The sequence below is a fragment of the Nitrospirota bacterium genome (genome assembly GCA_016235245.1).
Taxonomy (GTDB): Bacteria; Nitrospirota; Thermodesulfovibrionia; order Thermodesulfovibrionales; family UBA6898; genus UBA6898.
In genome coordinates, this window is record JACRLO010000034.1 from 57,672 (window position 1) to 112,884 (window position 55,213).

Here is a 55,213-nt window from a genome sequence, read left to right on the forward strand (position 1 = left end):
ATTCACCGGGACCTGCCATGACAGTTGCCTTTCCACTGCCCCACGTCACGCCGGAGACTATCCATTGCTCATCGTTAATTGATAAATCGATCAGGTTGTGAACGTGATGAGGACCTCATCACTTTCTACGGCTTTGCCGATCGTTACCGCCACATTTTCCACGACTCCGTCGCAGGGGGAGGAAACACCACTTTCCATTTTCATGGATTCGATGACCACAAGGTCCTGGCCGCGCCTTCGCCGATAGAATTCAAAAACCGGTGCAACGACTGCGAATTCCGTCCCGTTTACCCTGACACTCCAATCCGTGGATGAGACCTGTCCCTGCAGTTCAACGTCAAAGATGTTCTTATTGCCCTTGACAACATAACGATGCAACTGGGCCGGCTTGTGAGACAGACCGACCTTTGCAGCCATCGGTTTTAACGATTCACGGACCAGATTTTTTCGGTTATGATACACAACGGTAGTGGCAAGCACCATGGCCTCAAGCTGCTCCATTGGCGGGTCGATTTTGGACTCGCCTTCCTCATAAAATTCATCAATAAACCCGGTCGAAAGCTCGCCTTTGATAAAGGCCGGGTGGTTGAGAATAGAATTCGCAAAATTCAGATTGGTGGTCACGCCCTCAACATGATATCGATTCAGGGCATTGATCAGGGTGGTCCTGGCTTCTTCGCGAGTCTCCCCCCAACTGATAACTTTGGAGACCAGTGAGTCGTAATACACGCTTATAAAGCTCCCGGCCTCAACACCGCTGTCAAGTCTGATATTTCTGCCCCTGGGATTTGAATACCTGGTGAGCAGTCCTGTAGACGGCAGGAAATTTCGGCTGGAATCTTCAGCACAGATCCTGGCCTCTATGGACCAGCCTTTTATGGCGACATCCTCCTGAGAGATCGGCAGCGGTTCGCCTGCCGCGACCCTGAGCTGCAGTTCGACCAGGTCAAGGGAGGTAACCATCTCGGTAACAGGATGCTCCACCTGAAGTCTTGTGTTCATTTCCATGAAGAAGAAGTTCCTATGATTATCCATGATAAATTCCACTGTCCCGGCATTCGAATATCCTGCCTCGCGGGCCAGGGCACAAGCCATATCGCCCATACGGGACCTCAGTGCCGCATCAACCGCCAGGGAGGGCGCCTCTTCGATCACCTTCTGGTAGCGCCGCTGGATTGAGCATTCCCGTTCTCCCAAAGAGACGACTTTTCCATGCTGGTCAGCAATGATCTGGATCTCTATATGGCGGGGGTTGATGATAAATCGCTCCAGAAAAATCCTGTTGTCGCCAAATGCCTTGCGGGTCTCCTCCTGTGCCGACTGAAGGGCAGCCTCAAGTTCAGAAGGAGTGGCAACCATGCGCATGCCCCGGCCTCCTCCTCCGGCAGCCGGCTTAAGCAGCACGGGATAGCCTATTTCAGCAGCAAGCGCCTTAATTTCTTCAAGGTCAACAATAGGCAGGTTGTGACCGAGCACCACGGGTACCCCTGCTTTCATCGCGATATTCTTGGCTGAAATCTTATCTCCAAGCGCAGCGATCACCTCTGGTGAAGGCCCGATAAATTTCAAGCCGGCCTTGACCACGGCTGCAGCAAATACTGAATTCTCCGAAAGAAAACCATATCCCGGATGGACAGCCTCGCAACCCTGCTCAACCGCAGCCCGGATAATTTTTTCATGCACAAGATATGAGGAAGGAGACGGAGACGGCCCGATATGAACAGCCTCGTCAGCCTCCCGAACATGGAGTGAACGCGCATCAATATCCGAATACACGGCAACAGTCTTTACATTCAGTTTTCTGCAGGTCCGGATGATACGGATCGCAATCTCACCGCGGTTGGCTATAAGGATTTTTTTAAACATGGTGACCCCTTAACGTTATAGCATTATTCTCTTCAGCTCGCATCGCAACTGTCAGCTCACAAGGGGATATTGCCATGTTTCCTCTGTGGCCGGACTGTCCTCTTGTTTTCCAGAAACTGAAGGCTGCGGATCAGCCGGTGCCTTGTATCACGAGGACTGATGACGTCGTCGATAAACCCTCTTTTGGCTGCCATGAAGGGATTGGCATACGTTATCCGGTATTCTTCTGTTTTCCGGGCGAGCATCTCATCAGGGTCAGCAGCCTCTTCAATCTCCTTGCGGTAAATGATCTGTGCAGCACCTTTGGGGCCAAGGACAGCGATTTCCGCTGCAGGCCAGGCAAAATTCAGGTCGCAGCCAATATGCTTGGAATTCATGACCACGTATGCGCCGCCATATGCTTTCCGAATAATAACCGTTATTCGCGGCACCGTAGCTTCTGAAAAGGCATAGAGCAATTTTGCCCCGTGCCGGATGATACCGCCGTACTCCTGTTCCGGTCCGGGCATGAAGCCCGGTACATCCTCAAGGCAGACAAGCGGGATATTGAAGGCATCGCAGAAACGGACAAATCGGGCGGCTTTTTCCGAGGCCTGCACATCGAGGACACCGGCAAGCACTGCAGGCTGGTTGGCAATGAGGCCGATGGTCTGACCGCCAAGACGGCCGAAACCCACGATGATATTCCTGGCAAAATGGGGATGGATCTCAAGAAATTCGGCTCCGTCTAAAATACTGGTGATGAGAATCTTCATGTCATAGGTCTGGTTCGGGTTGGCCGGGACCAGATAATCAAGGGCCGGGTCAATGCGTTCAGCCGGATCCCTCAGATCGAGAATCGGCGACTGCTGACGATTGTTTGAAGGCAGATAATTGATCAGCCGCCTCACCTCCCGCAGGCAGAGAATATCATTGGGAAACGCGAAATGGGCCACACCGCTTTTTTTGCTGTGCACCATGGCCCCGCCTAATTCTTCTGCGGTAATGTCCTGGTGGGTAACGGTCTTGACCACATTGGGGCCTGTCACAAACATGTATGAAGTATTTTCGACCATGAAGGTAAAATCCGTAATTGCCGGGCTATAGACCGCACCTCCGGCGCAGGGACCCATGATGCACGATATCTGAGGAACCACCCCGCTTGCCTGGACATTGCGGTGGAAAATTTCTCCATACGCTGCCAGCGATTCAACCCCTTCCTGGATACGCGCGCCTCCGGAATCGTTCAGGCCGATGATTGGCGCTCCTACCCGTACTGCATGGTCCATAACTTTACAGATCTTCTGGGCATGGGCCTCGCCAAGCGCCCCTCCCATGATGGTGAAATCCTGGCTGAATATGAAGACCTCGCGGCCGTCAATAGTGCCATGGCCGGTTATTACCCCATCTCCGGGGAACTCACCGATCCCGGCATTCTGCCCCCCTCTTCCGGTCATCAGCAGATCGAATTCTTCAAATGAACCCTCATCAAGGAGCAGGTCGATACGCTCTCGCGCGGTGAGCTTTCCCTTGCGGTGCTGGGCCTCAATCCTTTTAGCCCCTCCGCCTAAAAAGGCCTCCTCTTTCATGGTTTCAAGTTTTCTCAGATTATCCTGGCCTGGCTGCTGCACAATCACACCCCCTCAGAAAAGGTCTTATTCACAGAACTCGGTGAGCACGCAGAACGTGCTCTTCGGATGTAAAAACGCCACCTGTTTGCCGCCGGCACCCTTTATCGGAGTCTCATTGATCAATTTGCATCCATGCTCCCGGGCGATTGCCAACTGGCTGTCAATATCATTGGTCATATACGCAATATGATGGAAGCCTTCTCCCTTTGTTTCGAGAAATCCGGCGATGGGGCTGTCATCGGCGGTGGGTTCCAGCAGCTCGATATGGATATCTCCCACCGTAAAAAAAGCGGTCCTCACCTTTTGCGAGGCCACAACCTCTTCCTTTTCACAGACAAGCCCCAGCACCTCTTCATAGAATTTCCGTGCCAGATCAATAGACCTGACCGCAATCCCAATATGATCAATTTTCTCTATCATGGAAGCAATAACTCCAAAGTGGGTGTGTTTTTTATTATACCTGCGTTCTCAGTCCGGAATCGAATCATCCTCTGTACTCACCGAACACCTCCCGCAGAACGTGGCAGATTTCGCCCAGCGTAGCATATGTTTTGACCGCAGCAAGTATCGCGGGCATCAGGTTCGATGAACCCCGGGCGCATACGGACAGATTCGCAAGCGCTTCCTCAACTTTATTATTATCACGCCTCTGACGCAGTTCCTTGAGGCCCTGTACCTGGGCATTTTCTACTTCAGGATCAACACGCAGCAGCGGGGGTTTTGTTTTTTCATCAATTTTAAAGTCGTTTACCCCGACAATTATGCGCTGCCCTTTTTCGATCTCCTGCTGGTATTCATAGGCGCTGTTTTCGATCTGGCGCTGGATAAAACCATCTTCGATTGCTGCTACAACACCGCCAGCCTTGTCGATCTTTGCAATAAGTTCGGAGGCCTGCGACTCGATGCGGTCGGTAAGTTCCTCAATAAAATAAGACCCGGCCAGAGGATCAACTGAATTGGCAACACCTGATTCATGGGCTATCACCTGCTGTGTGCGAAGGGCCGTGCGTACGGAATCTTCTGTGGGCAGAGACAGTGCCTCATCCCGGGAATTGGTATGCAGCGACTGTGTGCCGCCAAGGACTGCGGACAAAGCCTGGAGCGCAACTCTTACAATGTTATTGTCTATCTGCTGGGCAGTAAGCGTGTACCCTGCCGTCTGTGTATGGAAGCGCAGCATCCGGCTTGCCGGTTTCACGGCCTTGAAACGCTCTTTCATGATCCGTGCCCATAGTCTTCTGGCAGCCCGGAATTTGGAAACCTCTTCCAGAAGATCGGAAGAGGCATTGAAGAAGAACGAAAGCCTTGGCGCAAAATTATCGAGTTCAAGCCCGGCATCCAGTGCGGCCTGCACATAGGTGATGCCGTTGGCCAGGGTGAAGGCCACTTCCTGGACCGCAGTGGATCCGGCCTCACGGATGTGATAACCGGAGATCGAAATAGTATTAAATTCCGGGGTATGTTCTGTGCACCATTTGAAGGTATCGGTGATCAGCCGCAGACTCGGCGTGGGCGGAAAGATATAGGTGCCGCGGGCCACGTATTCCTTGAGGATATCGTTCTGGATCGTTCCTTTGATTTTGCTGATCGCCACCCCCTGCTTTTCAGCAACAGCCGCATACATGGCAAGGAGTATGGCAGCAGGTGCGTTGATGGTCATGGAGGTAGAAACCTTGTCCAAAGGAATCCGGTCAAAAAGGAGTTCCATGTCAGCCAATGAATCAATCGCCACTCCGACTTTCCCCACTTCTCCGGCAGCCATCGGGTCATCAGAGTCGTAGCCGATCTGGGTCGGCAGATCAAAGGCTATGGAAAGACCGGTTGTTCCCTGATCGAGTAAATACCGGTATCTCTTGTTAGATTCCGATGCGGTTGAGAAACCGGCATACTGGCGCATGGTCCAGAACCGTCCCCGGTACATGGTGGGCTGCACTCCCCGGGTATAAGGATAACGTCCGGGAAAGCCGATATCCTCTACATAGTGATCGTCGATCTGATCCGGCACGGCAAGCCGGGGAATTTCTTCGCCGCCGTGATTGGTGAACTTCTCCTTCCTCTCCGGATAACGGTTGAGGTTTTTGACCAGCTCTTTTTCCCAGTCTATCTGTTCAGGATGTTTTTCCATGATAATTATCCTCAATCATTTCTGTGCAAGCAGTTTTGCAGCCTGCAGGCGCGGAGCGCCTTTCCGGTCATGCTCCCATGTTTTGATCTTCTCGATTATCGAAGGCTTAATCATCTCAAGGGCCCAGTCCAATACTTCAAGGTCATACGCCTTTTCCCTGCGTGCCCTGCGTTCACCGCTTTCCCTGTGTGAAGCATCAACGGTTTCGATTGCCGCAAGCAGATCGTCAATCCCCTTCCCTTCCAGGGCAACGGTCATGCAGACCTTTGTACTGCATTTGTCTTTCCTGATGCCCTCACGGGCAATAGATTCCATATCCATGGCAAGTGTCTCCGCACCGGCACAGTCCGCTTTATTGACGATCAGGATGTCAGCCACCTCCAGAAGACCTGCCTTCATGGCCTGAATGTCGTCGCCAAGGCCTGGAGCAAGTACCAGGGTCGTGATGTCTGCAAGCCTGATGATATCCATTTCCGATTGCCCTACTCCTACGGTTTCAATAATAATTACAGAGCACCCGCTGCCTGCAAGTATCCTCACTGCGGCCCCTGCAGCAGCACACAACCCTCCCAGTCTTCCCCTCGTAGCCATGGAACGGACAACCACATCCTTATCAAGGGAATGCCCCATCATCCGTATCCGGTCACCGAGGATGGCACCGCCCGAAATGGGCGAAGAAGGGTCTACTGCAATGACCCCCACTCTCCTGCCCAGGGAACGGTACTTTGATATAATCCGGTCGGTCAGAGTTGATTTCCCTGCACCCGGAGGACCGGTTATACCTAAAACCATTGCCTGATCGACAAGCGAATCATCAAGAGATGAGAGTATTTCATCTGCCAGGGGATCGTTTTCTTCAACAAGGGAAATGGCCCTGGCGATTCCCCTTGGGTCACGGTCTTTTAATCCCCTAAGTATCTGCTCACTCATCATCAGTGAAATTTCTCCGGTATTCTTTTACTCAGGTTCTTCGAGCTTCCTGTTCTTCACAGGCATTGCGAAAAGCAGCAATGATCCGGTCCACTGGGGTCCCAGGGGTGTACACCGCGCTAATCCCGGCATCTTTGAGCAGCCCGATATCTTCATCAGGGATAATACCACCGCCCAGTACCGGAATATCTCCGGCACCGGCATTCTTCAGAGCCTTAACCACTGCAGGGAAAAGGCTCAGATGCGCCCCGGAAAGCAATGACAGGCCCACGGCCGATACATCTTCCTGAACTGCTGCAGCAGCAATTTCTTCTGGCGTTCTCCGGATTCCGGTATAGACCACCTCAAAACCGGCATCGCGAAGGGCACGGGCAAGGAATTTAGCACCCCTGTCATGGCCGTCCAGACCAGGTTTTCCGATCAATACTCGATATATTTTCTTTTGTTCAGACATGTATTACCCCGCATAGAGAATCTTTATCTGGAAAATCAAAAAACGCCGGCGCAGAAATCACCGAACCTGCCGAGATTTTCGCATACATGAATTCCTGCCTCCTTCATGACTGCAATCTTTGACTGGGCTGTGCCACTCGTGCCGTTGACGATAGCCCCTGCATGCCCCATGCGTCTGCCCGGAGGGGCGCTTAATCCCGCAATAAACCCGACTACAGGTTTACTCACTTTTTCAATGATATAGGCCGCAGCCTCTTCCTCTGCAGTGCCGCCGATTTCGCCCACAAGGACAATACCCTTTGTCTCCAGATCTTCTTCAAAGGCCTTGAGGCAATCGATAAAGTTTATTCCGTTTACCGGGTCACCTCCGATGCCGAGGCAGGTTGTCTGCCCAATCCCCTTTGTTGTCAGTTGATGCACAACCTCATAGGTCAGGGTGCCGGAGCGCGACACAACGCCGATCGGTCCGCCGGGCTTATGGATGAAGCCGGGCATAATACCGATTTTGCACTGGCCAGGTGTTATGATCCCAGGGCAGTTCGGCCCGATAAGCCTGACTTTTTTCCCGTTCAGATAATTTTTGATACGCATCATGTCGAGCACCGGAATGCCTTCGGTGATGGCAACGATGAGATCAACTCCACCGTCAATTGCTTCCATAATTGCCTTAGCGGCAAAGGCCGGAGGTACAAAAATCATGCTGCAGTTCGCCCCGGTTTCCTGTACAGCTTCCTTCACGGAATTATATACAGGCACATTGTCCATGATCTGTCCGCCCTTTCCGGGGGTAACGCCGGCCACGACCGTTGTCCCATATTCAATGCACTGCCGGGTATGGAATTGGCCCTCTTTCCCGGTAATCCCCTGGACAAGCAGTTTTGTTTCTTTATCTGCAAATATTGCCATGATCTCCTATCCCGCTTTTCTTAAGTCTCTCTTCATGTTCCGACGATCTCCGCAATCTTTCCTGCTGCAGCGTTCAGGTCCTCTGCGGTAATAAGATTCAGGCCTGAGGCTGCAAGAATTTCTCTGCCCTTCTCTACATTCGTCCCTTGCATCCGGATCACAACCGGCACCGTGATTCCGGTCTTTTTGGCTGCCTGGACAACCCCTTCAGCCAGGACATCGCACCGGAGAATCCCGCCGAAAATATTGATCAGAATTACTTTGACATTACGGTCGCTCAAAATGATACGGAAACCGTTTTCGACCATCTCCTCATTTGCTCCGCCGCCGACATCAAGAAAATTCGCAGGCGATGCACCGGCACTCTTGATCAGATCCATGGTGGCCATTGCAAGCCCGGCACCGTTGACCATATTGCCGACATTTCCATCCAGATTGATGTAATTGAGGTTGAATTTCGAGGCCTCAAGTTCGAGAGGGTCTTCTTCTTCAGTGTCCCGGTAGTTCAGGATATTCTTCTGCCGGAACAGGGCATTATCATCGATATCCATTTTTGCATCCAGTGCGATCAGATTCCCTTGAGTGGTAATCACCAGCGGATTGATCTCAAGCAAAGAACAGTCGGTTTCGATAAAAAGTCCATACAGATTTTCGATCAGCGAGGAAAACTTATGGGCAAGCGAATCAGGCAGATTAAGACCGGCCGTGATTTCTCTGCAATGGGCGGGGGCGAGTCCGGTGAGCGGATTAATCAGGACCCTGATTATCTTTTCGGGCTGCGTAGCTGCAACCTCTTCGATATCCATTCCGCCTGCCCGGCTTGCAATGATCATGATCTTTGCCGTAGACCTGTCCGGGATGATCGAGAGATATAGTTCCTGTTGGATATCAAGCCCCTGCTCCACCAGAAGTTTCCTGACCTTCTTGCCCTCGGGCCCGGTCTGGGGCGTCACAAGCGGTCTGCCTAATATTGCCTCAGCCGCGCTCTTCACCTCATCAAGACTCCTGGCAAGTTTAACACCGCCGCCTTTGCCGCGGCCGCCTGCATGAATTTGTGCCTTGACTACAACGGGGAATTTGCCGAGCCTTTCGGCAGAAGCAGAGGCTTCATCAGGGCTTGTGGCAAGATAGCCCTCAGGAACAGAAATGTGATGCTGACGAAACAGTTCCTTTGCCTGATATTCGTGGATCTTCATGTAACCGCCTCTTCCCTAAAATTCCTATACTTTGAAAACTATATTTTTGCTTAATATTAGCAGAGCAAACCCCAAGTCGGCAATACATTTATAAGATGTTTTTATAGTATCTAAATACCATTACTATTTGCTGCCCAATTAAATGCAAAAAGTGATTCTCTTTTGTTGAAGAGTTCATCTGTCATTCAACAAGTTTCAGCTGGCGCAACAATGAATATTGCAAGAAGAAAGGAGCAAAATGATCCTATTCGTTTACTCCTACTTCATCATTTCAGATGCAACGTTATTGGCAGGCAATAGAACGAAACTAGGATATAATATGTTGTAAGCAGATGATGAAAAGGATATTGCACAGAAATTAATGGGGGATCAATACTATGGGAAATCTTATGCCCGCAACACCACGGCTTCTTGATCAACTGGCAGATCTTACCTCCATAAGGGACCTCGAACTGCTTGAGTTCAGCCTGATGAAGACCTTGCACAGTTTTTTCAGACCCAAGGGAATAAGCATGATAAAGTTGGACATGAAATATCGGCCTCGGATGGAAATAGTCTTTGGAGAAAGCAAGTGCACTATCAGGCTTGAACAGATCTCCTTACCTGAGGCCACAAGGATGGCAATTGAGCATCTGGTTGCAAGCGAGGCGCGGCAATATATACTCAGGGATGGAGATGATCGCCTGATCATATACAATATTATCGAAACTCGCTCTGCTCGGACATTTTTGCTTATTACCACAAAGGATGAACTGAGCAAGATGGACTCGCATATGGTCTCCGGTGTGCTGCAGGTTTATCGAAACTTTTGTGATCTTTTGAGATACGCCCAGACTGACCTCCTGACCGGTCTTGCCAACAGAAAAACCTTTGATGAATGCATCATGAAGATTTATGAACTCATACCCACTGAAGCCGATGAATTCCCTGATGACCGGCGGGACAACAAAGCGATGAGTTACTGGCTTGCAATGATTGATATTGACCACTTCAAGGCAGTCAACGACAGGTTCGGGCACCTTTATGGAGACGAGGTGCTCGTCTTGATGGCGCAGGTGCTCAAGTCTGTATTCAGGGAAGACGACATGCTCTTTCGTTTTGGAGGAGAGGAATTTGTCGTGATACTCCGCTGTCCTGACAAGGAAGGCTGTAAAATAGCACTGGAGCGGCTGAGAAGGACCGTGGAGGAGCGAGAGTTTCCGCAGGTAGGAACGGTAACGATAAGCATCGGGGCAACCAGAATCGATCGAAGCATATTTGCCATGACGCTTATTGACTATGCAGACCAGGCCCTCTATCACAGCAAAAACAGGGGCCGCAACCAAATTGCGATGTTTGATGATCTGATTGCATTGGGCCTTGCCTCTGTGAAGGAAATTGAGTCTGGAGATATAACACTTTTCTGAGCAGAAAATATCTCAATAATACGTCTGACAAGATAAGGAGCTGAAAGTTACCCCAACAGCCAGTCGAACCAAATATTTCAGACAGAAACAGTTAATCGATCTGGCGGGCAAGGCCGGCAAGGACAGTTCCCGGGCCAACCTCGATAAACGTGTCGGCACCCTGCGCACGAAGGCCTTTGATTGTCTCAACCCACCTCACACTGCTGTAGATCTGCTTAACCAGATTCAAGGAAATAGAGTCATCCGAGTACGGCTGGGCACTGCAGTTGGCAATGCAGGGAATGTTCAGGCTGTTAAAGCTGAATCCGCCTAGAAATGTCTCGAACTCTTCTGCTGCCGGTTTCATATAGCGACTGTGAAAGGCGCCGCTGACAGGGAGTATAACCGCCCTCTTGGCCCCCTTTTCCTTCATCTGAGGTGCAACGGCCTCAATGTCTGCCTTGGGACCGGAGATTACGGTCTGGCCCGGGGAATTAAAATTGGCAACATCAATACTGCCTGCACCGAGCTCGGCCAAGGCCGTGGCAACAGCGTCTCCCGTCATGCCTAATATGGCTGCCATGCCTCCGCCGGTTGCTGCGTTCATCAGTGCGCCGCGCTTCTGGACCAGCCTGAGGCCAATGCCAAAATCAAAGGCTCCTGCAGCATACAGGGCAGCATACTCGCCCAGACTGTGGCCGATCACAAAATCCGGCCTAAGCCCCTCAACTTCGACCTTGGCCAGATAGCTCAGGATATCTACGACGTACAGCGCCGGCTGGGTGTAGTCCGTCTGTTTGAGCTTATCGTCAGGATTCAGAAGACAGAGTTCCTTGATCGAGTAACCGAGGATTAAATCCGCCTCTGCGACCAGATCAGGATAACGATCGAAAAGATCAGCACCCATACCAACTGCCTGGGAACCCTGACCTGGGAACATAAATACCGTTGTCATAAATTATTACCCTTTTAATTCCCTGATTTTTTTGGTAAGCATCGGCACGATCTCATTGGCGTCACCCACAATGCCGTAGGTTGCCACATTGAAAATCGGAGCGTCCGGGTTCTTGTTAATCGCAATGATCACATCAGAGGACTGCATGCCGACCAGATGCTGAACTGCTCCTGAGATGCCACAGGCAATGTACAGCTTCGGACTCACGGTCTTGCCGGTCTGGCCCACCTGATGGCGGTAAGGTATCCAGCCTTCATCCACAGCAGCCCGTGAGGCTGCAACTGACGCGCCGAGCACATCAGAGAGGTCATGCAGAAGCTGGAAACCTTTTTCATTTCCCATTCCCCTGCCGCCTGCAACGATAATATTGGCATCCTGAAGGTTGATCGCAAGTTCAGAGACCTCTTTCACGGTCTCGATCACTTTTGTGCGGGAAGATATGCCCTTTGCACTGACCTTGACGACCTCGCCGTTGCGTGCTTCATCATAGGTCCCTCTCTTCATCACGCGCGGTCTGACGGTTGCCATCTGGGGCCGGGCGTGGGGGCAAAAGATCGTTGCCATGATATTGCCGCCAAATGCCGGTCTGACCTGCAGCAGGTTCTTTGTCTCAGGATCGATCTCAAGGGATGTGCAGTCTGCAGTCAGTCCTGCCCTCAGCTTTGCCGCAACCCTCGGAAAGAACGACCGGCCGATCGGTGTTGCGCCGGTCAGCACGATCTCGGGCTTCTGCTCTGTGATCAGCTTTGAAAGGAGCGCTGCATACGGCTCGTCATTAAAGGCCTGAAACCCGGCCTCGTCACAGTGAAACACCTTGTCAGCACCCCAGCGCACGAGTTCCTTTGCATCATGGTCTGTACCTCCAAAGAGCACAGCACTAAGTTCGGTCCCGAGCTTTTCGGCGAGACCTCTGCCTGCACCCAAAAGTTCAAGAGAAACGCCGGCGACCTTGCCTTCACGCTGCTCGGCAAATACCCATACGCCTTTGCCCTGCGCTGTCTCCTTTGTATCTGATGCCTCTTTGACCTCAGAGATGGCTCCCTCAGGACAGACGCTCATGCAGGCCCTGCAGAGCTGGCACATTTCGGTAATCTCTGCCTTGTCTTCTTTTATCACAATGGCATCGTAGGGGCATGACTGAACGCATGCCTCACAGCCGGTGCATAATTGCCTGTTAACTTTTATATACATTTCAATCTCACCAGTTCCTTTACCAGAGTATCTATTTTTTCCTCAGAGGTGCCTTCCAGCATGGTCCGGTCCGTTTTTGCCTCAGGCGCAAAGATGTTCTTCACCTGTGTCGGCGACCCGTTCAGTCCGAGGTTTTTCTCATCAGCCCCTAAATCAGCAGCAGACATTTTTCTGATCTCGGCCTTCTTCGCAGCCATCTTGCCTTTCAGCGAAGGCAGTCTCGGCACATTCAGTTCCTTCACCACAGTCAGGAGCACCGGCAGCGATGATTCGACAACGTCATAGCCGTCATCCATCAGTCTCTGCACAACCAGCTTGTCAGCAGCCACATCAACGATCTTGCGGATATAGGAAATATGGGGCATATCCATGAACTCAGCCATTTCCGGGCCGACCTGAGCAGTGTCTCCGTCAATCGCCTGCTTGCCGCAGAGGATCACATCGGCACCGATCTGTTCAATCGCTTTTGAGAGTGTATAGGCTGTCGCCCAGGTGTCTGAGCCGGCAAACGCCCTGTCCGTAAGCAGCACTGCCTCGTCAGCCCCCATCGAAATGGCCTCGCGCAGCGCTGTCTCTGCCTGCGGCGGTCCCATGGTAAGGACCGTGACTTTGCCGCCGATCATCTCCCTGATCTGAAGACCGGCCTCAAGGGCATGCACGTCATAGGGATTACTAATCGTCGGAACGCCGTCCCTGATCAGCGTGTTCGTCTCCGGGTTGATCCTGACCTCAGCGCTGTCAGGCACCTGTTTAATACAGACAACTATCCTCATATGTTTGGTCCTTTCGATTTACGCGGAAATAACGATGAGTTGCATCTATTTTTGTGAGCTAAATTTTATCACAGCAGGTTTTAGAGCGTCAATTCAAGATCAGGCTTCATGGCAGCAAAACAGTACTGCAGTATTTAAAACTGGGGATATTGCAGGGGCGCGCTCAGCGTCTTCAAAAAGGCTTCGATCCTGACAAGCTCATCATCAGTCAAACCATCATGCTCAAGCTCCCTGCTTCCACTTTGCCGGTAAAAGCTCAGGACTTCGGACAGGGTCTTCATTTGGCCGGTATGCATGTAGGGCGGCCGCTCTGCAACATTCCGCAGTGAAGGTGTCTTGAATGCACCAACGTATTTAGCCTTATTCGTGTCGATGAATCTCAACTCTGAACATTCTTCAGGTTTGGCATCGCTGTATTTTCCAAAACAGTTGAATTCATCACCAAGTACCTTGTCAATGCCCTCTGCCCTGCCTCTGTCTTTGGCGTCACCGACACCTATATGATGAAAACTGCTGTTCGTAAAAAGCGGGCCCATGTGGCAGTTCGTGCATTTTGCCTTGCCGATAAAAAGCCTCAGACCATCAACCGCATTACTGTTCATCATCTTCTCTGCAGCTTTAAGGTCGTTCTTCGCCACAGCATCAACATATTGGTCAAAAGGCGCTGACTGGGGCAGTATCTGGCGCACAAAGGCAGCTATGGCCTTACCGATATTGGTATAGATCCTGTTTACGCTCTCCCTGTCCTCTGGCTTCATTGCCTTCCATGTCTTCAGCGCAGCAGGATTTCCTGTTCCGGGGCTTGCCTTTGGAGGGCAGCTCTTATGATCCATCCTCGGTAATTTCCCGAAGATTCCCTCATATTCCCTCTTATACTTGTCTCCAATCAGATGCGCGCACATTGAACGGGTAAAGCCGTGTTCCACAGGGCTCTCGATCGGCCCTATTGCCTGTGACCAGAGGCTGTCCTTTCTGCCGTCCCAGAAAAACCATGCATTGTACGCATTGCCGATCAGAGGCATGGTCCGCCTCGTGGTCGTGCCCATGCCCTTGCCAAGAGGGAGTGTATCGGTAAAACTCTGCTCCGGGATATGACAGGTTGCGCAGGAGACCTTGCCGTTGGCGCTGAACATTTTATCGAAAAAGAGTATCTTGCCGAGCTCTATTGCCAATGGATCGTCTGCATACTTATTGGACGGGTCGTTTGGGAGCGGGGGAAGGGAAGAAAGTGAAAGGGAGCGGAGAATTCTTAACTCTTCTCCGCTCCATGCATGTATCCCTTTAATATCTTTCTGATCAGCTGACGCCATTGCTGCGATGCAGCACATCACCAACAATCCGGCAGCCAGCAACACACTGTATCTGACAGCCCTGGGAAAAGAGATCCCAGATATCCTTTTCACGGGCCCTATCCAGTGATCTACTTCAACTGAAGATTGAATGTAACGGTATCTGTCTTTCCGCCGGCCTTGATCGTAAATGTCATGGTCCACCAGCCGGTCATGCTGAACTTGATGCCTTCAACCATATAGGTGCCGTCGCCGTAATTCTTCGTAACCTTGGGCTGGGTCGGCAATCCGTGGCCATGTTCCGGCATATCCCCTGATAATGTAATCTCGGCATCCTTCACTGCCTTGCCGTCAGCGGTCTCTACTTTCAGCTTCCAGATAATAAGCTTGTTGGGAGCAATCGCCTCGGGATCGCTCGTATATGAGGCATTAAAAGTGCCGGCCTTTGACTTCATACTCTTTGCATAATCTGCATCTGAGGTCGGCTTCTGAGCAGATGAATCAGCGCCGCCTGCGCAATGTCCACAGTTGCAACTTTTGCCGCATTGGCATCCGCCCTTGCCGCCACCCTTGCACGAGCATGTGCCCTTGCCGGTCTTGCAATGTTCACACATGCAGTCCTTGCCGCACTGGCAGCCGCCCTTGGCATCAGCCGCACAGTTGCATCCCTTGCCGTTGCCCTTGCTTTTGCATGAGCATTCACCTTTGCCGCTCTTGCAATGCTCGCACTTGCAGTCTTTACCACAGTCGCAGCCTTTTACTGCAGATTTACTATCTGCAGCATAGAGCTGATCAACAACAGGCATCACTGCCATGGAACCAAGAAACAGTACTGCAATGAGAATTACTCCGATTTTTCTGAACATATATTTCCCCCTGTCATTATTTACATATATTATTGTATAAAACTCAAAGCCGACTTACAAGCAGAATATTAATCTTCAGAAAGTGGCGGGGTCCTCTTCAGGGAGCATAGCCTCATCAAAGGGCATGACTTCAATCAGGGACATAAGAGATTCAAAACTGCGGAGCAACGGTCGGTAGTCGTAGTCTGCCATCTCGTCCCATGCGGCCCTGTCCACAAGCGCCTCGAACTCCTCAAGATCAAAGTCACTGTCAATAACACTACCTTTTCGGAGGGTCCCTATCAACACCCTCTCTTGCATCAAATCGAGAGTTTTACCCGGATCCAGCCGGTCCCTGTGCTCGGGGATCATAAAATAGAAACGCAGCCCAAAGACAAGCGCATCAAAAAGCGTCACAATACCGGCCGCAATCTTGCCCTGCATGAGTCTTCTTCTGGCGCCGCGGATATGCAGCCGCGCCCTGAGCAGTGCACCTTCGGCACTGTCAAAGCTCTCCTTCGTGTTCATCAATCCGGCATGCGGCATACGGTCAGCGCGCCTTCTGCGGTTTCAGTGCCTCCACATCGTATTTCCCTGCAGGCATCCTGTGGGCGAACACCTCCGGGAATGAAAATGCGGCTCCGTCTTCTATCTTTTTCGTTCTCGCTGAAATGCCCAGTTTCCACGCTCCATCCTTAGGGAGTCCCGTGTTCGATGCAAGATATAATCCACCTCCCTTTTCCGTAACCTTCAGAGGGGCTTCAATACCGGTAACCGTCACCATGACCTTTGCATCTTCAACATCCTCGTCATGGCTGTCATGTATCACAATACCGATCACATCCTTGCCTATCTTATACTCCTTTTCATCGAGCAGGACCTCGATGCTTACCTGCCCTTTCTCTGATATGGCAAAAAGCGTTTCATTAAAATGTTTCGTGAATTTTGCCGCCGACTCATGCTTGCCAGAATGTCCATAGACAAGCGCTGAACAGATCAAAACTATCACCCCAGCCAAGAGTATCCCTTTCATGGTGCCTCCCGTTTCATGACTGTAATGGCCTCTTTAAAAAATCTGATCATGCTTGACGCATGTCCGATTCGCTGATAGACTTCAATTAAATATATTATAGAGTATTTTGGGCTGATGAGAACGTTCATTCGGTCCAAAGGGAGGTCACCATGTCAGCAATGCTTGAACACAGAACAGAAGGATCACTTCAGGCAACAGCAATTCGCACAATGCTCATTTCACTCATTCTGCTGCTCGTGCTGCCTGTTACATCATGGGCCCACGGATTTGCAGGCAAAAGGTTCTTTCCGACCACGCTGAGTGTCGAGGACCCCTTTGTGTCTGATGAACTCTCATTCCTTTTTAATCACATACGGGAGGACAGTGTCACAAAAACGACATCTCTTGGCATCGACTATGCCAAACGCATCACGCCGCACTTCGGCGTCTCTATCGGCAGCGAGTACCAGAATATTGATGTGGCTCATGAAGGTTCGGAAAGCGGCTTTGGAAACCTCGAACTCGGCATAAAATACCAGTTCTTTACGAGTGAACTGCATGAGACAATACTTTCTGTCGGCGTCGGCGCAGAGATCGGCGGGACCGGTTCAAAGCGCATCGGGGCAGAGTCTTTTTCGATAATCTCCCCTGCTCTTTTTTTTGGCAAGGGGTTCGGCGATCTGCCCGATTCGGCGAAATATCTGAGGCCATTTGCCATCACCGGGGTTATCGGCCCAAACTTCGCGACAAAGAGTAAGGTAGTCACATATGTTACAGACGAGGCAACTGGAGAGACCGAACGGGAAGTGGAACAGATTCCGACCACCCTCAGTTGGGGCATCACGCTGCAATACAGTCTCCAGTATCTGCAGTCATTCGTAAAAGATGTCGGCCTCGGCGCTCCGCTCAACCGCTCGGTCCTTCTGCTTGAGTTCCCGATGGAGACCTGCCTGAACCGAGGCTGCAGCGGAGAAACAACAGGTTATGTGAACCCAGGCATCACGTGGGTTGGCAAGACCATGCAGTTTGGCATTGCTGCCCAGATCCCGATCAACGGGCGTTCAGGAAATCACGTGGGCGTCATCGGCCTGGTCCATTTCTTTCTCGACGACCTGTTTCCAAAGAGCATAGGAAGGCCGGTATTGCCGTGAGTGAGATCCCATGCCCTGCCGGAGTCTGATATACGCAGTCATATCTGTCCTTGTCCTGGCAGCATTGCCTCGCGCTTCCTACGGCCATGCGTTCCCTGATCACGCTGAACCGCGCGTCGGTTCAACTATTTCGGCGGCACCAAGCCAGGTCCGTATCTGGTTTACCGCAGCATTGGAGCCGGCCTTCTCAACGATCATTGTGCAGAATGCTGCGTCGAAAAAGGTGGACAAGGGAGACGGCAGGGTAAATCCCGCCGATCCTACCCTGCTCGAAACCAGCCTGCCCACTCTTTCATCGGGGACCTACAAAGTGATCTGGAATGTTGCCGCCCGTGACGGCCACAGGACCATCGGTGACTTCACCTTTGTAATTAAATGAGCGCTTCATCATGATGCAGGTCTTTTTGCATACAGCCGGGACGTTTGTTGACCTTGCAGCACTGGCTGCAGTGATTGGTATGGCCTGGTGCATCCTGACCCTGTCGCCGGGCAGGTCAATTCCGGAGATCACAGCCGCCCGCATGCACCGGTTTCTGATTGCAAGCCTGGTTCTCCTGCTAATGAGCAGTATCGACAGCCTTATACAACGCGCTCTCGAGATGAGCGGCCTTGGTGTCCTTTCCGTTGTTCCACTGCTTCCGACCGTTATATTCAAGTCGCACTACGGAAGTATGTGGATGATCAGGATTGCAGGACTTTTTGCAGCATTGGTTACCGTCATTGCCGGGAGGCGCTGGTCTGGCACCCGCCTTTTCGGTATTGTCCTGTTCTGCTCTGCAGCACTTATCGCCTTCAGCAGAAGCGCATCAGGCCATCCTGCTGACTTCGGTGATCTGAGCAGCCGGCAGATCGCAGACTGGCTTCACCTTCTGGCAGTATCCTGCTGGGCAGGAACACTCCTTGCATCTTTCTATCTCTTCGCTCCCTCACAGGCAAGATCGAATCAGGGTGACATTCCTTTCATTGAGGGGATTGCCGACCGGTTCTATCTGTCGTTTGGCCCTTTGCTGGCAATCCTCGTTGGAACCGGCATATATACTGCCAGGGCAACGGTCGGCAGTCTTCAGGGCCTTGTAACAACAACCTATGGCAGACTCCTTTTTGCTAAACTTGCGATCCTTGCGATCCTCGCTCTTCGTTCTGTCATACCGCCCTCCCGCGGCAATGACGATGCGGGTTATTTAATGACTTTTTTAAAGAGGTCTCGGATCGACGCAGTGCTGATGACCTGGATCCTGCTGATCGTTTCCCAGATCGTGCATACAATCCCGGCAGTTCATCAGGCCCATTTGGCTCAGGCTGCGGAGCCTCAGGACACTGCAAAAGAAGGGGAGCAGCCGCTTGTCACACTTGCGACCGACCCGCCCAGGATCATTGCAGGAAGCCCGGTGCGCATGACCGTCAGTCTCAGGGATCATAATAACAGACCGCTGCAGGGCATCGAACTTTCCCATGAACGCATACTCCATGCGATCATAATCAGCAGGGACCTGAGTTTTTTTGCCCATATCCATGCCGAGGATATAGGCCCTGTAACCGCCTCGATGCTGAAGGAGGCTGTCCTGCCACTGCAATTTACGTTCCCACGGCCGGGCGAGTATCTCATGGGATTGGATTTTGCCGCAAACGATGAGTCCTTCAGCAAGACTGTCCCGGTCATGGTTGCCGAGGCCCCTGCCATGGGCAGTCCGGCTGTCGACCTCAGCCGTATAAAGATTTTTGGTGATTACCATGTCAGCCTCGAACTGCCGCCAGGCGGAGCCCGGGCCGGTACGGATACGCTGCTGCGCTTTGTGATACAGAAAAACGGTAAGGCAGTTACCGATCTCGAGCCATATCTCGGGGCATCAATGCATCTGGCAGTGGTTTCTATTGACCGCAAGTCATTTATCCATGCCCACGGAGAGTTGCCGGGAGAGGGCCATTCCCATCAGGACCATCTGCATGCTGCAGCCCCGGCAAAATTCGGACCGGAGATCGATGCCGATCTGGTCATGCCTGTTAAGGGTATCTATAAAATCTTCAGCCAGGTGCAGCATAAGGGGAAGGTCCTGCTTTTCGACTTCATGATTGAGGTTCAGTAACCAATACAGCGCTCTAGCACTGATAAGGGCATTTTCAATAGATTGAAAGGAGAGATCACAATGTCAGAACAGAATGGTAAGCAGCTGGCTCAACTGTTAAACAGCAGGATGCAGGAGATCAGGATGCTTTGCGAAGGACTGAGCGAGGAGACCGCCTCGAAGTCGCCTGCAGGCAGATGGTCGCCCAAGGAGATCATCTCACATCTCATCGGCCCTGAGGGCGGCAGTTTTCTGCCCCTGCTCAGGCTCGCACTTGTGCAGGAAGCGCCAAGGCTGGACATCGAGGCAGAAAACCCGTTCTTTACTAACAGTCGTGCCGCGATGAGCATGAAGGAACTTTTGTCGCTCTGTGAAAAGGAATACCGCGATATCGCTGATTTTCTTGAAGGCCTCTCAGACGATCAGCTTAAGCGGGAGCTCTATGTCCCCCTGTTTAAGGACTTGCCGCTTACCGATCACCCATCGCTGGCAGTCTTCATTTCGGGAGTGGGCGGTTACCATATGGAGTTTCATATTAACCATATGAAGGAGATCCTCAAAGAGCTCGGGGCTCCTGACGCCTCTGTTTAAAGAAAGATTATTTGAAGGAGGACTGAAATGGGCTTTAAATCAATCTGCTTAGTCAGTCTGGCATTCTTATGGATCAGTTCAATCGCATACGGCCAGACGTCTTTCAGTAATAAGGATCTGGAACGCTATAAAACAAAGTCTGATAGCGGGCAGGGTGCAGATTACGATTCATCCAAGCAGGGATCGGAAACAAATTTCTCCAGGGAAACTTCCGGGGATTCTGATAAGGATTATTGGTGCAGACAAGGCCAACAGGCAAGGTCGGAAATCTCGACTGCCAACCGTAACGCCGCTGCCGCCCAGGAGCAGTATGATGACATTCATGCCCGTTTCATGACCAGGAATACGAAAATACGGATTCAAAAAGGAGAGGTTGACGACGCCAGGAGGAAGCAGGATGAAGCTATCGAGGAAGTCGATCGGGCAAAAAAAGCTCTTGAACAATTAGAGTCAGAGGCGTTCAGAAATGGAATTCCTCCTGGCTGGCTGAATTGCAATTTCAACTGAGGCCGATGAGACATGCCGGCATATAAGGGCATCTGGCTTGGGAGATATCGCACATAACGAACAGCATGAATGGAGGCATAGCATGACAAAAGAGACCTTATCCGTAAAGATCGGTTTCCTCAGGGCCGGCTGGTGGCTCATCCACGTTGGGGGGATCGCCCTGGTATATATTCTCGGACATCTGGCGGGGAACTAACATGCTCAAATACTTCATGCGCTATAAGCCGGGCTGGTGGGTCCTTCATATCGTAGTGGTCGCGTTGACCTTCTATATCGGAAGCATCGTCACCTTCAGGTTTTAGGACGAGAGATGAAAAAAAACACTCTGCTGACCGCCCTTTTCCTGTTGGCTGCATCAGGCCTGATGCTCCATCTCAGGATCCATTTTTTCATAGTCCCTGACAAACTGCATCCGGGCGAATATATCTTTGACGGCACAAAACTGCTCGCTTCCCTCTTGCCGCTGATCGATGTCGTAGTGGTAACCGCCCTCTTCTTCCATAGAAAGACCGCAGTATATGGCTATCTCTTAAACGGTCTTATCGTGATCTACGGCACGGTAATCATGGCCCATTACAGCATTGCAGAGATACTGGCAAAGTCGATCCCGTTTCCAGCCATGCTGCTTAAGTCAACCCTGCCGGATATCGGGATTGCATGGGCCGACTTTTTCGTTGGTAAAGCCTTGTATGACCTGCATATGAGAGGCGGAAGCGCCCCTTCACCTAAAGATTAAGACCGATTGCTGATCGGAACAAATCTGATAAACTAACTGTCTAATGAAATGACGGACATTAACCTGAGACATAAAGACGAGGACCGGGAGCTCGTGGCCCTCTGCCTGAAGGGTGATGTTGACGCATTTGAAATATTAGTGAGGAACTATCAGAAAAAAATGTTCAACATTGCATACCGCATAACAGGCAGCTTGGAAGATGCCTCTGAAGTCGTTCAGGACGCCTTTTTCTCTGCCCATAAAAACCTGAAAGACTTTCAGCAGAAGTCGCGTTTCTCTACGTGGCTGTACAGCATAACCGTAAACACCGCAAAGAACAGACTGGCTCAAACTGTTACAAGAAGGGCCCACGAGCCCCTTTCCTGTGACGACCCCCTTTACCCTGACAGCAATCAAAAGAGTATTGACCCCCCATCAGATGATCCTTCTGCACTGGACTGCCTGATAAGGAAGGACCAACAAAAGGGCGTACAGGAATGCCTCAACGGTCTTGAGCAGGATTTCAGGGAGGTGCTCATTTTGAGAGACATTCAGGGTTTTGCATACACAGAGATAGCTGATATGCTGTCCCTCGCAGAAGGCACCGTTAAATCAAGGCTCTTCAGGGCCCGCGATGCTATCAAGGGCTGTCTGAAAAAACTGCTGGGAGATTGGTAATGGACTGCGGCGATGCCAGGAAAATAATTAATGAGTATATTGATGGCAACAGCCCTTCCGGACAGCAGGCTTTGATCGAAGAGCACCTCCGGTCATGCAGGGACTGCGCAGCGTATGCAGCTGATATTAAAAAGACGATCGAAACACTTCATACACTGGATGAGATTGAGCCGCCCGCATGGCTGACCGCAAAGGTGATGAATAAAATCCGGGCAGAGGCAAGACCGAAGAAGGGATGGAGAGAATGGCTCTTTTTCCCGCTTCATATCAAACTGCCGCTTGAGGCATTTGCGGCAATACTGATAACCGTGGCTGCCGTCTTTATCTATAAGAGCATGGGGCCTGAGCTTAGGCAAATGGAGATCCAACCTCAGGCTCCTGTTGTAAAAAGCATGCCTGCTGAGCCGGAAAAAGAGCTGCAGAAGCCTGAGATACAGAAAAAAAGCATACAGCAGCCGCAGCGTCTTGAGGAAGAAGCGAAACACAAAGACAACGCCGCTAAGACTGAGACGCGTGAGCTCTCTACCCTGAAAGAAGAAAAGCCCGTTGAACAGCAAGCTCCTGCTCCGATCACCTCTGCTATTCCTGCCCCTGCTTCCTCTTTTGCGCCGGCTCCAGCCCCGCCATCTGCAATGCGGCGTGCCGAAACAGGCAAGGCAGCAGGAATGGCATCCAGAGATGAGGCGATGCAAAGGGTTGCGCCAGCAGCACCGCGTTCTGAACTCTCGGCAGAGAAGAAGGCAGCCGTTCTTACCACTATTACCTTAGCGGTCAGAGAGTTGGATACTGCGAAAAAAGAGATCGAGGCATACATTGCCAAAAGCCATGGAGAATTGAAGGTTAGCGAAGAGTCTGAGTCCCGTATCATCCTTACAATAAAGCTCGATCCTTCAAAAAACCCCAACTTCCTTGCGCACCTGGGCAGCCTCGGCAGAATAAAAGAAGACCTCAGGGTCTTATCGCTGCAGGGCGGATTATTTAAACTAATCATTGAAGAAGCATCGTCAGGGAGAGGATTCCCCCGGTAATGAAAAGACTTCTGACATGCCGGTATCATAATCTCAGCCAACATAGAAAGAGCAGAGAAAGCTACAAAGTCTGATGCAATATGTTTTTTTCGCAACAGATACTCAGCATCTTTTTTCGCTGCTTTTTTCTCTTGACCTCACGATATCATCCTGATACAGTTAATTTATTTTTGACAGGATTATGATTTCGGGGGAGGGACGAAAGCATAATTTTTGAAGTGCTAAATATAACTGATACTGTTGTTTTTGCAGGCCGTATATGAAAACGCGGTTGATCCTCAAACCAGGGCAACACGGAACCAAAAGGCTCGTTGAAAAATACGGTGATTCGCTGCTGTGCGTTCGTTTCAAGTATGATACGGAGAAGAAGCAGCGGATAAAGACAGTCGAGCTGATTGTCGAAAAGACTGAATGGACACCGCCTACGCCTCGCTATGCGGCAGACACTATTGTCTTCCTGCACATTGAAGCCTCAGACATGCCAATGCGGTTGAAAGTGAAAGAAGCAGGTGGAAGATGGAATCCGGAAAAACGGTTGTGGCTTGTGAATTACGGCAAAATCGCAGGCACACCACTGGAAAAGCATATGCAGGTATATGCTTCTTGATGGACACGTACAATGAAAAAGCATCTACAAGTATATACAAACTTCCTATCTACAGGTAGATGGAACCATATACCTGTAGATGCATCCATATATATGTATATGGAAACGTGTAACTACATAATAACTGGTTAGTTTTGGGAGACCCAGAATGTTTGAGCAAAAACTATGGGAGTTGGTACGCGAAGAGATAAGCCCCACTGATTTTGAAAAATGGGTATATGCGACCCCGGCTATCGAACAAGAACTCGGGCCAGTTGATTATTTGAAGCTTTTGGAGTGCAACTTCTCAAACATAACAGACATATTCAGTGCACTTGATTCATGGTCGGAAAAAATGTATGGATCGCCGAACGTAATTGCGTGCCATAATCATGTGGCATCGATCAGCAAAAAAGTTCTTGAGCGTGACGTTGATTTTGTCCTTGGCGTCAGAGAGATCATTGCAGCTGCACCCGAGGGAGATGCTAACTGGAATGATGATGACTGGCTGGAGTTATTGCTTATTTCCGATCATGCTGATATGTATCCAATTGGCGTTGAAAAGTCTTTGGTGAGTAAAGAACGATGGGAAAAAACTATTTTATTCGATCATCAAATGCGGCAAGAAGGCCAAGGATACTGCAATAAGATTCTGGCGCGGTACGGTAGGCCGCCGCAACAACGGGTCAGAAGTAACTATCGATGACGATTCTAACCATTCGGCTCGAGAGGGTCGCGAAAACCGCGCCCCTCAGCCGAGCCGTTATGAATATGAAAGAAAATCTATAAACGGCATAAATGATGATACAAAAAAAAGATAATAGCTCTATCACTAGGCGGCCCAACTCGACTCTGGCATTACTTCCAATATTTGTTGGCGCTGTCGTTTTTCTAGTTACTAAGGCTGCGGGGTGGGTATGGTTTTGGTCATTAGAAAGAAGAATGCCGAAAGGGGGATCTCTGCTTTCGTAGTTGGTTACGTCATCGAAGGACTATTTCAGATTATTCCTTTTGTAGCAATTACGATTATTATTAAACGCTTAGTTGAAAAAGAAGCTAGAAAAACGGAAATATTTCTAAAACTGGTATGCATGCTGATACCCGTGTCTTTTATGACGGCCTATTGGCTTTTTAACCATATTGATCCATTTGCACGGGGGCTTCTTCTCTTTATTAACTTTGGTCTCGCTCTGATTGGGCTTCTGGTCGGTACTGTCGCTGACAAAACTTTGTCGGAAAAGATATTAAAAAAATGAATAACAAAGAATTCATAACAAACGCATTGAGAGGGACGGGGTAATAAACGCGATTTGTTTCGGCATTTGCCCTACACCCCGCCCCTCATGCTGGTCGTTCCCATCCGGCGCTGCGCGCCTGATGGGAATGCGGCGGTAAGCTGTGACTGCCTGTCCTCGGCGCGCAACGCGCCTGCGGGAACCAGGCAGTCAAGACAGACCGCTTCGCGGCAGTTTACCGCCGCATTGGGCGTCACAAACGCATGAATAATCCATCCTTCACGAGAAGAGACTTTTTGATCTCCGTTGCCAGCGCTCTAGCAACGATACCTGTCTTGTCTGCCGCAAGCTCTGAAGGCGAGCCTTCTTCCGTCGCCGATATTGAGGCGAGGGTGGGCGGGCGAGTAGGCGTTTTTGCGGTGGATACGGGAAGCGGCAAGGTATTGGCGCACAGGCCGGATGAACGCTTTGCGATGTGCTCGACATTTAAGTGGGTGCTTGCAGCAGCCGTTCTTGCACAGATAGAACGTAAGTTGTTGTCACTCGACGAACGTGTTTTGTACGGACAGGCTGATCTTCTGGCCTATGCCCCTGTCACCAGCAAGCATGCTGCCGAAGGCTTCATGACCGTGAGCGATTTGACCCGTGCTGCGATTGTGGTCAGTGATAATACGGCTGCAAATCTACTGCTTTCCAAATTAGGCGGTCCATCTGTTATTACAGAGTTTGCTCGGTCGTGCGGTGATGCTGTAACACGTCTCGACAGAAACGAGCCCACGCTCAATGCCAACGAGGCAGGCGATATCCGCGACACAACCTCACCTCGGGCGATGGCTACATTAATGAGTAAGGTTCTGTGCGGAGATCGCCTTTCATCTGCATCCCGCGATCTTCTGTTGCAATGGTTGCGCGACTGCGAAACGGGCCATGATCGTTTGCGCGCGAAGCTGCCCAAGGGTTGGCTGGTGGGCGACAAGACCGGCACCGGCGAACATGGAGCAGTTAACGATGTAGCAATCGCCATTCCCCCTGGTCGTTCTCCCATCCTTATTGCGGCCTTTCTAAGTGAAGGAAGGGCGGACCGCCCGGCTTTGGTCGCCGCGCACGCCAGTATCAGTCGCCTGGTAACACATCAGTTCGCATGACGATTGTCGTGTTACGCCCAATCGGGTAGCCGGGGGTAGTTACCCCCCGGCCCCCAAACCAACCGGCGTGCGGGTCTCCTCCAGAGGACAGGCGCACGGGGTATTTCGCAGATCCTTCGACTATCTCAGGATGGCAATTGACAATGATAAACAATAGAATATACTGAAGCGTGCGGCAATGCGTTTGACGCAGATAGACGGGGCCACAAGCCTTGATGATTTACGAATTCCACCCTCGAACAGGCTGGAGGCGCTGGCACATGACCGTGCAGGTCAATGGAGCATTCGTATTAATGATCAATGGCGTGTCTGTTTCCGCTTTGAAAAAGGCGATGCGTATGATGTTGAAATCGTTGATTATCACTGAAGGAGATACAGCTATGGTTAAGAATGGTTTGCCTGCAATTCATCCAGGAGAATTCCTGGCAGAAATCTTGGGAGAGATGGGTATATCTCAGGCTGAGTTCGCTCGCACTATCGGGGTATCGCCAATGCGGATTTCGCATGTAATCAAAGGCGATCGTCCAGTGACGGCAGAGCTGGCATTGTTGTTTGGTCGTGCGTTTAACCAGACGCCGCAATACTGGCTCAATCTTCAGGCCGCTTACGATATAAAAGTCGCGAAAGCGAGTATCGGTAAGCGCCTTGCTGGTATACATGCCCTCGCACATGCGTAATCATTCGCTGCGTAATGCCCGCGAATGATTCCAACCTGCCGGTCCACAGCTGCACTTCCCGGTTCCCCGTCGCCTGCGGCGCCGGGCCGCCCCTCAAGCTAAACGTGATTCCTGCAGATTGAATGTCCTATTTCCTGTCACGCGAGCTTGCCTGTGCCCGATGTTTAGATATCGTGAGTCCTTTCCCAGAAAGATTCTGGACGAGCCAAGAGTAAGTCGGACGAAGCCGCCGGAATGACAATGAGCAGGACATTTCTTTCGTATCTTCAAATAGTCAGCCAGCCATATACATGATAGAATGAAAATATTCGGGAACTTTTTCATACGCTCCCATGTCTAAAGCTGCAGGACCACAAAACAAATTCAGAGGAGGAGCATCATGAAGAAGATTCTTTTGATAGTTATCAGTCTGTTCTGTATTATCACAACCGGATTGCCGGCGTCAGCAGAAAAGGAACCTGCGAAGCTTCCGGGGCTTTCAACGGGCATCGAGGACCAGACAGGGATTGCGATCACAATCTACAATGTCAACCTTGGGCTTGTGAAAGACACAAGGCAGTTAAAGCTCCCGAAAGGCAGCAGTGAACTGAAGTTCATGGACGTTGCATCGCAGATCATCCCGACAAGCGTGCATATCAAATCCCTTATAAACAGCGACAGCCTCGGCGTGCTTGAGCAGAATTACGAGTATGACCTCCTGAACCCCCAGAGACTGTTAGATAAATACGTAGGCAAAGAGGTGAAGCTCTATCAGAAGAACCCTTACTCTGAGCGGGAAGAGATCATTACAGCCACTCTGCTTTCGAACAACGGCGGGCCTATCTTCAAAATCAACGATGAGATAACCTTCGGTCACCCCGGGCGGATCATTTTTCCGGGCGTGCCGGAGAACCTGATCTCAAAACCGACTCTGGTATGGCTGCTCGAAAACAGCCTCACGACCATGCAGAAAGTCGAGGCATCCTATCTCACCAACGGCATAAACTGGCGCGCAGACTATGTTGTGACGCTCAATGCAAAGGACGATAAGGCAGATCTCTCGGGATGGGTGACTATTGACAACAAAAGCGGCGCAACATACAAAGATGCAAAGCTGAAACTTGTGGCCGGCGATGTTAACAGGGTGAAGGACGAAGTTGAATACAGACAAAAGCTGGGGCGCATGGCAGAGATGGCGGCCAGGCCAGCCGCACCGCAGTTCAAGGAGGAGGAGTTTTTTGAGTACCACATCTACACCCTTGAGCGTCCTTCGACCATAAAGGACAACCAGACCAAGCAGATCAGTCTGGTAAGTGCAGATTCGATACCGGTCAAAAAAGAGCTCGTCTTCCGTGGTGCAAACTATTACTACACCTCACGGTACGGTGATCCGATCACCAATCAAAAGGTAAATGTATTTGTCGAGATACAGAACAAAAAAGAACATAACCTCGGCATGCCCCTTCCCAAAGGTACGGTGCGGGTGTACAAGCACGACTCTGAGGGAAGCCTGCAGTTCGTGGGCGAGGACTCGATAGACCATACGCCAAAGGACGAAAAGATCAGGGTCAAGCTTGGCGATGCCTTCGACGTTGTCGGCACACGCAAGCAGATGGACTGGAAGAAGCTCGCCTCAGATACGTATGAGGCAAGCTTTGAGATATCGCTGAGGAACCACAAAAAGGAAGATATCGTGGTTAAGGTTATTGAGCCGATTCCGGGCGACTGGACCATGCTCAGTTCTTCTCATGAATATACAAAGGCAACAGCGTTTACGGCTGAGTTCAATATCCCTGTGCCAAAGGACAAGGAAGTGAAGCTCACCTATAGAGTGAAAATGAGATACTGACAAAGAGAGAGATACCGGTCATGTAATAAATAATGCGAGGGAGTGTCTTTCAAGGCACTCTCTTATCGCTAAAGCAGTTATTGCGGTAAACCGTTAAAGCGTGTTCAAATAAGCAATGAGGCTCTGCACTTCAATATCCGACAGATAGGAAAATGACGGCATGTCCTTAAACGGACTTCTGAGCTGCGAAGCGATATTTTCCGGGATGGCAGGCTTTCCGCTTACAGGCAGACGGGGGTTTTTTAGGATACCCTTATGACCCGGGCCGGTCAATGCCTTGTTGCTGAAGGGATCATGGCAGAAGGTGCATTTGTCTTCATAGAGTTCCTTTCCCTTCCTGATGCTTTCAGGATCGATCTTTGCGATCATGCCTGACTGTTCAGTGACAGCTGCAGTTCCCTTCCCGGCTGATCCGGCAACAGGGATTGCTTTACCGAACTTCGTAATCAGGAGGTAATATCCGGCAGAAGTGCTGATCATACAGACGCTGACAAAGGCCAGGATAAGGCCTGCGGTCTGAAGTCTTGCATAGAACTGCTTATACCATACAACCACAAGGACTTTAAAGCAGAGGATGGTCAGAACCGAGACCGCAAACACGGTATGGAAGATTGCCCTGACCGAAGGCTCAGTCTTCGTCCTAACAAGAAAACCGACGCAGAGATAGGTCAGTCCAAGGCAGAAAATGAGATAAAGAATGCCGTTTGCCTGATGCAATTTCCTGAGACTGTTCCGGCTGAACTTCTGCTCAGCCCTGCCGAACATCTCAAAGGCAGTAAAAATACCCGCAAGTGCCGATGCGAAAACAACCAGAGAGAGAAGAGATTTCAGAAGAAAAAACGGCATGACTCTCCTTCAAGCAACAAAACAGGTAAAGGACAGGGAAGGTTACGGGCATACATACCGGCCCTATTGCCCTCTCTCTGCCTTTACCCGCAGTTTCTATTTAGTAACCACCCGCTGCCTTCTTGGCCGGAGCCTTATCAGCTGGTTTCTCTGCTGCCTTCAAAGACTTGATATACGCAACCATGTCCTGCATCTCTGCAGACTTCAGATCAATGGCCTTGCCCTTGTTAGCTGCCACAATACATGCATTAACAGCCTCTTCCAGACTTTTCTGGGTTTTACCCATGATCTTGAACTCTTTTTTGTCAGCAGCCTTGCCCATGTCCTTACCGTTTGCATGGCAGTCATTGCAGGACTTGGAACCACCCGCAAATTTCTTGTCATTAAAAAGCGCCTTCCCTTTTACTGCATCACCCGCTGCAAAGGCAAACGAAAAAACCAGTCCAAGCACAACCAGAGAAAGCATCACAATCTTCGCAATCTTCATTATTTCTTCACCTCCCTTCGAATTACACGTTGTTCGTAGTTTACTACTCACCTCGGAAGGGTGCAACATATTTTCGAAGCAGGTCCTGTTTCTTGATTCCCTGTTCTTTTGATATAATGTTTGTATACTTCTAAACTATTTCGACAGACGGAGGAACCATGATCTCAAATGCTGTTGCAACCGCAATCAAGATGGAAACAGACGCCATTGCGTTTTATGAAGAGTCTGCCAATAGAGCTCACCATGCCTTTGGCAAGGAGATGTTCAGGGGCTTCGTAAAGGACGAGAAGAGGCATTTGGCCATGCTTCAGAACCTGTTCAAGGGTCTCGGACTTACGGAGAATTTCGCCAGCCCAAGGGAGGAGATCAAGACCGTTTTCAGCATGCTCAGGGACCAGATGATGCAGAGGGCAGAGGCCATTCAGAGCGAGATGGATGCGCTCAAGATCGCGCTTGAGATGGAAAAAGCAGGTTTTGATTTTTATCAAAAGGCCGCAGCCAACGCTCCTTCGCCGGAGGAAAAGAAACTTTTCGAGCGCCTTACGATTGAAGAGAACGACCATTTTTCTATACTCAATGAAACCTATACATTTCTTGAGAATACCGGTCAGTGGTTCATGTATGAAGAGAGAGGAATACTTGAAGGATAATCAGGATAAGGAGATTAAATCATGAAAGCTGTTCAGATAAAGCCGGATATCTATTGGGTTGGAGCAATCGACTGGGGGGTTCGTGACTTTCACGGCTATATAACCCCAAACGGCACGACCTACAATAACTACCTGATCGTTGACAGGGACATCACCCTCATTGACACGGTGAAACACGATTTTTCGGAGATCACGGTCGACAATATTAAAAGTATTATAGACCCATCACAGATAAAGAATCTCGTGATTAATCATATCGAACCTGATCACGTAAGCAGCATCGACAAGATCATGGATCTTTGCCCAAACGCGATGATCTACATCACGGACAAGGGGAAAAAGGGGCTTGACCGGCATTTTGATACATCAAAGTGGCAGTTTACGATTGTCAAGACCGGTGATACCCTCAGCACCGGAAAATATACGATCACGTTCCTCGAAACACCGATGCTGCACTGGCCGGACTCCAGGATGAGGTATATTAAAGAGGCAAAGCTCCTTCTCTCCCAGGACGCCTTTGGCCAGCACCTCGCAACCGCAGCCCGTTTTGATGATGAGTTTGTTGAATGCGCCTCACACTCGGATCTTTATGAAGCAGTAGTCGAGTATTATGCAAATATCCTGATGCCGTTTGGCAACCTCATCAAGAATAAAATCGCGGAAGTCCAGAAACTGGGACTTGATTTTGATATGATCGCTCCTGACCACGGCGTCATCTGGAGGGGAGCACCCGGAAAGGTCATTCAGGACTACCTTGACATGGCAAACGGCAAGGCAGCACTCAGAGTCGCTGTCATTTACGATACGATGTGGCACAGCACCGAACATATGACGTACCCTCTCATGCAGGGCATCCAGGACGCCGGCGTTGACTGCAAGATCATAAAGCTGCGGGCAACACCGATGAGCGTTGCGATCAAGGAGTTCTGGAAATCGCGCGGCTGCCTCATCGGCACTCCGACGCTGAACAATATCATGTTCCCGTCAGTTGCCGAATTTCTTACCCACCTTCGCGGCCTCAGACCAAAAAACCGCATTACAGGCGCTTTCGGAAGCTTTGGATGGGGAGGCGGCGCCGTGAAGGATGCATACGAAGATTTCAAGCGCATGGGTCTTGAAATCGTAGAGCCGGGCATTCAAGTCCAATACAGACCGTCGGCTGCCGATGATGAGGCGTGTTATGAGTTTGGAAAAGCATTTGCCCAAAAGGTAAAAGAATACCATTCGAAATTCTAGGTACTCAGGGTCTGCGAGAGGGAAGGCATGAGGACCTTCCCTCCTCCGCAATTCATCCAGCTTTATCCAACGATCCGCTGCAACCAGAGCTGCTCCTTCTGCTTTAATGCCTCAGTCGAATATCGAAAGGACCTTACGCCTGAAGATGCGCTAAACCTTCTCGATATCATGATGGATCTCGGCATACATAACCTTGACATTATGGGGGGTGAGCCGTTTCTGCTGCATTGGATGCCATCATTTATCCACGAGGCAGTCAACCGAGGGATCGTGGTGAATGTCAGCACCAATGGCAGCTTACCGGAAGTCATGGAAGCGTTCAGGGGACTAAATCATGAAAAGATCAATATCGGCATTTCACTTGAAGGCAGCACTGCTCATACGCACAACGGTCTGACCAGTGCAGCGCATTTTGAAAGGGCGGTATCAAGTATCAGCACACTTGTTTCGATGGGGTTGAACCCGGTCGTTAAAACCGTTGTAACCAAAGCAACCCTGCCCGACATTCAGCCCATTATACACCTGCTGCATACCATGGGCGTCAAACGCTATTACCTGATCCATATGGATCTTCTCTCAAAAAATGACAGCTCTCACCAGTCAGCCATCAGTTACCCGGATTTTCTGGATTTTTATTATGCGGTCAGATCTGCCAACAGAACCCTTGAGATAAACAGGGTAAATGCCTCGTGCTTTGAGAAGGGGTCTCTGGCAAAAGGCGTGCGCTGTGCAGGCGGTGTGCGAAAACTGGCAGTCATGCCGGATGGCTCGGTCTATCCCTGCAACCTGTTTCTGCATGCCCCTGAATTCAATCTCGGCAATATTTTCACCGATAAATTCACGACAATATGGAGCAGCCCAAAGCTCCGCTATTTTAGAACATTCGGGGGAAACAGCTGCAGGCTGAAGGCCTGCTCAAATTATGCGTCCTGCACCGGTGGATGCCCTGCACATGCCTTTTTTCATGGCAGGGGACTGCAGGGCACAGACATACGATGCACGGACAGGACTATTCCGTGATCTTCTTCCACCTTCTGTGGATCCAGAGCCAATCCGAAGGATATTTTTTTATGTATTCTTCTACCGGTTTTGAAAAGTTGATCGTATCGAGAAGAAGAGCGGTATCATTGTCATCGGTTGCAACCAGGGGAATCTCCTCCTGAATCTCGATATGATGCCCCTGCTCTGTTCTCCTGATAAAAAGCGGCAAAACAGCAGCTCCCGTCTTCCGGGCGATAACTGCAGGCGTTTTCATGGCATAGGCATTTTTACCGAGAAAATGAATGATAATGCCCTCAGATTTTACAACACTTTGATCCACAAGTAAGGCCACCGACTCGTTCTTCTTCAGTGATATGAGGAGCTGCTTGAGGGCTCCCTTTTTATAGATGATGCGGTTTCCATATTTTTCCCGTGTTCTTACGATAAACCTGTCTATGTATTCATTGTTCTGCTTTCTGGCAATGATACTGGCCCTGTCGACATTCATGGAAAGATAAGCAGCCATCAGCTCCCAGTTGCCGCAATGGCCCGTAATAAACATGATGCCCTTCCCCTTTTTTTGAGCCTTTCTGAAGTTCTCAACACCGGTCAGTTCGACCGTTCTGAATAGGGGGGCAGCAAACCCGTAATAGATTTTGTTCACTTCAACGACAAACCTGCCGAGATTCCGGAAATTGCGGCGGATTACCGCACGAGGATCTTCACTGAGGGTGATAGCTCCGCGCTCAATGGCAGCACGGAGGTTGTCGATTGCAATTGCTCTCCTGCTCTTCCAGAGCAGGTATATAAGCATACCAAGAAGATCTCCGACCCGGAGAGAAAGCCGGTAGGGCAGAACAGCAAAAGGGAACGTAGCAAGCACAAGAAATGAAAACAGAATAAATTGACGAACCCTTTTCATTTCCCGTTTTCTTCTTTGTCCTTATCTTTCTGATCGTCCTTCTTGTCTCTCTCCTTGAAGGCCTGCGCGATCTCTTCAAACCGTTTCATGACAAGGTGGCTGAGCGTTCCTTCGGGCCAAGTCCCATCATCGTTTAGTGCTCCCATCGCCATACCGGTAAAGAGCTCAATCCCTTCCTCCACCCGGTTGATAGCGTAAATGCTGAACTTGCCCTCCTTTACCGCATCAACGACTTCTGTTTTGAGCATGAGGTTATGCACATTTTTTTGCGGAATAACAACACCATGGGTCGCGTCAAGACCGCGCACCTTGCAGAGATCAAAGAAACCCTCAATCTTCTCATTGACCCCTCCGATAGGCTGCACATCGCCATGCTGGTCCATGGAGCCGGTAATCGCAAGATTCTGCCTCAGAGGAACACCGGCAAGACTGCTCAGAATGACATAAAGCTCTGCACAGGATGCACTGTCACCCTCGACCATATCATAAAGCTGTTCAAAGGTTATGGATGCAGAAAAACTGATCGGCTTTTTCGCCGCATACGTACTGGAGATGTAGCTGCTGATGATCAGGATCGCCTTTTCATGGATCTTGCCGCTCATCTTCGTCTCGCGTTCAATATTGACAACGCCGGCCTTGCCGGTAAAGGTCTTTGCCGTAATCCTCGAAGGTTTGCCGAACATATAATCACCCATGTCCAGCACTGCCAGTCCATTAATCTGTCCGATCTTTTCGCCCTTCGTATCAACGATGATAGATCCCTCAACGATCATTTCCTGGATACGGTCCTCGATTCTGCTGTTCCTGTAGACCTTCTCCTGAAGCGCCATTTCAACATGCCCGTCCTGAACAACAGGACTCCCGGCCTTCTTTGCCCAGTAGTTCGACTCCCTGATGAGGTCCGTCACCTCGCTGAACTGGGATGACAGTTTCTTCTGATGGCCGGCCAGGCGGGCACCGTATTCAACAACTTTGGAAACACCAGAGCGGTCAAAGGGCAGCGTCTTTTCTTTTTTCGATGTGCTTGCGATAAAGGCGGCATATTTCTGGACCGTCTCCGCATTGCTGTTCATCCTGCTGTCAAAATCAGCCTTAACTTTGAAAAGTTCGCGGTATTCGTCATCTGCGTTATGAAGCAGGTAATACAGATACGGCGTCCCCACAAGAATGACCTTTACCTGCAGCGGGATCGCCTCAGGCCGCAGCGTCGTGGTCGAAATCATCCGGTATTGTTCCCATATGTCTTCGATACGAACTTCTCCATTGCGTATCGCCCTCTTCAAGGCGTCATAGGAGAACATGTTGCGGAGGAGATCAAGCGCATTAATTACGATGTACCCGCCATTGGCCTTATGGAGCGAGCCGGCCTTGATCATCGAGAAGTCCGTGGAGGCAACACCGTATTGGAACTTGTATTCAAGTCTGCCCAAAAGGTTGAAGTAGGTCGGATTGCTCTCGTAGATACAGGGCGCGCCCGAAGTCTCCTTATTGTTGACCAGGACATTTACTGCGTACCGGGTAAAGGTCGGCTCACTCTTTGGCGCACGCATGAACGGCAGAGGCGGTGTCTGCTCCTCCTGTCCCTTAAAATCATCGAGATGCTCCAGAATATCCTCGGTCATCTCGGAAAGATAGGCGAATATCTTCTCCTGGGATTCGTATTTATGCTTCAGGTCATCCGTCATATGACCAACCACGGAAAGTGCTGCCTCGCGTTCAAGTTTGGCAAGGAGAATTTTGAGGTTCTTCTCCGCATCCCGCACTTCACGCACAACGTCGTTCAGCCTTTCCTGGAGCGCCTTTCCGATCTCGTCTATCTTCGCCTTTATCGGCTCATCAAGAGCCTCATATTCTTCTTCGGTCAGCGGTTCTCCGGTCTTCTTTATTGGCACGATCATAAGGCCGCTTACGCTCTTACGGATCGAAAAACCCTTGGACTTGGCATCTTCATCAAGTGCCGAGAAATATTCTTTCTGCTTCTGCTGAAATGCCTCGATCGTCTGGTTCCTCTGCTTTTCGTATTCTTTGGATTCAAATATCTTCGGAATTTCGAGTCTCAGCGTTTTAACAAGCTCTTCCATGTCTTTATGAAACAGCGATGCCATGCCGGGTGGCAATGAAATGGCAAGAGGCACATCAGTATCCTTAAAATTATAGACATAGCACCAGTCAAGCGGCACCGGCTCATCAGCCGCCTTCTTGCTGAGAAAAGCCTTAATGGTGGTCATCTTTCCTGTGCCGTTTTCGCCCAGCAGAAAAATGTTGAACCCGCTGTTTTCAAGGTTCAAGCCAAAGTCGATAGCCCGCAGCGCGCGTTCCTGACCAATCGTCTCAATCGCTTCAGGGAGTTCGTCCGTAGTATTGAACGCAAAGACGGAAGGGTCGCAACAGTGGTAGAGTTCTTCAATAGTGAGCGGTTTTAACATGCCGTCCTCCAAGGATACCCCTCACCCACCCCTCTCCCCAAGGGGGCGAGGGATAATAAGTTTCCCTCCCTTGAGGGGAGGGAATAAGGGAGGGTGATATTTTCATAACCCATAGCAAGTTTTAGCGACAGAAGGGAAAAAGCTTATTTCTTCCTCAAAGCGATCTTGTTCAGGGCATTGATGTACGCCTTGGCAGCAGCAACGATAATATCCGTGTCAGCGCCCTGGCCTCGTGCATTCTTGCCGTTTTCTTCAAGGGTAACCACAACTTCGCCTAACGCGTCGGTGCCGCCGGTGATTCCCTTTACTTCGAATTTCAGAAGATTGCTCTTTGTCTTCGTCATGCCGACAATCGCTTTGTATGTCGCATCTACAGGACCGTCGCCTTTGGCCGTCTTCTGGACAGACCGGCCCCGTATCTTCATTTTAACTGTTGACTTCGGAACCACTCCCATACCACTGGCCACCTTCAGGTCCATCAGCCTGAATACCGCAGGGATCTTCGAAAACTCCTCGGTCACAAGGGTTTCAATGTCCTCGTCAAAAATCTCTTTCTTCTGGTCTGCCAGATGCTTGAACTTCACAAAAGCACTCTCAATATCTTCCGGCGCCAGGTCATAGCCGAGTTCGTGGAGGCGGCTCTTGAAAGCATGACGTCCCGAATGTTTGCCAAGGATCAATTCTGTCTGTTTCAGGCCGATATCTTCGGGCCTCATGATCTCGTAGGTCATCTTTTCCTTGAGCAGTCCGTCCTGATGGATGCCTGATTCATGGGCAAAGGCATTTGCGCCGACAATCGCCTTGTTAGCCTGGACATGCATGCCGGTAATTCTGGTCAGCAGTCTGCTTGTCCTGATGATCTCTTTTGTATTGATATTCGTCGTAGCCTTATAGAAGTCCTTCCTTGTGGCGAGATTCATCACAACTTCTTCCATGGAGCAGTTGCCGGCGCGCTCGCCAATACCGTTGATCGTGCATTCAACCTGCCCTGCGCCGTTACGAATCGCCGCAAGCGAGTTGGCCACCGCAAGACCAAGGTCATTGTGACAGTGCACGGCTATAACTGCACTGTTGCCGATCTTCTCTTTAATCGCCTTGATCATGGCTCCGAACTCTGTCGGCGTGGTGTAGCCGACCGTATCGGGTATATTCACGGTCGAAGCGCCGGCTTCGATTACGGCCTGGACAACATCGATAAGATACGGAAGCTCTGTGCGCGTTGCGTCCATAGGAGAAAACTCGATATCCTCCGCAAGACTTCTTGCAAGCCTGACCATGGCGACCGAACGCTTGAGCGCCTCCTCGCGGCTTACCCGAAACTGATATTTCAGGTGGATATCAGAGGTCGAATGAAACGTATGGATGCGATGCCTAGGCGCATCTTTGACCGCTTCCCAGGCCCTCCTGATATCTTCCTCTTTTGCCCGGGCCAGTCCGGCAATTATGGTGCCCTGCACTTCATTGGCAATACGCTTGACTGCAGCGAAGTCACCTGGGGAGGCTATCGGAAATCCGGCCTCAATGACATCGACTCCGAGTTTAACCAGCTGTTTTGCCATCGAAATCTTTTCGTCGACGTTCATCGAACAGCCTGGTGACTGCTCTCCATCGCGAAGGGTCGTATCGAATATCCTGATCGTTCTCATCATTGCACTCCTGTTGATCCTGGTGGTTGTTCCTGCTTCTGCCTCTGCCTTCTTATAAAGAGAATGCTATTTTCAATTATACCCCAAAAGAGGTACACCATCGCAAAAACAAAAATTGCCGTGGACGGGTGAATCAGCATCACAAACAGGATCATCACAAAAACAATGAGCATCCAGAAGGGCTTCTTCTCCTTGAAGTCCACTTCTTTTATCCCGTGGTATCTGAGCGTGCTGACCATCAGGAGCGCTAAAAAAATCGTAAGCAGGAGATATATGACATGCTTGCCGGGAATACCGTCCCAATGCACATAATAAAAGATTATTACGGAGGAAAGGATAGATGCAGCTCCGGGGATCGGCATACCCTTGAAGGCCTTTGAACCAGGGTTTCCGGTCTGGACGTTAAATCGCGCAAGTCTGAGCGCTCCGCAGGCAACGAACAGGAATGCAGCGGCCCAGCCAAGCCTGCCATAGGACATGAGCGCCCATTTATACATCATGACGGAAGGTGCGACCCCAAACGCGACCAGATCGGACAGTGAGTCAAGTTCAACGCCGAACCGGGTAGTCGTGTTTGTCATCCGGGCAATCCAGCCGTCCAGTCCGTCAAAGATATTAGCAAGAAGTATCGCCCAGGCAGCGTAAAGAAAATTGTCGTTTATGGCAGACATGATGGCATAGAAGCCACAGAACATGCCGCAGAGCGTAAGGGTGTTCGGAAGAAGATATACACCCTTTTTCGGCTGCTTTTCGCCGTGCTGTTTATGTACTGCTTCCATGACTGCTACCCCCTGAAATCTCGCCGAGGACCGTCTCTCCGGCCTTGACCATATCACCCAGCCTGATCTTTATCAGCGTATCCTTTGGAAGATAGATATCAACCCTTGAACTGAACTTAATCAGTCCATAGCGCTCCCCCCGCCGCAAGCTGTCTCCCTCAGTCTTCCTGCAGACAGCCCTGCGGGCAACAAAACCCGCAACCTGCCTCAGCAATAGATCTCCGTATTGCGTTTCATACACCATATCTATATGCTCGTTCTGCAGCGAGGCCTCGTCCTTATAGGCAGCGAGGAATTTTCCCTTCACATGCTGAACGTTCTTTACCCTGCCGTCGCAGGGCACGCGGTTCACATGCACATTAAAAGGGGACATGAATATGCTTATCTGCTTTACGTCGGCATGGAGATGCTCATTCTCAAACAGGTCCTTTATAACAATGATTTTCCCGTCAGCAGGCGCAACAAAGACATTGTTCCCTTCAGTCACGGAACGCTCGGGATCTCTGAAGAAATAGAACATGAAAAGGGTCAGGAAAACGGGAATGACAGCAATGCCGGGTCCGCCGATCCAGAACAGAATTCCGGAGACGGCAGCAAAGAAGATAATGAACGGATAGCCTTCAGAAGCGAATTTCATGGTATCAAGAAGCAGTGGCCAGGGTTGGAGCTCTTATTCCCCCAACTCTGGCCACCGCAAAATTAGGCCTTTGACTTATCGACCAGTTTGCCCTTCTTGAGCCAGGGCATCATGGAACGGAGTTTGCCTCCAACCTCTTCGATCTGGTGCTCTTCGCCTTTCCGGGTAAGCGCATTAAAGGTAGGTTTGTTCGCCCTGCACTCAAGCATCCATTCCTTTGCGAAAACGCCGTCCTGGATCTCGGTGAGGATCTTCTTCATCTCTTTCTTTGTATCCTCCGTAACCACCCTGGGGCCGCGGGTAAGGTCGCCATACTGAGCGGTATTGCTGATCGAATAGCGCATATTGGATATGCCTCCCTCGTAAATGAGGTCTACGATAAGCTTCACCTCATGCAGGCACTCGAAATACGCCATCTCAGGGGCATAGCCCGCCTCGACCAGTGTCTCAAAACCTGCCTGGATGAGAGAGGTAACGCCGCCGCAGAGCACTGCCTGCTCGCCAAAAAGGTCAGTTTCTGTTTCTTCCTTGAACGTCGTCTCAATGATGCCGGCCCTGCCGCCGCCGTTAGCAGAGGCATACGCAAGGGCAATGCTCTTGGTATTCTTGGAAGGGTCCTGATGGACTGCGATCAGACAGGGGACGCCGCTGCCTCTGGAATATTCTGCCCTGACCAGATGCCCCGGTCCCTTCGGTGCTGCCATGAAGACATTCACATGCGCAGGCGGCACGATCTGGCCGAAATGGATATTGAAGCCGTGGGCAAATGCAAGGTAGACGCCCTTCTTCATATTAGGCGCAATTTCGTTATTATAGATGTCAGCCTGATATTCATCAGGGAGCAGGATCATAATCACATCGGCGATCTTTGCCGCATCTGCAGGGGTCATCACCTTGAAACCGGCAGCCTTTGCCTTGTCCCAGCTTGAGCCTTTCCTTACGCCGATGGTTACATCCATGCCGCTTTCTTTCAGGTTGTTCGCGTGAGCATGCCCCTGACTGCCATATCCCATGATAACGATCTTCTTTTTCTTCAGCACTCCAGGATTTGCATCTTTATCGTAATAAACTTTTATCATACTTCCTCCTTAAGATTTTTCTTTATGGTTTGGTGAGTTAGAGCCCATATTATAGAATAAATACGCGGATTTTTCTATTTGCCGAATTATCGCGGCAATTGCGTCTTCAGTTCAGAGATTCTTTTATTCATTACTGGATGGATTTTTTCCGGTGCGATCTCCATAAGAGGCACCAGCACAAAATCTCTTTCATGCCGATGAGGATGAGGAATCTTCAGATCAGCCGAGTCAATGATCCTGTCGTCATACAAAAGGATATCAAGATCAATGACGCGTGGCCCCCAGTGTGCAGTCTTTTCTCTGCCCATCGCTCTCTCTATGTTTTTCAGGAGAAGGAGAAATTCTTCAGGTCCAAGATCTGTCCCGGCCTCAATCGCAAGGTTGATAAAATGCGGCTGTTCCGTTACGCCCCAGGGCTCTGTCTCGATCATGGAGGACTGCTTAGTAACCTTAACGCCGCGGTTTTTAAGCAGTCTGATTGCCTCCAGACAGTTTTCCTGCCTGTTGCCGAGATTCGATCCTATGCCGATAAAGACAATCGACACTGCCGGTTACAAAACCTTCCGTATCCTCTCAACCGCCTCTTTCATGCGCGCAGCAGGGACAGTCAATGCAAACCGTATATATCCTTCTCCGGGGGCACCGAAACCGTTGCCGGGTGTGCCTAACACTCCAGCCTTATCGAGCAGATGCGCAACAAAGGACGAGGAATTATATCCCTGAGGAACTTTCGTCCAGAGATAAAAGGACGCCTTTGGCTTGATCACTTCCATGCCGAGGTCTTTGAGCCCTGCATAGAGCACATCTCTTCTTTCCTGATACGTGTCCCTGATTTCGGCAAGAACATTATCATCAGTCTGCAGCGCCGCGATCGAGGCCTCCTGCACTGCCTGGAACACGCCTGAGTCAAGGTTCGACTTGATCTTGCCAAGACCGGCTATCACATCCTTATGGCCGACCGCAAAGCCAATCCTCCAGCCGGTCATGTTATAGGTCTTCGAAAGGGAATGCATCTCAATGCCGACTTCCTTTGCTCCGTCCAACTCCATAAAGCTCATCGGCTTTTCATTGTCAAAGTAGATCTCGCTGTATGCAGCATCGTGACAGACGATGATATCATGTTTCCCGGCAAGCTCTATCACCTCTTCGTAGAACTTCCGCGGCGCACAGGCAGATGTCGGATTATTCGGATAGTTGATGTACATAAGCCGGGCCCTTTTAAGGATTTCGGCAGGAATTGATTTGAGGTCAGGCAGAAAATTATTCTTTTCGACAAGGGGCATTATATAGCTCTCGCCGCCGGCAAAAAGGGTGCCTACCGGATAGACCGGGTACCCAGGAGACGGGACAAGAACCACATCTCCCGGCTCCACAAAGGCAAGCGGAATATGACCGATGCCTTCCTTTGACCCGATCAGGGAGAGCACCTCGGTCCTTGCATCGAGGTCAACATTAAAACGCTGCTTATACCATGCAGCAACAGCCTCGCGAAAGGAGAGCATTCCCTCATACGATGGATACCGGTGATGCTCAGGATTCTCGACCGCTCTTTTCATGGCGTCAACAATATGCTTTGGCGTAGGCATGTCAGGGTCGCCGATGCTGAGGTCTATCAGGTCAACACCCTTTGCCCTTGCCTCCTGTTTCATCTTGTCTATGGTGGCAAAAAGATAGGGCGGAATACTCTTCACTCGTGATGCAAGCTTAACGGTAATGCTCGGTTTCAAGGGTCCCTCCGGTATATATAAGGTCTGGTTTTTCGGTACAGGATTATAGCAGAAACGTCAGGCAAGTAACTAACGTCCTTTGAAAAGAGGTTTCTTCTTTTTGATGAAGGCGCTGGTCCCTTCCTTGAAATCATCGGCAGATGCGATCAGCCCAAAGTAGTCGGCACCGAGCCGGGCTGATTCATCCAGGGACATATCCAGACCCCTGTGCATCGCTTCCCAGGTCATCCTGACCGCAAGAGGAGCCTGCGCAAGAATCTCCTGCAGAAGAGCTTCTGTCTCTGCAATCAGCTCTTCAGGTTCCGCAACCCTGTTTACAAGCCCGAATTCCAAAGCCTCCTGCGAGCTGATCATCTTGCCTGTCAGAAGCATCTCTGCAGCACGACCTTTGCCGATCAGGCGGGAAAGACGTGTCGTGCCTCCCCATCCAGCTACGGCACCTATGCGCACTTCAGGATGTCCAAGCCTGGCAGTATTGACCGCTACCCTGAGGGTGCAGGCCTCGGCGAGTTCAAGGCCGCCGCCAAGGGCATAACCGTTGATAGCGGCTATAACCGGCTTGCCCAGATTCTCTATCCGGGCGTATGTTTTTACGGCGAGTTGAGCGAGGGCCCGTATTTCGAGGGGATCAGCAGAACTGAAAAATCCAATATCAGCACCGGCAGAAAAAGCCTTTTGTCCTGCACCTGTGATAATTACTGCCCGGACAGAGTCGTCCGTCCTTACAGAATCAAGGAGATGCCCGAGCCGTTCGAGCATCTCCCTGTTGATCGTATTAAGCACGTCAGGCCGGTTAAGAACAAGATAGGCAATGCCTGACTTCCTTCTTAACAGAACTGTCAACCGTTGTTTATGCTTTACCATCCATACGCCTCAGTATACGTCTTTATGCTGCCCAACAATAGCTCAGCCCAAAACCGTCACGCTGCTCGCCTGAGGACCTTTGGCTCCCAGTTCCTCGGCAAAACGCACTTTCATGCCGATTTTGAGCTTCTCAAAACCCTTATTCAGCACACTGTTTTCGTGGAAATAAACCTCGCTGCCATCAACCTTGGCAAGAAAACCATACCCCTTATCAAGAAAGAGGGAAGCGATCTTGCCATGAGGAGCCTCATCGTGGTGCTTCACTTCCCTGCGCTGCTGGGCAACGAATTCCTCGATCTTACGTTTTGCGGCATTGAAGGAATCCCTGACGGCCACATACAGGTCTTCATTCGGTTCACGCTTTATTACAATCTCGCTGCCCGGCACTTTAAGGTCGATATTGACATTGTATAGTCTGCCGTCATGTGAATGACGATGAGGAGCTTCAACAACAACTCTGCATTTGATGATCTGATCGCAAAAGTTTTCGAGCTTTTCAACCTTCTCTGTAATCTCCGCCTTGATTGCATCTGTGAGTTCAAAATCCCGCGCCGTGATCTGCAATGAAAGCTTCATAACCTGTCCTCCATCAATATATATTTACGGTCCTTCTGATTTCATACTATCAGGCAAAGCAGGGCATGTCAACGATTGACGCACTCTCTGGAGCAGGCTACAATAGAGATATGAAACAGGCATTTATAAAGTGGATTATGAATACCATCGCGATCATGCTCGCGGTCAAATTTGTGCCGGGCATTATCTATTCCGGCCAGTGGTGGGGCATCCTGATCGTGGGGGTCCTCTTCGGTCTGGTAAACACATTCCTGCGGCCTTTTATCAAGCTTTTTACCTTTCCCCTGCTCATCCTTTCGCTGGGACTCTTCACCTTTGTGATCAATGCAATGATGCTCAGCATCACGTCATGGCTTTCCGGCCAGTTCCAGCTCGGGTTTCATGTTGACGGATTTAAGCCTGCATTTTGGGGAGCACTCGTCATAAGCATTGCGAGCATGGTCCTCGGCTGCCTCATGCCCTCAGAGGAAGATAAGAAATAGTCCTTTCGGAACAGATTGATCAACAGCCAGACTGTTAAACGTGAGAACGCTTCTGCCTAACCCTGCTTTTTCTGATCTGCGGCTTCCTGGCCTTACCTGAGGTACGTTTGACCTTTGAAGCGTCATAGTCCGCGCTGGTTATATAGACGACAGGCTCTTCGAGGTGGTTGATCACGCGCGCACCGAGGGCCATCAGATTCGCGGTCTCACTCCATAAAAGTACGCGAACCGGCTCGCCCAGCAGGGCGACAATGAGAGTACAGCTTCCTCAGTCTCGAGCACTGACAAAGCAGTGCCGCGCATCTCTGGTGTACCCGGTCTTGCCCAGTATGAGGTCCTGATCAGACCAGAGCAGATGGTTCGTATTACTGATCTTCTTTGTTCTGCCATCGACAGTCGATATTTCAGCGACACGTGTTCCGAGGATTTCCTGCAGCAGGGGATGCCTGAGCGCCTCCCGCATGATCTGAGCCAGCTCCAAAGCCGTTGTATACTGACCGGGCCCTGGAAGACCGTTTGGGTTAATGAACCGGGTATTGTACAGACCGAGAGAAGCCGCCTTCATGTTCATAAGTTCTACAAAACCCTCTTCAGAGCCTGCCACAGCCTCGGCTAATGCAACGGCAGCATCATTTGCTGATCTGATCAGTGCCGCATGGAGCAATGCCTTGATCGTTAAGGTAAAGCCAGGCCGGAGTCCTACCTTCGTGGGAGGTGCGGCAGCTGCCCGCGCGCTCACCGTGACTATATCATCGGGACGCATCCTGTCGAGCACCACCAGCGCAGTCATCAGTTTCGTCGTGCTTGCGGGAAAAAGCCTGAGTTCGGGATTCTTTGCGAAGAGAACCCTGCCTGTTCCAGCCTCCATTACGACCGCTCCCCTCGCCTTTATCTCTTCTCCGAAGGCCGTGGAAACAGATAGCAAAAGGCAGAACGCCAGGGACAAAAAGGCGGAAAGAACTGATGCAGTGATTTTTTTTATCTCGGTTATATGTCTCATAGTCAAAAGTCTTACAATTAATTTCATCGGCATCTTCCCGTTGATACGCACTATATAAAGTGTACCCATTTCATACAGTGAATTGCAATAAAATGCCGATAACCCGAGCTAAAATAATTATGGCATCAATGCTATATAATCCGTGAGCTATAATCTGCAAAATGAATAAAGATAATTAGAAAAAAAACAGTGTGCAGAGAAAAATAAATAACGCTGCATAGCTCAAAAAATCTCAGTTACCCTGTTATCCCCATTACGGAGGGCATTTACCGCAGACTGAGGCAAAGAGCGTGGTGCTCAGATAGCGGTCACCGCGGTCAGGGAGAATGACGACTATGATACCTTTCTTCAACTGCTCAGCCATTCTCAGGGCTCCGAACATTGCAGCGCCGCTGCTCATGCCGACGAATAGCCCTTCCTTGACCGCGAGCTTGCGGGTAGTCTCAAAGGCGTCCTCGTCATTCACATTGATCTTCTCGTCTATTGCCGAACTGTTATAGATCTTCGGCACAATAGATTCCTGCATGTTCTTCAGCCCCTGAATGCGGTGGCCCAGAAGCGGCTCCACACCCACGATCCTGATATTTTTATTGAACTCCTTCAGCCTCCGGCCAGCTCCCATGATCGTACCGGTCGTGCCCATGCCGGAGACAAACATATCCAGTTTGCCGCCTGTCTGCTCAATAATCTCTTTACCGGTTGTCTCGTAATGCGCCCTGATGTTTGAGTTATTGTCGAACTGGTTCGGCATGAAATAGTCCTTCGGATGCTCACTGACTATCTTGCGCGCAAGGCGTATCGCTCCGTCAGTGCCTTCGTTGCCCGGGCTGAGCAGAAGCTCCGCACCAAAGGCCTCGAGCACTTTCCTCCGTTCAAGGCTCACACACTCAGGCATCACCAGTTTCACCCGGTACCCTTTTGCTGCGCCGACCATGGCAAGGCCTATACCCGTATTGCCAGAGGTCGCCTCAAGAATCGTGTCGCCTTTTTTAATCAGGCCGGCATCTTCGGCGTCCTTTATCATGTAATGGGCGATCCGGTCCTTGACCGAGCCTCCAGGGTTGTTGCCTTCAAGCTTTGCGAAAATTTCCACTTCCGGCATAGGATTGATCACCTCAATCTTTACCAGAGGCGTGTTGCCGATGCAGTCGATGACGCTCATTTCCCCCCCGATATCTCTTTAAGGTTTTCACAGGCATTTTTATTGCCCTGCTCGCAGGCATACTTAAAATCAGCCATTGCCTTGTTCAGATACGCAATACCCCGGGACATATAGGCGTTGCTGTCGCTCGGCTTCAGCGAAAGCACCTTATTGTAATCCTCGATCGCAAGGTCATATTTGCCCATTCCGCGGTACGCTATGCCGCGATTGTAGTATGCCTCGACAAGCTTGGGGCTCAGAACAAGCACCTTTGAAAAGTCATTGATCGACCTTTCGTAATCGCCCTTTCTCAAATATGCCAGGCCACGGCTATTCAGCGCGTCCGCCCGCTCGGACCGGTCCGACACAACCCGGCTGAAATCGCTTATTGCCTCGTCGTATTTCCCTTTTTTGTAAAAAGCCGTGGCCCGACTGTAATATGCCTCGATCAAATCAGGATATCGCTCGATCACCCTGTTATAGTCCTTAATTGCCGCGTCGTAATTGCCTTCATTAAAGCTTTCGTTGGCCCTGTCATAGACCGTCTGGATCTCCTGATCAGCGGCAAAGGCGAGCGAGGCAACGCTCAGGGTCAGGCAGATAATAATTGTAATATATAGTTTCATGGTCGCTCCGTTTAGCGCAGGAATAAATTTGATTATAACAGAACAACTGATATTTTGAGGCGCTTCCGGGCCGGCAGCTGTTGACCTCAGGCATGATTAATGATAGGCTGAAAGAAAACAATACAGGAGGTTCACATGTTTTACGAAGATGACAATACAGGCCCGGCCATTTTGGTATCATTTCTTGTCGGCGGCATTGTTGGTGCAGGTCTTGCTCTGCTTTTCGCGCCGCAGGCCGGCAGAAAAACAAGGAAGCAGATCGCAGAGCTTGCAGATGACGTCAAGGACTATGCAGCGGACTACACAAAGAAACTGAAAGACAAGATCGCCTAACGCAAGGGTTTAAAAAAGAGCACGGCAAGGGGCGGAACCACGATCTCCATAGAGCAGGGCTGGCCATGCCACGGGATGGCAGCAGACTGCAGACCGCCCTGATTGCCGAGGTTGCTGCCCCAGTATTCACGGGAATCACTGTTTAAAATCTCACGGTAATATACTGCTTCAGGCACGCCAACCCGGTATGCATCCTTCGGCACCGGGGTAAAGTTGCAGACAACCACAATATGGTCACCAGGCGACTTTGCACGCCTGATAAAAGAGACAATGCAGTTGTCCGTATCGCGGAAATCGATCCACTCAAAGCCCTGCCAGTCATAATCCATATCAAAAAGTGCCGGCTCAGATCTATAAAGGCGGTTCAGGTCCTGCATATATCTCTGCAGCCTGCTGTGCTGCCGGTATTGCGTGAGATGCCAGTCAAGGCTCTGATCAAAGTTCCACTCAACCCACTGGCCGAACTCTCCTCCCATGAAAAGAAGTTTTTTGCCCGGATGGCCGAACATGAACCCGTAAAAAAGTCTGAGGTTGGCAAACTTCTGCCATGTATCTCCCGGCATTTTGTTGAGCATGGAGCGTTTTCCATGCACCACTTCGTCATGAGAGAGGACAAGCACGAAGTTTTCGGAAAACGCATAGAGCAGTCCAAAGGTAAGATTATTCTGATGATATTTCCTGTATAGAGGGTCCTTTGTCACATAATCGAGCATATCGTTCATCCAGCCCATGTTCCACTTCATATCAAAACCGAGGCCGCCAAGATACACAGGCTTGGTCACACTGGGCCAGGCTGTGGACTCCTCTGCTATGGTCAGGATGCCGGGGAAGTACCCATGTGTTACTTCATTGAACTGTTTGATGAAATCGATTGCCTCAAGGTTCTCTCTGCCGCCGTATTTGTTCGGTATCCATTCGCCCTCCTCCCTGGAATAGTCGAGATAGAGCATGGAAGCGACTGCGTCAACACGGAGGCCGTCGATATGATATTTCTCGATCCAAAAGAGTGCGTTTGAGATCAGGAAATTGCGGACCTCGTTTCTGCCATAGTTGAAAATGAGTGTGCCCCAATCCCGATGCTCGCCTTTTTTGGGGTCCTCGTGTTCATAGAGACAGGTGCCGTCAAAGAACCCCAGGCCGTGACCGTCCTTGGGGAAATGCGCAGGCGCCCAGTCAAGGATCACGCCGATGCCGCTTCGGTGGCATTCATCGATAAAATGCATAAACTCCTCAGGCGTGCCATGCCTGCTTGTCGGGGCAAAGTATCCTACGGTCTGGTATCCCCACGACGCGTCAAGCGGATGCTCGCAGACAGGAAGCAGTTCTATATGGGTATATCCCATCTCTTTCACATACGGTATCAGGGTGTCGGCAAGTTCGCTGTAGGTAAGAAACCTGCTATTTTCATCAGGCACCCTCATCCATGAGCCGAGGTGAACTTCATAGATCGAAACAGGAGACTGCAGCCAATTCTTTTGAGGACGTTCTTCGATCCAGGCGCTGTCATTCCAGGTATAGGTATTGATGTCACGGACAACCGAGGCGCTTTTCGGCCGCTGTTCGAAAAAGAATGCATAGGGATCAGACTTTTCGGCCTCGAAGTTGTTATAGCGCGACTTGATTAAGAACTTATAGACCTCCCCGCTGCCGATACCGGGGATAAACAGCTCCCATATGCCTGACTGGCCGAGAAGACGCATCGGATGCCGCCTTCCGTCCCAATTGTTGATATTCCCGATAACACTCACGTTCGAAGCATTAGGGGCCCAAACAGCGAAGTGCACTCCGCTGACGCCACATATCTCGGTTACGTGGGCTCCGAGCTTCTCATACTTCTTATAGTGAGTTCCTTCACCAATCAGATGCAGATCAAAGTCAGTAAGTACCGGTGCAAAAGAAAACGGGTCCCTGAACTCTTCTTCCGTATCATCGTATTTTTTAATTTTGATGCGATAGGGGAAAGGGATGAGCGCAGATGTCTTTGCGACAAAAAAGTCGAACCGATAGGTATTTCCCATCGGATAAAGCGACCCGCTCTTCTCATCAATAACCCATGCAGCCTTAGCCTCAGGAAGAAATGCCCTGACCTCAACATGCTTGCTGCCGTCTTCGCTCACAACATGCATGCCGAGCACTGAAAAAGGGTCTGCGTGGTTGCCGTTTACGATCTTTCTGATATTTTCCTGAATTCCCATTGAGCTACGCTAATGCCTCCATCTGCGTTTATTGTATATCATATGCACTGTTTCGTCGATATCTGTTTAACCAGCAACAAAAAAAGCCCTGCAGGTCATGCAGGGCTTTGAAAAAGACAGATTCAAAAACAATCAGGGCTTCTTTATCCCTTCCCGCGCAATGGCGATCTTGCCAGTACGGACAAACTCCTTGATGCCCATGGGTCTGAGGAGCTCCACAAAGGCCTCGATCTTCTTCTCTTCACCGGTAACCTCAATCGTATAGGTCTTGGGGCTCGAATCGACAATCCTGCCCCGGAAGATATCAGCGATCCTGAGAACCTCTGCCTTGTCCTCCTGGCGCGGTGAGACCTTGATCATGACCATCTCCCTCTCCACGTGGTCAAGTTCGGTCATGTCCACAACCTTGATCACATCGATCAGTTTGTTCAGCTGCTTGTTGATCTGCTCGACGATCCAGTCGTCGCCGCTTGTAACGATCGTCATGACCGAAACATTAGGGTCAATGGTTTCGCCCACCGAGAGGCTCTCGATATTATAGCCCCTTCCGCTAAACAGCCCTGATATCCTCGAAAGGACACCGAATTTATTTTCGACAAGAATAGATATGGTATGTCTCATGGCTTTCCTCTTATCCTCTCGTTATTTCACTGCCTTGAGTTTCTTCTCAGGCTTCTTCACGTCTTCTTCCCGGAACAGCATCTGGTCGATGGCAGCCCCTGCAGGCACCATCGGATAGACCTTCTCGGTCCAGTCGATCACAAAATCCATAAATACCGGCCGCTTGATCGCAAAGGCCTCCTTCAGCACCGGCACGACCTCTGATTTCTTTGTCGCCCTGAGCCCGACCGCGCTGTACGCCTCTGCTATCTTCACAAAATCCGGCACCGTATCATGCAGCTTGGTGTGCGAGTACCTCTCCTGAAAGAAGAGCTCCTGCCACTGACGCACCATGCCGAGGAAGCGGTTATTCAGAATCGCCACCTTTACCGGCAGCTTGTTGATGACCGCAGTCGCCAGTTCCTGGATGTTCATCTGAATGCTGCCGTCACCGGCAATATCAATGACCAGTTTGTTCGGAAACGCAAGCTGCGCACCAATGGCCGCAGGCAGGCCGTAACCCATGGTGCCGAGGCCTCCTGAGGAGAGCCATGTCCTCGGCTTGTCATACTTATAGAACTGTGCTGCCCACATCTGGTTCTGGCCGACCTCGGTCGCGATGATCGCATCGCCCTTGGTCAGCTCGTTGATCTTCTCAATGACATACTGCGGTTTGATCACATCCGCATCCCTGTCATAGTCCATGGGATGCTCTTTTTTCCAGACATCGATCTGCTTTGTCCATGCCTTTCTCACCTCAGCCCAGGGATCTTTCACCTCTTCATGGATCACCTTGTTCATGACCGTGAGCACACGCTTCACATCACCGACGATCGGCAGATCAACACGCACGTTCTTCCTGATCGAGGTGGGGTCGATATCAATATGAATGATCTTTGCATTCGGTGCGAAAGCGTCTATCTTGCCGGTGACCCGGTCATCAAAACGCATACCGATCGCGATCAGAAGGTCCGAGTCCTGCACTGCCTTATTGGCAAAATAGGTGCCGTGCATGCCTAACATGCCCAAAGACAGCTTATGCGATCCGGGAAACCCGCCGAGGCCCATCATCGTCATGGTCACCGGCACACCAGTTGTCTCTGCAAACTCCCTCAGTTCCTTTGAGGCATCCGACGATATGACGCCGCCGCCTGCTATGATCAAAGGCTTCTTCGCCTTGGCTATCATATGCGCAGCCTGGGTAATCATATACTTATTGCCCTCATATGTGGGGTTATAGCTTCTGATCTTGACCTGATCCGGCCAGTGGAATTCAGCCTTGCTGGTGGTCACGTCTTTTGGCAGGTCTATAAGCACCGGGCCGGGTCTGCCCGTACTGGCGATATGAAATGCCTCCTTTATCGTAAGAGCAAGGTCGCTGACGTTCTTTACGAGAAAATTATATTTTGTGCAGGGTCTTGTGATGCCAACAATGTCCGCTTCCTGGAACGCGTCATTGCCGATCAGCATGGTGGGAACCTGTCCGGTAATGACCACCATCGGGATCGAATCCATGGCAGCGGTCGCAATGCCGGTGACCGTGTTCGTGGCACCCGGCCCTGAAGTCACCAGCGCTACACCTACCTTGCCTGTTGCGCGCGCATAGCCGTCTGCTGAATGAACAGCGCCCTGCTCATGGCGCGTTAATATAAGCTGAAGCTCCTTTTCGTCATGGAGAAGGTCGAAGATATTCAGCACAACGCCTCCCGGGTACCCGAACAGGTGCTTAACGCCTTCCTTCTTCAGTGATTCTAAAAGGATCTCTGAGCCAGTCATCTTCATTGTTCTACCGCTCCCCGGTCAGACATTCAGCTTCCGACCAATTATGAAATTTCGCATATTGTATCACAGAAAACCCTGTTAACTTCAACAAAAGGAAGTCATTCAGCGCACGATGGCGCCTTCATTTGCCGAACTCACAAGCTTGGCATAGCGCGAAAGATACCCTTTCGTGATCTTCGGAGACGGCTGTTTCCATGCCTTCAGCCTCTTCGTTATCTCCTGATCGCCCAGCTTCAGCTCAATTTCCCGCTCTGCTATATCAATACTGATCCGGTCACCATTTTTGACAATGGCAATAGGACCGCCTTCCATCGCCTCAGGCGATACATGGCCGATACAGGGGCCTCTCGTGCCGCCAGAGAACCTCCCGTCCGTGATAAGCGCTACAGACTCGCTCAGCCCCATGCCTGCAATCGCTGCGGTAGGTGCGAGCATCTCTCTCATACCAGGACCGCCTTTAGGGCCCTCATAGCGGACAACAACAACATGGCCTGCCTTTACCTTTCCGGCATGGATAGCGGTCATAGCAGCTTCCTCGGAATCAAACACTATTGCAGTGCCTTCGAACTGCATCATGTTCTTGCTCACGGCAGACTGTTTTACCACAGCGCCTCCCGGAGCCAGATTGCCTTTCAGTATGGCAATACCACCCTCCTTATGGTAGGCCTTGTCGATCGGGCGGATAACATCTTCATCAAAAATCTCAGCCTCACCTGCAATATCATGGATGGCCTTTCCGTTGACGGTTATCGTATTGTGCAGCTTCTTTCCGAGTCTTTTGAGCACTGCCGGAATGCCGCCTGCATAATCGAGATCTTCCATATAGTTCTTTCCACCCGGAAGCATGTCCGTGATATGCGGCGTCTTTTTCGAAAGCCGGTCAAAGGTCTCAAGCGGAAGCTTTATGCCAGCATCGTGGGCTATTGCCGGTATATGAAGCACGGTGTTGGTCGAACCACCCAGGGCAAGGTCAACCATAATCGCATTCTCAAACGCCTTCATGGTCATAATCTTCCTCGGTGTAATGTTTTTCTGCACGAGATCCACGATCTTTATTCCACTATCAAAGGCTATCCTCCGCTTTTTTGAGGATACGGCAAGGGCTGTTGCACACCCGGTAAGGCTCATGCCGATAGCTTCAGTGATACAGGCCATGGTGTTTGCCGTGTACATGCCCTGGCAGGACCCTGCTCCGGGACAGGCGCACATCTCAAGGTTATCCAGTTCATCCTTCTTGATAAGCCCCTTCCGGAATTTACCGACCGCCTCGAACGTGTCGCTCGTAAGGTTCAGCCGCCTGCCCTTGTAGTGGCCAGAGAACATGGGGCCTGCGGTCACCACGATGCAGGGGATATTCAGCCTGCCAGCCGCCATAAGCATGCCAGGGGTTATCTTGTCACAATTCGTCAGGAGTACGAGACCGTCAAGCTGGTGCGCAGAGGCGACCGTCTCTACCATATCGGCTATGAGTTCGCGCGAGGCAAGGGAGTAATGCATACCGCTATGGCCCATGGCAATGCCGTCGCAAATGCCGGGAACGCCGAAGAAAAAGGGATACCCTCCGCCGGTATGGACTCCCTTTTCGATGAACCGTTCGAGGTCCCGCATGCCGGTGTGGCCGGGGATAAGATCGGTAAAACTTGTGGCAACACCGATGAACGGCTTGCCCATCTCGGATTTGGATATGCCGGTGGCATACAGCAGCGCCCGGTGAGGAACCCGGTCAATGCCTTTCTTGATAATATCGCTTTTCATGAAAGATCCCTGCCTTTACACTCTGGAGTTTTTCCCGCTGATTGCAGTCCGGCGATGATAAGAAATACCTCATCGCCTTATTCTGATATTATCAGGATAAGCGAAAAAGTCTGCAAGTTCTTGGCAGTAATTAATTCATATTATATTTGGGAGCCCGCTATCGTGCAGGTCATTTCTTCTCGAATATATAAATCATTGCTTTGAGCGCCGCTTCATCGATATTGCCGGCAAAAACCTGATTTGTGCTCACCTCTAACGACGGTCTGAGCGCCCCGGCTGCCACGGACGCATATTTCTTCGTAAGGATCTCGTTCCAGGTTTTATCGAATATTTTAATGACAGACGAAAATTCAGTGCCGATCTTCACATGATTATACGTCAGATAAAAGTATTTGCTGTCAGACTTGAACCCGGTAACGTATCCCTCGGTATATCCGGCTTCAGCACTGACGATCCTGCTGTCCTTGACACTGAAATTAGGATCCATCCTTACCATCAGCAGGCTGGCCGGGATCGTCCATACGACATTATCATTGTTGATGCTGCTCGGTCCGACTGCTGTTTGCACGGTAACATAGTAATAGCCATCGGCAAAGAGAATGCTCGCCTGTCTGGCTTCGCCGTCAGCATATGCTGAGAGATCAAGGTCGTATGCCGTCACCCCTGCAGAGAAATCCACGGGCTGAAAGTTCTTGCTGAATTTCCTGAGGCGGTATCTTGTTGCTCCTGATTGCGCCAGCGTGGATTTGATCCTCTTCATAACGTAGACCTCATTGCCGTTTACCATGGGAGCCGGATCGTCCGTTTTTTCATCCCCTTCTGCAGCTACCGTAAACTTCGTGCTCTGCGTAATCACGCCGGTATAGGCAGTCCTCGCAAAGGTATCGTCGAGTGTATATTTGGCCCCGAAAAGATACGTTTTGTTCTGCGCATCATTGCAGGTTTCATAAAACGCGTAGAGATACGGGCCGTCTGAGATGACCCGTATGTCCGTTGGATCACCATAGGTCGGGTCTGTTGATACCAGAACCGCCGTGGAAACTACAGACGACATGTTGCGGTCATAAACAACAACATTAAAAGACCTGGAGGGGGATATTGACAGGTAAAGAATGAATACCCTGTCAGGCGTAACGATGATTTCAGGACGTGAGGCATTCGCAATTTCGATTGTTTTACTGAGGCTCAAAGATTGTATGTCAGGGTCGGAAGAAGGTGTCGAATTACTGGTCGATGCGAGCACGGTCAGCGTTGTGCTGCCGGAATGCGCTCCCCTTGCAGCGGCTAGGGTAATCAGACCGGCTGAAACGGGTGTGACAAGTCCGGAAATGTTCACCGTTGCCACAGCGCTGTTTGACGAAGTCCAGGTTACCGTCGAAGTCAGGTCCTGCGTGCTGTTGTCCGAATACGTTCCGGTTGCCATGAACTGTTGTGTACTTCCGACCGTGACGCTCGTGTTAGATGGCGTTATGGCTATTGAAACTAGCTCTGAAGATGTATTGCTGCCACCATTATCGCTGCCCCTACCGCCACCACCGCATGCAAACAGCGTCGCCACTAATAGCACAGACACGATCATTCTTAGTTTCATTACCGCACCTCCACGAACACCGGATTTTCGTTAACTGTTAGCGTTATCGTGCCGTTTGACGCCGCTACGGTCTCTGTCCTGAATGCCGTCGCATAGTCGGTCACGTCTTTGC

The 55,213-nt window shown here is 50.6% G+C and carries 57 protein-coding genes; 21 read left to right on the plus strand and 36 right to left on the minus strand.

Features of this window, described 5'->3' with window-relative positions; all coding sequences use genetic code 11:
- Positions 1-90: 90 nt before the first annotated feature.
- The 8 genes from HZB31_13765 to sucC all read right to left on the minus strand — a co-directional run bounded on the left by HZB31_13765 (position 91) and on the right by sucC (position 9,086).
- Entirely contained in the window at positions 91-1,866 is a 1,776-nt protein-coding gene (locus HZB31_13765; GenBank protein ID MBI5848987.1) for an acetyl-CoA carboxylase biotin carboxylase subunit, read from the minus strand.
- Between the two features lie 56 nt (positions 1,867-1,922).
- Complete coding sequence (locus HZB31_13770; protein MBI5848988.1) at positions 1,923-3,434, minus strand: acyl-CoA carboxylase subunit beta; 1,512 nt, start codon at positions 3,432-3,434, stop codon at positions 1,923-1,925.
- 66 nt (positions 3,435-3,500) lie between these two features.
- Positions 3,501-3,896, minus strand: a complete 396-nt coding sequence (gene mce / locus HZB31_13775) for a methylmalonyl-CoA epimerase (GenBank protein MBI5848989.1) — start codon at positions 3,894-3,896, stop codon at positions 3,501-3,503.
- A 64-nt stretch (positions 3,897-3,960) separates the two neighbouring features.
- Complete coding sequence (locus HZB31_13780) at positions 3,961-5,601, minus strand: methylmalonyl-CoA mutase family protein (GenBank protein ID MBI5848990.1); 1,641 nt, start codon at positions 5,599-5,601, stop codon at positions 3,961-3,963.
- Between the two features lie 15 nt (positions 5,602-5,616).
- Positions 5,617-6,534: a methylmalonyl Co-A mutase-associated GTPase MeaB gene (gene meaB / locus HZB31_13785; GenBank protein MBI5848991.1), complete on the minus strand. Its 918-nt coding sequence runs from the start codon at positions 6,532-6,534 to the stop codon at positions 5,617-5,619.
- A 28-nt stretch (positions 6,535-6,562) separates the two neighbouring features.
- Complete coding sequence (locus tag HZB31_13790) at positions 6,563-6,985, minus strand: cobalamin B12-binding domain-containing protein (GenBank protein MBI5848992.1); 423 nt, start codon at positions 6,983-6,985, stop codon at positions 6,563-6,565.
- Between the two features lie 35 nt (positions 6,986-7,020).
- Positions 7,021-7,890, minus strand: coding sequence for a succinate--CoA ligase subunit alpha (sucD, locus tag HZB31_13795; GenBank protein MBI5848993.1), 870 nt, complete (start codon positions 7,888-7,890; stop codon positions 7,021-7,023).
- A gap of 32 nt (positions 7,891-7,922) precedes the next feature.
- The gene (gene sucC, locus HZB31_13800; protein ID MBI5848994.1) at positions 7,923-9,086 is read right to left on the minus strand and encodes an ADP-forming succinate--CoA ligase subunit beta; all 1,164 of its coding nucleotides are present in this window, start codon (positions 9,084-9,086) and stop codon (positions 7,923-7,925) included.
- Between the two features lie 377 nt (positions 9,087-9,463).
- Between sucC and HZB31_13805 the strand changes: the two genes are divergently transcribed.
- Complete coding sequence (locus tag HZB31_13805; GenBank protein MBI5848995.1) at positions 9,464-10,492, plus strand: GGDEF domain-containing protein; 1,029 nt, start codon at positions 9,464-9,466, stop codon at positions 10,490-10,492.
- A gap of 91 nt (positions 10,493-10,583) precedes the next feature.
- On the opposite strand, the gene fabD is transcribed toward HZB31_13805, so the two are convergent.
- From fabD to HZB31_13840, 7 genes are all read right to left on the minus strand, one after another.
- Positions 10,584-11,411, minus strand: coding sequence for an ACP S-malonyltransferase (gene fabD, locus HZB31_13810; protein MBI5848996.1), 828 nt, complete (start codon positions 11,409-11,411; stop codon positions 10,584-10,586).
- A gap of 21 nt (positions 11,412-11,432) precedes the next feature.
- Positions 11,433-12,617 carry a 4Fe-4S binding protein gene (locus HZB31_13815; GenBank protein ID MBI5848997.1) on the minus strand — a complete coding sequence of 395 codons (1,185 nt, stop codon included), beginning with the start codon at positions 12,615-12,617 and terminating at the stop codon, positions 11,433-11,435.
- On the minus strand, positions 12,608-13,390 hold the full coding sequence (locus tag HZB31_13820) for an electron transfer flavoprotein subunit beta/FixA family protein (protein ID MBI5848998.1): 783 nt from the start codon (positions 13,388-13,390) through the stop codon (positions 12,608-12,610). The genes HZB31_13815 and HZB31_13820 overlap by 10 nt, the downstream gene beginning before the upstream one ends.
- A gap of 134 nt (positions 13,391-13,524) precedes the next feature.
- Positions 13,525-14,793, minus strand: coding sequence for a cytochrome-c peroxidase (locus HZB31_13825; GenBank protein ID MBI5848999.1), 1,269 nt, complete (start codon positions 14,791-14,793; stop codon positions 13,525-13,527).
- Between the two features lie 17 nt (positions 14,794-14,810).
- Positions 14,811-15,545 carry a FixH family protein gene (locus HZB31_13830; GenBank protein ID MBI5849000.1) on the minus strand — a complete coding sequence of 245 codons (735 nt, stop codon included), beginning with the start codon at positions 15,543-15,545 and terminating at the stop codon, positions 14,811-14,813.
- A 75-nt stretch (positions 15,546-15,620) separates the two neighbouring features.
- Positions 15,621-16,070 carry a hypothetical protein gene (locus tag HZB31_13835; protein ID MBI5849001.1) on the minus strand — a complete coding sequence of 150 codons (450 nt, stop codon included), beginning with the start codon at positions 16,068-16,070 and terminating at the stop codon, positions 15,621-15,623.
- Between the two features lie 4 nt (positions 16,071-16,074).
- Complete coding sequence (locus tag HZB31_13840) at positions 16,075-16,557, minus strand: hypothetical protein (protein ID MBI5849002.1); 483 nt, start codon at positions 16,555-16,557, stop codon at positions 16,075-16,077.
- A gap of 296 nt (positions 16,558-16,853) precedes the next feature.
- On the opposite strand from HZB31_13840, the gene HZB31_13845 reads away from it, so the two are divergent.
- The 15 genes from HZB31_13845 to HZB31_13915 all read left to right on the plus strand — a co-directional run bounded on the left by HZB31_13845 (position 16,854) and on the right by HZB31_13915 (position 28,740).
- A complete protein-coding gene (locus HZB31_13845; GenBank protein MBI5849003.1) occupies positions 16,854-17,687 on the plus strand; it encodes a hypothetical protein in 834 nt (277 codons plus the stop codon).
- A gap of 10 nt (positions 17,688-17,697) precedes the next feature.
- On the plus strand, positions 17,698-18,066 hold the full coding sequence (locus tag HZB31_13850; protein MBI5849004.1) for a copper resistance protein CopC: 369 nt from the start codon (positions 17,698-17,700) through the stop codon (positions 18,064-18,066).
- Between the two features lie 10 nt (positions 18,067-18,076).
- Entirely contained in the window at positions 18,077-19,771 is a 1,695-nt protein-coding gene (locus tag HZB31_13855; protein MBI5849005.1) for a hypothetical protein, read from the plus strand.
- 60 nt (positions 19,772-19,831) lie between these two features.
- Positions 19,832-20,341 carry a DinB family protein gene (locus HZB31_13860; protein MBI5849006.1) on the plus strand — a complete coding sequence of 170 codons (510 nt, stop codon included), beginning with the start codon at positions 19,832-19,834 and terminating at the stop codon, positions 20,339-20,341.
- A 27-nt stretch (positions 20,342-20,368) separates the two neighbouring features.
- Positions 20,369-20,848, plus strand: a complete 480-nt coding sequence (locus tag HZB31_13865) for a hypothetical protein (protein MBI5849007.1) — start codon at positions 20,369-20,371, stop codon at positions 20,846-20,848.
- Positions 20,849-21,158: 310 nt separating this feature from the next.
- Positions 21,159-21,584: a hypothetical protein gene (locus HZB31_13870; protein MBI5849008.1), complete on the plus strand. Its 426-nt coding sequence runs from the start codon at positions 21,159-21,161 to the stop codon at positions 21,582-21,584.
- Between the two features lie 48 nt (positions 21,585-21,632).
- Positions 21,633-22,241 (plus strand): sigma-70 family RNA polymerase sigma factor, encoded by a 609-nt coding sequence (locus tag HZB31_13875; GenBank protein ID MBI5849009.1) that lies wholly within the window; start codon positions 21,633-21,635, stop codon positions 22,239-22,241.
- Positions 22,241-23,269 (plus strand): zf-HC2 domain-containing protein, encoded by a 1,029-nt coding sequence (locus tag HZB31_13880; protein ID MBI5849010.1) that lies wholly within the window; start codon positions 22,241-22,243, stop codon positions 23,267-23,269. Before HZB31_13875 ends, HZB31_13880 begins: the two co-directional genes overlap by 1 nt.
- A 259-nt stretch (positions 23,270-23,528) precedes the next feature.
- Positions 23,529-23,876: a hypothetical protein gene (locus tag HZB31_13885; protein ID MBI5849011.1), complete on the plus strand. Its 348-nt coding sequence runs from the start codon at positions 23,529-23,531 to the stop codon at positions 23,874-23,876.
- A gap of 148 nt (positions 23,877-24,024) precedes the next feature.
- Positions 24,025-24,561: a hypothetical protein gene (locus HZB31_13890; GenBank protein MBI5849012.1), complete on the plus strand. Its 537-nt coding sequence runs from the start codon at positions 24,025-24,027 to the stop codon at positions 24,559-24,561.
- A 205-nt stretch (positions 24,562-24,766) separates the two neighbouring features.
- Positions 24,767-25,111 carry a hypothetical protein gene (locus tag HZB31_13895; protein ID MBI5849013.1) on the plus strand — a complete coding sequence of 115 codons (345 nt, stop codon included), beginning with the start codon at positions 24,767-24,769 and terminating at the stop codon, positions 25,109-25,111.
- A gap of 242 nt (positions 25,112-25,353) precedes the next feature.
- Entirely contained in the window at positions 25,354-26,235 is an 882-nt protein-coding gene (gene bla, locus HZB31_13900; GenBank protein MBI5849014.1) for a class A beta-lactamase, read from the plus strand.
- Positions 26,236-26,413: 178 nt separating this feature from the next.
- Positions 26,414-26,602, plus strand: coding sequence for a type II toxin-antitoxin system RelE/ParE family toxin (locus HZB31_13905; GenBank protein ID MBI5849015.1), 189 nt, complete (start codon positions 26,414-26,416; stop codon positions 26,600-26,602).
- Positions 26,603-26,615: 13 nt separating this feature from the next.
- Positions 26,616-26,912, plus strand: coding sequence for a HigA family addiction module antidote protein (locus tag HZB31_13910; GenBank protein MBI5849016.1), 297 nt, complete (start codon positions 26,616-26,618; stop codon positions 26,910-26,912).
- Between the two features lie 379 nt (positions 26,913-27,291).
- Positions 27,292-28,740 carry a DUF4139 domain-containing protein gene (locus tag HZB31_13915; GenBank protein MBI5849017.1) on the plus strand — a complete coding sequence of 483 codons (1,449 nt, stop codon included), beginning with the start codon at positions 27,292-27,294 and terminating at the stop codon, positions 28,738-28,740.
- A gap of 93 nt (positions 28,741-28,833) precedes the next feature.
- On the opposite strand, the gene HZB31_13920 is transcribed toward HZB31_13915, so the two are convergent.
- On the minus strand, positions 28,834-29,586 hold the full coding sequence (locus HZB31_13920; GenBank protein MBI5849018.1) for a cytochrome c: 753 nt from the start codon (positions 29,584-29,586) through the stop codon (positions 28,834-28,836).
- 100 nt (positions 29,587-29,686) lie between these two features.
- Positions 29,687-30,073: a hypothetical protein gene (locus HZB31_13925; GenBank protein ID MBI5849019.1), complete on the minus strand. Its 387-nt coding sequence runs from the start codon at positions 30,071-30,073 to the stop codon at positions 29,687-29,689.
- A 158-nt stretch (positions 30,074-30,231) separates the two neighbouring features.
- On the opposite strand from HZB31_13925, the gene HZB31_13930 reads away from it, so the two are divergent.
- From HZB31_13930 to HZB31_13940, 3 genes are read left to right on the plus strand one after another with little or no spacing between them, the layout of a single operon-like run.
- A complete protein-coding gene (locus HZB31_13930) occupies positions 30,232-30,723 on the plus strand; it encodes a ferritin family protein (GenBank protein ID MBI5849020.1) in 492 nt (163 codons plus the stop codon).
- Between the two features lie 21 nt (positions 30,724-30,744).
- Positions 30,745-31,959, plus strand: a complete 1,215-nt coding sequence (locus HZB31_13935) for an FprA family A-type flavoprotein (protein ID MBI5849021.1) — start codon at positions 30,745-30,747, stop codon at positions 31,957-31,959.
- A 27-nt stretch (positions 31,960-31,986) separates the two neighbouring features.
- Positions 31,987-32,979 carry a radical SAM protein gene (locus HZB31_13940; protein ID MBI5849022.1) on the plus strand — a complete coding sequence of 331 codons (993 nt, stop codon included), beginning with the start codon at positions 31,987-31,989 and terminating at the stop codon, positions 32,977-32,979.
- On the opposite strand, the gene HZB31_13945 is transcribed toward HZB31_13940, so the two are convergent.
- The 10 genes from HZB31_13945 to raiA form a co-directional block, all read right to left on the minus strand.
- Positions 32,969-33,862 carry a lysophospholipid acyltransferase family protein gene (locus tag HZB31_13945; GenBank protein MBI5849023.1) on the minus strand — a complete coding sequence of 298 codons (894 nt, stop codon included), beginning with the start codon at positions 33,860-33,862 and terminating at the stop codon, positions 32,969-32,971. The genes HZB31_13940 and HZB31_13945 overlap by 11 nt on opposite strands.
- Entirely contained in the window at positions 33,859-36,288 is a 2,430-nt protein-coding gene (locus HZB31_13950; GenBank protein ID MBI5849024.1) for an AAA family ATPase, read from the minus strand. Before HZB31_13950 ends, HZB31_13945 begins: the two co-directional genes overlap by 4 nt.
- 143 nt (positions 36,289-36,431) lie before the next feature.
- Positions 36,432-37,934, minus strand: coding sequence for a 2-isopropylmalate synthase (locus HZB31_13955; GenBank protein MBI5849025.1), 1,503 nt, complete (start codon positions 37,932-37,934; stop codon positions 36,432-36,434).
- Entirely contained in the window at positions 37,934-38,713 is a 780-nt protein-coding gene (gene pssA, locus HZB31_13960) for a CDP-diacylglycerol--serine O-phosphatidyltransferase (GenBank protein ID MBI5849026.1), read from the minus strand. Before pssA ends, HZB31_13955 begins: the two co-directional genes overlap by 1 nt.
- A complete protein-coding gene (locus HZB31_13965; GenBank protein MBI5849027.1) occupies positions 38,697-39,350 on the minus strand; it encodes a phosphatidylserine decarboxylase family protein in 654 nt (217 codons plus the stop codon). Before HZB31_13965 ends, pssA begins: the two co-directional genes overlap by 17 nt.
- Before the next feature lie 62 nt (positions 39,351-39,412).
- Positions 39,413-40,426 (minus strand): ketol-acid reductoisomerase, encoded by a 1,014-nt coding sequence (gene ilvC, locus HZB31_13970; GenBank protein ID MBI5849028.1) that lies wholly within the window; start codon positions 40,424-40,426, stop codon positions 39,413-39,415.
- An 89-nt stretch (positions 40,427-40,515) separates the two neighbouring features.
- Positions 40,516-40,974 carry a 2-amino-4-hydroxy-6-hydroxymethyldihydropteridine diphosphokinase gene (gene folK, locus HZB31_13975; protein MBI5849029.1) on the minus strand — a complete coding sequence of 153 codons (459 nt, stop codon included), beginning with the start codon at positions 40,972-40,974 and terminating at the stop codon, positions 40,516-40,518.
- Between the two features lie 6 nt (positions 40,975-40,980).
- Positions 40,981-42,144, minus strand: coding sequence for an LL-diaminopimelate aminotransferase (locus HZB31_13980; GenBank protein MBI5849030.1), 1,164 nt, complete (start codon positions 42,142-42,144; stop codon positions 40,981-40,983).
- Between the two features lie 81 nt (positions 42,145-42,225).
- The gene (locus HZB31_13985; protein ID MBI5849031.1) at positions 42,226-43,020 is read right to left on the minus strand and encodes an enoyl-CoA hydratase/isomerase family protein; all 795 of its coding nucleotides are present in this window, start codon (positions 43,018-43,020) and stop codon (positions 42,226-42,228) included.
- A 42-nt stretch (positions 43,021-43,062) separates the two neighbouring features.
- Complete coding sequence (gene raiA, locus HZB31_13990; protein MBI5849032.1) at positions 43,063-43,596, minus strand: ribosome-associated translation inhibitor RaiA; 534 nt, start codon at positions 43,594-43,596, stop codon at positions 43,063-43,065.
- A 110-nt stretch (positions 43,597-43,706) separates the two neighbouring features.
- On the opposite strand from raiA, the gene HZB31_13995 reads away from it, so the two are divergent.
- Positions 43,707-44,078, plus strand: coding sequence for a phage holin family protein (locus tag HZB31_13995; GenBank protein ID MBI5849033.1), 372 nt, complete (start codon positions 43,707-43,709; stop codon positions 44,076-44,078).
- A gap of 34 nt (positions 44,079-44,112) precedes the next feature.
- On the opposite strand, the gene HZB31_14000 is transcribed toward HZB31_13995, so the two are convergent.
- The 4 genes from HZB31_14000 to HZB31_14015 all read right to left on the minus strand — a co-directional run bounded on the left by HZB31_14000 (position 44,113) and on the right by HZB31_14015 (position 46,845).
- On the minus strand, positions 44,113-44,271 hold the full coding sequence (locus tag HZB31_14000; GenBank protein MBI5849034.1) for a hypothetical protein: 159 nt from the start codon (positions 44,269-44,271) through the stop codon (positions 44,113-44,115).
- A 75-nt stretch (positions 44,272-44,346) separates the two neighbouring features.
- Positions 44,347-45,105: a D-alanyl-D-alanine carboxypeptidase gene (locus tag HZB31_14005; protein ID MBI5849035.1), complete on the minus strand. Its 759-nt coding sequence runs from the start codon at positions 45,103-45,105 to the stop codon at positions 44,347-44,349.
- Positions 45,106-45,331: 226 nt separating this feature from the next.
- Complete coding sequence (gene cysK / locus HZB31_14010) at positions 45,332-46,240, minus strand: cysteine synthase A (GenBank protein ID MBI5849036.1); 909 nt, start codon at positions 46,238-46,240, stop codon at positions 45,332-45,334.
- Entirely contained in the window at positions 46,237-46,845 is a 609-nt protein-coding gene (locus HZB31_14015; GenBank protein MBI5849037.1) for a tetratricopeptide repeat protein, read from the minus strand. Before HZB31_14015 ends, cysK begins: the two co-directional genes overlap by 4 nt.
- Before the next feature lie 135 nt (positions 46,846-46,980).
- Between HZB31_14015 and HZB31_14020 the strand changes: the two genes are divergently transcribed.
- Entirely contained in the window at positions 46,981-47,178 is a 198-nt protein-coding gene (locus tag HZB31_14020; GenBank protein MBI5849038.1) for a YtxH domain-containing protein, read from the plus strand.
- On the opposite strand, the gene glgB is transcribed toward HZB31_14020, so the two are convergent.
- From glgB to HZB31_14045, 5 genes are all read right to left on the minus strand, one after another.
- Positions 47,175-49,373 (minus strand): 1,4-alpha-glucan branching protein GlgB, encoded by a 2,199-nt coding sequence (glgB, locus tag HZB31_14025; protein MBI5849039.1) that lies wholly within the window; start codon positions 49,371-49,373, stop codon positions 47,175-47,177. The genes HZB31_14020 and glgB overlap by 4 nt on opposite strands.
- Positions 49,374-49,505: 132 nt before the next feature.
- Positions 49,506-49,994, minus strand: a complete 489-nt coding sequence (ilvN, locus tag HZB31_14030; protein ID MBI5849040.1) for an acetolactate synthase small subunit — start codon at positions 49,992-49,994, stop codon at positions 49,506-49,508.
- Positions 49,995-50,015: 21 nt separating this feature from the next.
- The gene (ilvB, locus tag HZB31_14035) at positions 50,016-51,755 is read right to left on the minus strand and encodes a biosynthetic-type acetolactate synthase large subunit (GenBank protein ID MBI5849041.1); all 1,740 of its coding nucleotides are present in this window, start codon (positions 51,753-51,755) and stop codon (positions 50,016-50,018) included.
- A 102-nt stretch (positions 51,756-51,857) separates the two neighbouring features.
- Positions 51,858-53,510, minus strand: a complete 1,653-nt coding sequence (ilvD, locus tag HZB31_14040) for a dihydroxy-acid dehydratase (protein ID MBI5849042.1) — start codon at positions 53,508-53,510, stop codon at positions 51,858-51,860.
- Between the two features lie 169 nt (positions 53,511-53,679).
- Positions 53,680-55,101: an Ig-like domain-containing protein gene (locus tag HZB31_14045; protein MBI5849043.1), complete on the minus strand. Its 1,422-nt coding sequence runs from the start codon at positions 55,099-55,101 to the stop codon at positions 53,680-53,682.
- Positions 55,102-55,213 lie beyond the last annotated feature (112 nt).

What these genes read in the sequence shown, in the direction of transcription:
- HZB31_13765 (MBI5848987.1), bottom strand. Translation starts at nt 1,866, where the DNA reads ATGTTTAAAAAAATCCTTATAGCCAACCGCGGTGAGATTGCGATCCGT.
- HZB31_13770 (MBI5848988.1), bottom strand. Translation starts at nt 3,434, where the DNA reads ATGAAAGAGGAGGCCTTTTTAGGCGGAGGGGCTAAAAGGATTGAGGCC.
- mce (MBI5848989.1), bottom strand. Translation starts at nt 3,896, where the DNA reads ATGATAGAGAAAATTGATCATATTGGGATTGCGGTCAGGTCTATTGAT.
- HZB31_13780 (MBI5848990.1), bottom strand. Translation starts at nt 5,601, where the DNA reads ATGGAAAAACATCCTGAACAGATAGACTGGGAAAAAGAGCTGGTCAAA.
- meaB (MBI5848991.1), bottom strand. Translation starts at nt 6,534, where the DNA reads ATGATGAGTGAGCAGATACTTAGGGGATTAAAAGACCGTGACCCAAGG.
- HZB31_13790 (MBI5848992.1), bottom strand. Translation starts at nt 6,985, where the DNA reads ATGTCTGAACAAAAGAAAATATATCGAGTATTGATCGGAAAACCTGGT.
- sucD (MBI5848993.1), bottom strand. Translation starts at nt 7,890, where the DNA reads ATGGCAATATTTGCAGATAAAGAAACAAAACTGCTTGTCCAGGGGATT.
- sucC (MBI5848994.1), bottom strand. Translation starts at nt 9,086, where the DNA reads ATGAAGATCCACGAATATCAGGCAAAGGAACTGTTTCGTCAGCATCAC.
- HZB31_13805 (MBI5848995.1), top strand. Translation starts at nt 9,464, where the DNA reads ATGGGAAATCTTATGCCCGCAACACCACGGCTTCTTGATCAACTGGCA.
- fabD (MBI5848996.1), bottom strand. Translation starts at nt 11,411, where the DNA reads ATGTTCCCAGGTCAGGGTTCCCAGGCAGTTGGTATGGGTGCTGATCTT.
- HZB31_13815 (MBI5848997.1), bottom strand. Translation starts at nt 12,617, where the DNA reads ATGTATATAAAAGTTAACAGGCAATTATGCACCGGCTGTGAGGCATGC.
- HZB31_13820 (MBI5848998.1), bottom strand. Translation starts at nt 13,390, where the DNA reads ATGAGGATAGTTGTCTGTATTAAACAGGTGCCTGACAGCGCTGAGGTC.
- HZB31_13830 (MBI5849000.1), bottom strand. Translation starts at nt 15,545, where the DNA reads ATGTTCAGAAAAATCGGAGTAATTCTCATTGCAGTACTGTTTCTTGGT.
- HZB31_13835 (MBI5849001.1), bottom strand. Translation starts at nt 16,070, where the DNA reads ATGCCGCATGCCGGATTGATGAACACGAAGGAGAGCTTTGACAGTGCC.
- HZB31_13840 (MBI5849002.1), bottom strand. Translation starts at nt 16,557, where the DNA reads ATGAAAGGGATACTCTTGGCTGGGGTGATAGTTTTGATCTGTTCAGCG.
- HZB31_13850 (MBI5849004.1), top strand. Translation starts at nt 17,698, where the DNA reads ATGCCCTGCCGGAGTCTGATATACGCAGTCATATCTGTCCTTGTCCTG.
- HZB31_13855 (MBI5849005.1), top strand. Translation starts at nt 18,077, where the DNA reads ATGATGCAGGTCTTTTTGCATACAGCCGGGACGTTTGTTGACCTTGCA.
- HZB31_13860 (MBI5849006.1), top strand. Translation starts at nt 19,832, where the DNA reads ATGTCAGAACAGAATGGTAAGCAGCTGGCTCAACTGTTAAACAGCAGG.
- HZB31_13865 (MBI5849007.1), top strand. Translation starts at nt 20,369, where the DNA reads ATGGGCTTTAAATCAATCTGCTTAGTCAGTCTGGCATTCTTATGGATC.
- HZB31_13870 (MBI5849008.1), top strand. Translation starts at nt 21,159, where the DNA reads ATGAAAAAAAACACTCTGCTGACCGCCCTTTTCCTGTTGGCTGCATCA.
- HZB31_13875 (MBI5849009.1), top strand. Translation starts at nt 21,633, where the DNA reads ATGACGGACATTAACCTGAGACATAAAGACGAGGACCGGGAGCTCGTG.
- HZB31_13880 (MBI5849010.1), top strand. Translation starts at nt 22,241, where the DNA reads ATGGACTGCGGCGATGCCAGGAAAATAATTAATGAGTATATTGATGGC.
- HZB31_13885 (MBI5849011.1), top strand. Translation starts at nt 23,529, where the DNA reads ATGAAAACGCGGTTGATCCTCAAACCAGGGCAACACGGAACCAAAAGG.
- HZB31_13890 (MBI5849012.1), top strand. Translation starts at nt 24,025, where the DNA reads ATGTTTGAGCAAAAACTATGGGAGTTGGTACGCGAAGAGATAAGCCCC.
- bla (MBI5849014.1), top strand. Translation starts at nt 25,354, where the DNA reads ATGAATAATCCATCCTTCACGAGAAGAGACTTTTTGATCTCCGTTGCC.
- HZB31_13905 (MBI5849015.1), top strand. Translation starts at nt 26,414, where the DNA reads ATGCGTTTGACGCAGATAGACGGGGCCACAAGCCTTGATGATTTACGA.
- HZB31_13910 (MBI5849016.1), top strand. Translation starts at nt 26,616, where the DNA reads ATGGTTAAGAATGGTTTGCCTGCAATTCATCCAGGAGAATTCCTGGCA.
- HZB31_13915 (MBI5849017.1), top strand. Translation starts at nt 27,292, where the DNA reads ATGAAGAAGATTCTTTTGATAGTTATCAGTCTGTTCTGTATTATCACA.
- HZB31_13920 (MBI5849018.1), bottom strand. Translation starts at nt 29,586, where the DNA reads ATGCCGTTTTTTCTTCTGAAATCTCTTCTCTCTCTGGTTGTTTTCGCA.
- HZB31_13925 (MBI5849019.1), bottom strand. Translation starts at nt 30,073, where the DNA reads ATGAAGATTGCGAAGATTGTGATGCTTTCTCTGGTTGTGCTTGGACTG.
- HZB31_13930 (MBI5849020.1), top strand. Translation starts at nt 30,232, where the DNA reads ATGATCTCAAATGCTGTTGCAACCGCAATCAAGATGGAAACAGACGCC.
- HZB31_13935 (MBI5849021.1), top strand. Translation starts at nt 30,745, where the DNA reads ATGAAAGCTGTTCAGATAAAGCCGGATATCTATTGGGTTGGAGCAATC.
- HZB31_13940 (MBI5849022.1), top strand. Translation starts at nt 31,987, where the DNA reads ATGAGGACCTTCCCTCCTCCGCAATTCATCCAGCTTTATCCAACGATC.
- HZB31_13945 (MBI5849023.1), bottom strand. Translation starts at nt 33,862, where the DNA reads ATGAAAAGGGTTCGTCAATTTATTCTGTTTTCATTTCTTGTGCTTGCT.
- HZB31_13950 (MBI5849024.1), bottom strand. Translation starts at nt 36,288, where the DNA reads ATGTTAAAACCGCTCACTATTGAAGAACTCTACCACTGTTGCGACCCT.
- HZB31_13955 (MBI5849025.1), bottom strand. Translation starts at nt 37,934, where the DNA reads ATGAGAACGATCAGGATATTCGATACGACCCTTCGCGATGGAGAGCAG.
- pssA (MBI5849026.1), bottom strand. Translation starts at nt 38,713, where the DNA reads ATGGAAGCAGTACATAAACAGCACGGCGAAAAGCAGCCGAAAAAGGGT.
- HZB31_13965 (MBI5849027.1), bottom strand. Translation starts at nt 39,350, where the DNA reads ATGAAATTCGCTTCTGAAGGCTATCCGTTCATTATCTTCTTTGCTGCC.
- HZB31_13985 (MBI5849031.1), bottom strand. Translation starts at nt 43,020, where the DNA reads ATGGTAAAGCATAAACAACGGTTGACAGTTCTGTTAAGAAGGAAGTCA.
- raiA (MBI5849032.1), bottom strand. Translation starts at nt 43,596, where the DNA reads ATGAAGCTTTCATTGCAGATCACGGCGCGGGATTTTGAACTCACAGAT.
- HZB31_13995 (MBI5849033.1), top strand. Translation starts at nt 43,707, where the DNA reads ATGAAACAGGCATTTATAAAGTGGATTATGAATACCATCGCGATCATG.
- HZB31_14000 (MBI5849034.1), bottom strand. Translation starts at nt 44,271, where the DNA reads ATGGCCCTCGGTGCGCGCGTGATCAACCACCTCGAAGAGCCTGTCGTC.
- HZB31_14005 (MBI5849035.1), bottom strand. Translation starts at nt 45,105, where the DNA reads ATGAAATTAATTGTAAGACTTTTGACTATGAGACATATAACCGAGATA.
- cysK (MBI5849036.1), bottom strand. Translation starts at nt 46,240, where the DNA reads ATGAGCGTCATCGACTGCATCGGCAACACGCCTCTGGTAAAGATTGAG.
- HZB31_14015 (MBI5849037.1), bottom strand. Translation starts at nt 46,845, where the DNA reads ATGAAACTATATATTACAATTATTATCTGCCTGACCCTGAGCGTTGCC.
- HZB31_14020 (MBI5849038.1), top strand. Translation starts at nt 46,981, where the DNA reads ATGTTTTACGAAGATGACAATACAGGCCCGGCCATTTTGGTATCATTT.
- glgB (MBI5849039.1), bottom strand. Translation starts at nt 49,373, where the DNA reads ATGGGAATTCAGGAAAATATCAGAAAGATCGTAAACGGCAACCACGCA.
- ilvN (MBI5849040.1), bottom strand. Translation starts at nt 49,994, where the DNA reads ATGAGACATACCATATCTATTCTTGTCGAAAATAAATTCGGTGTCCTT.
- ilvB (MBI5849041.1), bottom strand. Translation starts at nt 51,755, where the DNA reads ATGAAGATGACTGGCTCAGAGATCCTTTTAGAATCACTGAAGAAGGAA.
- ilvD (MBI5849042.1), bottom strand. Translation starts at nt 53,510, where the DNA reads ATGAAAAGCGATATTATCAAGAAAGGCATTGACCGGGTTCCTCACCGG.
- HZB31_14045 (MBI5849043.1), bottom strand. Translation starts at nt 55,101, where the DNA reads ATGAAACTAAGAATGATCGTGTCTGTGCTATTAGTGGCGACGCTGTTT.